The sequence below is a fragment of the Curtobacterium sp. MCBD17_028 genome (genome assembly GCF_003234875.1).
In the GTDB taxonomy this organism is placed as follows: Bacteria; Actinomycetota; Actinomycetes; order Actinomycetales; family Microbacteriaceae; genus Curtobacterium.
On sequence record NZ_QKTQ01000003.1, the window covers coordinates 226,233 to 283,698 of the forward strand.

Sequence of the window (57,466 nt, forward strand, 5' to 3'; positions counted from 1 at the left end):
TGCACGCCTACTGGCGCGAGACGGGGCAGCAGCTCCGGTTCGAGGGGCATGTCGTGCGCCTCGACGACGCCGCGGCGGACGCCCTGTTCGCGGCGCGGTCCCCGAAGTCCCGGGCCGCCACCGCCGCGTCCCACCAGTCCGCGGCCTTCCCCGCCGAACACGACCCGCGGTCGGTCGTGGACGACCTGATCGCGCAGGCCAACGCGCTGCTCGACGAGCACGGCGGCGACGTGCCCCGACCACCCGCATGGGCCGCGTACCGCCTCGTGCCGGACGTGGCGGAGTTCTGGCTCAGCGCCCGCGACCGCGTGTACCGACGCCTCCGCTACCGGAGCGCGGAGGGCTCCTGGCGGGTCGACCGACTGCAGCCCTGACCGGTCCTACCCTGAGGGCATGGCACACCGCGCCGTCGTCCGCACCGCCACCGCCGCGGACGCCCGCGGCATCGCGACGGTCCACGCCGTGTCGTGGCGCGAGACGTACGCGCACCTCGTCGACGGGGAGGAGCATCCCGCGTTCGAGGTCGAGCCGCGCGTCGCGCGGTGGGAACAGAACCTCGCCGCCGGGTCCTTCGGCACGGTGGTCGCGGTCGTCGACGGTGCGGTCGTCGGGTTCGCCACGACCGCTGACCCCGACGACCCCGACGGGGACGAGCAGCCGACCGGCCCTGCCGCCGACGACCGCCCCGACGCGCACCGCCCCACCGAGCTGACCATGCTCTACGTCCTCGCCGCCGCACACGGCACCGGCATCGGCCAGGCGCTCCTCGACGCGGCGCTCGCGGACCGGCCGGCGTCGCTGTGGGTCGCGGCCGACAACCCGCGGGCGCAGGCCTTCTACCGGCGCAACGGGTTCAGGACCGACGGCACCACCGGCGCGTTCCCGCCGATCGGCGCGACCGTCCGCATGGTGCGCTGAGCAAGACGGGAGGCCCGACCCGGCTCCCGCGGATCGTCAGAGCTTCTCGATCGGCGCGATCTTGATGAGGAGCTTCTTGCGCCCGGCTGTGTCGAACTGGACCTCGGCGATCCGCTTCGCCCCGCTGCCCGTGACAGCGGTGACGCGTCCCTCACCGAAGTCGACGTGCGAGATCCGGTCCCCCGGCGCGAGCTCCATGTCGCCGTTGTCGCGCACCTGCCCCGAGACGCTGTTCGACCACTCGGTCTTCGGGCGGGTCTTCGCTGCGGCCGTGGCCCGGTCGAAGCTGCCGCCCGCGAACCCGCCGCCGCGTCCGCGCCAGCCCGCGCCGCCGCCCGGTCCGACGCCGCCCTCGCGCCGGGCGTTCAGGGCGCGGGGTTGCGTGCCACCACGGCTGTTCGCCATGCCCGGTGACTGCTTCCACTCGATGAGCCCGTCCGGGATCTCCTGGAGGAACCGCGACGGCATGGCCACGTTGACGTCACCGAACTGCGCGCGCGTCATCGCGAGCGAGAGGAACAGGTGCTTCCGCGCGCGGGTGATGCCCACGTAGAACAGACGGCGTTCCTCGGCCGGGCCACCGGGCTCGCCGGCGGACATGCGGTGCGGGAGCAGGTCCTCCTCGATGCCGGTGAGGAACACCGCGTCGTACTCGAGCCCCTTCGCGGTGTGCAGCGTCATGAGCGAGACGGTGCCCGAGGAGTCGTCGAGCTCGTCGGCCGCGGCGACCAGGGAGACCTCGGTCAGGAAGTCCGAGAGCGTGCCGTCGGGGTTGTTCTTCTGGAACTCCCGCGTGACCGCCACGAGCTCGTCGATGTTGTCGGCGCGGGCGGCGTCCTGGGCGTCCGGCGACATCCGGAGCACCTCGAGCAGCTTCGAGCCGTCGAGCAGCTGCGTCAGGGTGTCGACCACGGGCTGCGTCGGGGCCTTCTCGGCGACGGCGTCGAGCAGTGCCGCGAAGTCGGTGATCGCCGTGCGGACCTTCGGCCCGAACCCGAGTTCGTCGGCGTGCCGGAGGGCCTCGCGCAGGGAGACCTCGTTCTGGTCGGCGTACCGCTGCAGGGCCGTCTCGGTGACGGCGCCGATGCCGCGCTTCGGGACGTTGAGGATACGGCGCAGCGAGAGCGGGTCCGCGGGGTTCGCGACGGTGATCAGGTACGCCATGGCGTCCTTGATCTCGGCACGCTCGTAGAACTTCGTGCCGCCGAGCACCCGGTACGGGATCGCCGCGCGGATGAAGATCTCCTCGAGTGCACGGGTCTGGGAGTTCGTCCGGTAGAACACCGCCATGTCGCGGTAGTCCATGTGCTCGTCGTCGTGCAGCCGCTGGATCTCGTCCGCGACGAACTGGGCCTCGTCGTGCCCGGTGTAGCCCGTGAAGCCCGTGATCTTCTCGCCGGCCCCGACATCCGTGAACAGGTTCTTGGCCTGCCGGTCGAAGTTGTTCGCGATCACGGCGTTGGCGGCGTCGAGGATGTTCTGCGTCGACCGGTAGTTCTGCTCGAGCAGGATCACCCGGCTGTTCGGGAAGTCCCGCTCGAACTCGACGATGTTCCGGATGTCCGCGCCGCGGAAGGCGTAGATCGACTGATCGGAGTCGCCGACCACGGTGAGCGACGCCGGCGCGATCGACCCGTCGGGCTCCCGCATGCGGTCGACGTGCTGCCCCGATGCCTCGAGCGCGTCGACCTGCTCGGGTGCGACCGGCCGTGTGAGTTCGCGGATCAGGGCGTACTGGGCGTGGTTCGTGTCCTGGTACTCGTCGACGAGCACGTGCCGGAAGCGCCGCTGGTACAGCGCGGCGACGTCGGGGAACGCCCGGAACAGGAACACCGTCTGCCCGATGAGATCGTCGAAGTCGAACGCGTTCGCTCGCCGGAGCTCGCGTGAGTACTGCCGGAACACCTCGAGGAACATGACCTCTTGCGGGTCGTTCGTGTTGATGTCGCGGGCGTAGGACTCGACGTCCTGCAGTTCGTTCTTGAGCTTCGAGATCTTGTTGGCGGCGGCGCCGACCGTCAGCCCGAGCGCGTCGGCCTCGAGGTCCTTGAGGATCCGCTTGAGCAGTGCGCGCGAGTCCGCGGAGTCGTAGATCGTGAACGACGACGTGAACCCGAACCGCTCGGACTCGCGTCGGAGGATGCGCACGCACGCCGAGTGGAACGTCGAGATCCACATGCCCTCGGCCGCCCCGCCGACGAGCGCCTGGACACGCTCGCGCATCTCGGCCGCGGCCTTGTTCGTGAACGTGATCGCCAGGATCTGACTCGGCCAGGCCTCGCGGTTGGCCAGGAGGAGCGCGATGCGCCGGGTGAGCACACTCGTCTTGCCGGATCCCGCACCCGCCACGATGAGGAGGGACTCGCCGCGGTACTCGACCGCGGCCTTCTGCTGCGGGTTGAGGCCGGCGGTGAAGGGGTCGTCGTAGGTGGCGGTGCCGCTGCGCGCGGGTCGACCCGCCCCGTCGTCGGGAGCGGAGTCGAAGGGGTCGAGCACGATCGTCATGACCGGGTCAGTCTAGGCGCGACCACGGACACCGCCATCGGTCCGACGCCCGACCGCGGCCCGCATCCGGGCCTCCCGCGGCGCCGGGAGCTCAGCGGGCGAGACCGTCCCGGAGCGCGTCGAACAGGCGGCCCAGCCGTGCCCGGTGGTCGTCGACGAGGGCGTCCGCCGGGGTCCCCGCGATCACGGAACGAGCGGTGACCACGAGCACGGTGGTGTAGCCCGCCACGACGAAGGCCGCGAGCAGGGTCGGGTCAGCGTCGGACGGTGCGTCCTCCCGGACCGCGTCCTCGAGGGTCCGTTGCAGTTCCGCGGCGATCTCCCGCGCCCGGGCGACGAGGGCCGAGGACTCCGCCACGGTGCGGAAGAACGGCCCGGACCGGTCGTCGAGCCCGGACAGGGGATGCCGTTCGTCGACGAGCCGCAGGGCCACGGCGTGCAGTGCAGCCAGGACGTCGGTGCCGGCGGGACGCGACCGCACCGCCGCACGGAGCAGCTCGGCGGCGTCGAGCGAGCGGTCGAGGAACAGGTCCTCCTTCCGCGGGAAGTGGTTGAAGACGGTGACGCTGGACACGCCGGCGGCCCGCGCGACCTCCGCGACGGTCACGGCGTCGAAACCACGTTCGTGGAACAGGCCGGACGCGATCGCGGCGATCCTGGCTCGCGTCTCGGGTCCACCGCGCGCTGTGGTCCGTGGCATCGTTCCTCCACTTGCTTGTGTCACTCAACTTACTCACGTAAGGTCATCGTCATGTCCGACCCGACCACCAGCGCCATCGTCCCAGGAGCGCGAGCCACCCGGCGCGCGCCCACCTCGCTCCGACAGGCGTGGCCCGCCCTGCTCGGCCTGTCGGCCGTGTTCCTGTTCGAGATGCTCGACAACGCGATCCTCAACGTCGCACTCCCCACGATCGGCCGGGATCTGCACACGACGACGACGGGACTGCAGTGGGTGACCGGCTCCTACGCCGTCGTGTTCGGCGGGTCGATGCTCGTGTTCGGGGCGATCGCCGACCGGTTCGGGCGGCGGCGCGTCATGCTCGTCGGGCTCGTCCTGCTCGCCGTGACGAGTCTCGTGACCGCACGCGTCGGCTCGACCGGCGAGCTCATCGCGGTCCGGGTCGTGATGGGGGTCGCCGCCGCGATGACCACGCCGGGCTCGATGGCGCTGGCGTTCCGGCTCTTCGACCGCGACGACCTCCGCGTCCGCGCGACCACCCTGATCTCGACGGTCGGACTCGTGGGGCTCGCGATCGGACCGACCGTCGGCGGGTTCGTCCTCGCGGTCGCGCCGTGGCAGGTCCTCCTGCTCGTGAACGCCCCGATCGCGGTGCTGGCGATCATCGGGGTCCGCCGGGGCGTGGCCCTCGACGAGCCCGACGAGCTCCACCGCGCGCCGATCGACGTCCTCGGCGCGGCGCTCGGCACGGCGACGATCGTCCTCGGCCTCGTCGCACCGACGCTCTTCGTCGACCGTGGTGCGCAGGACGGAGCGCCGTGGGCCGCGAGCCTCGCCGCCCTCGTGGCCGCGGCGCTCTTCGTGCTCCGCGAACGCACCGCGCGGCACCCCCTGCTCGACCTCGCCCTGGTCGCCCTGCCCCGCGTCTCGAGCGGACTCGCGTTCAAGGCCGCCGCCGGACTCGCCACCGCCGGGCTCGGGTACCTCGTGACCCTGCAGTTCCAGCTGGACTGGGGTTGGGCACCGGCACTGGCCGCCCTCGGCATGCTCCCGCAGGTCGCCGTCCTCGTCGCGGGCGGCCCGTTCGTCGGCCGGTTCGTCCACCGCGTCGGGATCGACCGGGCGGCGTGGTCGAGCGCGGCCGCCGTGGTGGCCGGCCTCGCCGTGTACGGAGTGCTCGGGCGCTTCGGCTACCCCTGGGTCGCCGCCGCGCTCGTGCTCGAGGCGGCCGGCATGCGCGTCGTCGGGGTCGTCGCGGGCGTGAACGTCCTCCGCGGCCTGCCGTCGGCGCGCACCACGATCGGTGCCGCGCTCGTCGACACGGCCACCGAGGTCGCGTCCGGCATCGGTCTCGCCGTCACGGGGACCGTCCTCGCCGCGTCCGCCGTCGGTCGGCTCACCGCGGGCGGGTGGACCGCCGCGCAGACCGCGGGGTTCCGGGAGGCCGTGACCACCGGGTCCCTCGTCCTCACCGTCGTCGCCGCGGCACTCGTCGCCTGGGGGATCGCCCGCGGCCGACGTGCCGTGCCGCTCGGTTGAGCGGGGGCGCTCAGCGGAGCATCGACCGTGCGGCGAGCGCGAGGTCCGGCTGGTCCGCGAACACGCCGTCCACGCCCGTGCGCATCACCGAGGTGAACCAGCGGGCCCAGTCCCCGTGCGCCGCGAGGTCGCCGTCGCGCCGGAGTGGCGCGGGGAGGAACCGGTTCTCCGCGCGGAGCGTCCAGGTGAACACCGTCAACCCGGCGGCGTGGGCCCGCTCGACCAGGCCGCTGCGGACCTCCCGGTCGTCGCCCACGGCGACCGAGTCGACACCCGCCATCAGGGTCGACAGGTCCACGCTGATGCCGTCGAAGCGCGACGCGAGCCCGGCCAGGCCGGCGTCGGTGCGCTCCGCGGCGTACGTCGGGGCGGCGGAGCCGTGCCGGGCGCGCTCGTCGGCCGCCGCGCCCCGCCGCTCCATCAGGTAGACGGAGCGACCGCCCGTTCCCCGCGCCGCCAGGTCGAGGAGCACCTGCTTCTCGAAGCTCTCGAACGTGAGGCGCGGATCGGACCGCCAGCCGGCCTCGCCGAGGACGGCGTCGACGAGCTCGTCGAGGGGCAACCCCTGCTCGGCGAAGAACGTGGCGTGCTTGACCTCGGCCACGAGCCCGACCGGGCGCGGTGCGGCGTCGAGCAGTGCGAGGAGGTCCTCGAAGCGGAGGATCCCCCCGCTGCCGTCGTACGCCGCGCTCGCCGGCCGCAGGGCGGGGAGGCGCTCACGCACGCGGAGGGTGCGCAGCTCCTCCCACGTGAGGTCCTCGGTGAACCAGCCGGTGACGCGCTGACCGTCGACGCGCTTCGCGGTGCGCCGGTCGCGGAACTCCGGTCGGGACGCGATGTCCGTCGTGCCCGAGATCTCGTTCTCGTGGCGCAGGACGAGCACACCGTCCCGGCTCACGACGAGATCCGGCTCGATCGCGTCCGCGCCGAGCGTCACCGCCAGGTCGTACGCCGCGCGGGAGTGCTCGGGGCGGTGCCCGGAGGCGCCCCGGTGGGCGATGACGCGGGGCTGTGGAGACGCCGTGTGCGCGTGCTCGTCGGGCATGCGCACGAGCGTACGGGCGTTCTCCCAGAGGACGGCGACAGGATCGCGAGCACACCGGTGATGGCAGCCCGTCACCACCAGGAGGCCCGCAGTCCGCTCATCGCGAATCCCCAGCCAGGCGCCGTCGAACGACTCTAGGCTGAGAGAACACGGATGTTCGCACCCGCGACGCTCCCCGACAGCCGGACCACACCCGGCCGCAGAGCACCCAGAGAACAGGAACAACGAGGACACCATGGCGTTCAAGCCCGGTTTCGACCAGTCCCCCGCCTTCAACGACGCGGGCCGCAACGCATGGGGCAACGGTGCCTACGGCGCCGGCGCCCCCTCCGGCCAGGCCCCGTACGGACAGCAGGCCCCCTACGGCCGGGCCGGCGGCCAGCCGCTCACGCCCGAGCAGCTCCAGTACATGTACGACCGCCCGGCGGCCGGCCCGGTCGAGACCGACCGCATGAGCTACGAGGACACGATCGTCAAGACGCTCGTGGCCTTCGGTGTGCTCGTCGTCGGCGCGGTCATCGGGTGGATGGTCCCGGCGCTCATGATCGTCGGCGTCATCGGGGGCTTCGTGCTCGCGCTCGTCAACACGTTCAAGCGCAGGCCCTCACCCGCCCTCGTCCTCACCTACGCGGGGCTCGAAGGCCTCTTCGTCGGCGGGATCTCGCAGGTCTTCAACACCCAGTGGGACGGCATCGTCGCCCAGGCGGTGTTCGGCACGCTCGGCGTCTTCGCCGTGACGCTCCTGCTCTTCACGTCCGGCAAGGTCCGTGCGACCCCGAAGGCCACGCGGTTCTTCCTCGTCGCGATGCTCGGGTACCTCGCGTTCTCGCTCGTGAACCTCGTCCTCATGTGGACGGGTGTCACGCACAGCGCGTTCGGTCTGCTGAACGTGACGCTGTTCGGCATCCCGCTCGGTGTGCTCATCGGCATCCTCGTGGTGCTCATGGCCGCGTACTCGCTCGTGCTCGACTTCGACCAGATCAAGACCGGCGTCGAGCGTGGCGCCCCGCGCATCTACGGCTGGACCGCAGCGTTCGGACTCATCGTCACGCTGGTCTGGCTGTACCTCGAGATCCTGCGCATCCTCGCCATCCTGCGGAACAACTAGGCCCTCCCGGACCTCGTCCCCGCACCCCGGACCGAGCCCCGCCGACGCGTCCCCGTCGGCGGGGCTCTTCCGTGTCCGGGCGCCGTGGCGGAGCGGGAAGTGCGCGCACAGACGACAAGTGCGCATGCGGGCGCATGCGCACTTGTCGTCAGCGTGAGCAGACCGGCCCCGGGGCCGGGGCCCCTGGGCCGGCGGCCCCTACTCCCACTCGATGGTGCCCGGCGGCTTCGACGTGACGTCGAGCACGACGCGGTTGACGTCGCGCACCTCGTTCGTGATCCGGTTCGAGATCCGCGCGAGGACGTCGTACGGCAGGCGCGTCCAGTCCGCCGTCATGGCGTCCTCCGAGGAGACGGGGCGCAGCACGATCGGGTGTCCGTAGGTCCGCCCGTCGCCCTGGACGCCGACCGACCGGACGTCGGCGAGCAGCACCACGGGGCACTGCCAGATCTCCTGGTCGAGGCCCGCCGCGGTGAGTTCGGCGCGGACGATCGCGTCCGCCGCACGGAGCAGGTCGAGGCGGTCCTTTGTGACCTCGCCGACGATGCGGATGCCGAGGCCCGGGCCGGGGAACGGCTGCCGCCCGACGATGACCTCGGGCAGGCCGAGTTCGCGGCCGATCGCCCGGACCTCGTCCTTGAACAGGGTCCGGAGCGGCTCGACGAGCGCGAACGTCATGTCCTCGGGCAGGCCGCCGACGTTGTGGTGCGACTTGATGTTCGCGGTGCCCGTCCCGCCGCCGGACTCGACGACGTCGGGGTAGAGCGTGCCCTGCACGAGGAACCTGACCTCGCCCGCGTCGTCGTCCGCCTTCGCCTCGAGCACCAGGGCCTCGGCCGCGGACTCGAACGTCCGGATGAACTCGCGCCCGATGATCTTGCGCTTCTGCTCCGGGTCGGACACACCGGCGAGCGCGTCGAGGAACTGCTGCTCGGCGTCGATCGTGACGAGCCGGACGCCGGTCGAGGCGACGTAGTCCTCTTCCACCTGCTTCCGCTCGTCGGCGCGCAGCAGGCCGTGGTCGACGAAGACGCAGGTGAGCTGATCGCCCACGGCCTTCTGCACGAGCGCGGCGGCGACGGCGGAGTCGACACCGCCCGACAGACCGGCGATGACCCGCGCCGAGCCGACCTGCTCGCGGATCCGCTCGACCTGCTCGGCGATGACGTTGCCGGCGTTCCAGTCACCCGGCAGGCCCGCCGCCTTGTGCAGGAAGTTCTCGATGACCCGCTGGCCCTCGGCGGAGTGCTTGACCTCGGGGTGCCACTGCACGCCGTAGAGCTTGCGCTCGTCGGATCCGAAGGCCGCGACCGGGGTCGAGGAGCTCGACGCGAGGACCTCGAAGCCCTCGGGCGCGGTGCGCACGGAGTCGCCGTGGCTCATCCAGGCGGTCTGCGCCGCGGGCTGGCCGCCGAGCAGCGTGCCGCCGTCACCGACGAGCTCGACGTCGGTGGCCCCGTACTCGCGGAGGCCGGTGTTCGCGACCTCGCCGCCGAGTGACTTCGCCATCACCTGGAAGCCGTAGCAGATGCCGAGGACGGGCACACCGAGCTCCAGGATGCCCTCGTCGAGGTCGGGCGAGCCGGCCTCGTAGACACTGGACGGCCCTCCCGACAGGACGATCGCGGCGGGGTCCTTCGCCTTGATCTCGTCGGCCGTGACGGTGTGCGGCACGATCTCGCTGTAGACGTTCGCCTCGCGCACGCGACGGGCGATGAGCTGCGCGTACTGGGCGCCGAAGTCGACGACGAGGACGGGACGCTGGTCGGTCTCGCTCACCGAGCGGCCTCCTTCTGGCGCGCCTGCTGGTGCCGCGCGACGAGTTCATGGTGGGTCGCCAGCGCGATGCCCGCCATGCGGTGCTCCACGAAGAACGACAGGAAAGGGACGACACCGCCGAGGGCGATGAGCAGGAAGCGCAGCGGCTTCCAGCGCATGATGCTCCACAGGCGGAAGTCGGCGAAGAGGTAGAGCACGTACAGCCAGCCGTGCGCGATGAGGATCCCGATCGACAGGTCGAACGTGCCGGGGGCCTTGCCCGAGGTGCCCTCGGGCACGAAGAAGCCGTTGCCGCCCAGCTGCATCTCGGTGTGCATCGGCGTGTACTTGAGGACCATCTCGAGCACGAGCAGCAGGAGCATGACACCCGTGATGTACGCGGAGACCCGGTACAGGCGGACCGCCCCCGGGATCTTGCGGATGTCACGCGTGCGGACGGTCAGGGCCATGGACCGATCCTACCGGTGGCCCGCGTGGGCCCCGGCGAGCAGCTGGGAGTCCTGAGCACCCGCAGAGCCGACCGGGAGGTCCGGGTCGGGATCGCGGTCGTCGTCCGGCCCGTCGTCGTCACCGGCCGCCTCGTCCTGCTCACGCTCCCAGGCGTCCTTGACGAAGCGGTACCAGAGGAACACCGCGAAGCCCGCGAAGACGACCCACTCGACCGCGTAGAAGAGGTTGAGCCAGTTGAACTGGACGTTCCGGGTGGGTGCCCGGTCGGCGATGGTGCCGAGGTGCGCCTGCGCCGCGGTCGGATGCGTGGCGACGACGTACCCGCCGTAGATGTCGCCGTCGAAGTCGTGCCACTCGTTGACGAGCGACGCCGCGGCCACCGCGCTGTGCTCGCCCTTCTGGAACGCGTCCTGGTCGGGTGACTCCGACGGGTAGTAGCGGCCCTCGACCGTGACGGTACGACCCGTGGCCGCCCGGGCACCGCCCGCGAGGGCCACCCGCCGCGCGTCCGCGTACCCGATGACGACCGGGAGACTGGCGCCCGAGCTGCTGTCGACGAAGTGCCCGACCGTCTGGAAGCGGCCACCGCCGCTGCGCCCGGTGAGCACCACCGTGTCGCCCGCGACGAAGTGCCCCCGCACGGAGACCCGCTGACCGGCGAGGTCCTCCGGCATGGAGCGCTGCGGCTTCGTGATGCGGTCGAGCACCTGCTGGTTCTCGGTGGAGGCGGGACCGACCTTCGCCGTCGCGATCGCCCGTTCGAGCTGCCACCGCCCGAGGAACGCGAACAGCGCCGCGAGGGCGAGCGCCAGGACCAGGAGACCGATCCACCGCGGTCGACGCGCCACAGCCCACATGTGTCAGTACTCCGGATCCCGCTGTCGTTCGGCGCGGACGTCGGACTGCTGCCCGGCCTGCTCCGCGTGGAGGTCGATCGGCGACGCCGGTACGGGTTCGCGGTCCTCCACGAGCACCGGTGCCTCCTCCGGTGCACCATTCTCGCGCGCTTCGCTGCCCGCTGCCTCCACGAGGGCGATCTCCTCGGCGAACATGCGATCACGCTCAGCTCGCCGCGCTTGCTCCGCCGCCGTCCGAGCACGCGCACGCCGCCGCTCCGGACGGAGCACGAGGAGGCCGATCCGGTCGGCGTTCACGGCCAGGAGCGGACCGAGGATCGCCATCACGAGGACGTACAGCCCCGCGAACGCCGTGATCCGCGCCTCGAGGCCCGCGGCTGCCGACAGCGTCGCGAGGATGAGCGCGAACTCGCCGCGGTTGACGAGGATCACGGCGGTGTTGATGCCCGCCTGGGCGCCGAATCCGTTCATCCGCGCCACGACCTGGCCGGCGATCGCGTTGAGGACGACGGTCATGAGCACGGCGCCGAGCACCGGCCACACGACGACGCCGAACGTCGAGACGTCGAGGCCCAGACCGAAGTTGACGAAGAAGAACGCGCCGAAGACGTCCCGCATCGGGAGCGCGAGCTGTTCGATGCGGTCGCGGTACCGGGTGGCACCGCAGAGCAGGCCGATGACGAACGCGCCGATGGCGTCCGTCACGCCGAGCAGGTCTCCGAGCCCCCCGAACAGCACCGCGAGCCCGAAGAACAGCACCGTGAACAGTTCGTCGTCACGGGTGTTGAAGGCACGCGAGACGAACCTGCCGCCCCAGCGCGCGAGCGAGAACATGACGATGAGGAACCCGAACGACAGCGCCAGCTTGCCGACGACCGCCCAGATGTTCGTGTCGCCGCTGAGCACGACGGACACGATCGCCAGGTAGATGGCGATGAAGACGTCCTCGATGACCGTGACGCCGAGGATCATCGGCGTCTCGTCGTTCGCGAGGCGCCGGAGCTCGATGAGGAGCTTCGTGACGATCGCGCTCGAACTCGTCGCCGTCATCCCCGCGACGACGAGGGCCTCGCGCGTGCCCCAGCCGAGCGAGAAGCCGAACGCGAACCCGACGCCCATGTTGATCGCGACGTAGGTACCGCCGGACACGAGCAACTTGCCCGCGTTGCCGTAGAACTCCTCTTGGTCGAACTCGAGCCCGAGGTTGAACAGCAGCAGCACGAGCCCGAACGTCGCGATGAGCTCGATCGTGTGCGACTCGATGCTCAGCCCGATCCACGTGGAGTGCGGACTCGCGATGAGTCCGACCACCATGTAGATCGGGATGGCCGGCAGGCCGATGAGCTTGCCGAGACGTCCGAGGACGTAGGCGATGAGGAACAGGCCGCCGATGGTCAGCAGCTCACCACCCAGGTGCATCGCCCTATCCTCCGGGCGGGGCCTCGACGGACGCCGCCGTCAGTACACCGCTGCGGTAGTAGGCGAAGGCGCGCGCGACCTTCTCCGGGGAACCCGCGACGACGATGGTGTCGCCCGGGAACACGACGAAGTCGCCGGAGGGCGCCGGGTTCGCCGAGTCGCCACGGACGACCGCGACGACGGTGAGGCCGATGATGCCCGCGGCCGCCAGGTCGCCGAGCGGCTTGCCGGCGATGGCGTCCTCGTAGTCGACGCTGAACCAGTCGATCGACAGCCCGGGGATCTCGTCGAGCTTCGACAGGCCCTCGGTGATCCGGGTGCCGCCGAGCAGTTCGGCGAGCGTGTGGGCCTCGTCCTCACTGAGGCGGAGCGAGACCTTCTGCGCACGGTCGGCGCCGTCCGACACGTCGGCGAAGGAGATGAGGTCGGAGTGCCCCGACCGGTGCGTGATGACCCCGCACTTGCCACCGTCGTCGGTGTAGAAGCTGTGCAGTACGCCGACGCCGGGGAGCTTGACGCGATGAACGTCGACCATGGATGACTCCCTTTGTTGTCGCCCATGTTAACCGCGCACGCGCTCGCGCGATTCCCGCCGCCGCGGACCGGGAGGAGTGGGGCGCGCCCGCACCGTCCCTCCCGTCCGCCGTCCGGTCGGGGCCGCCGCCGTCAGCGCGGCTCGGTCGTCTTCTCGCCGATCACCTGCTCGTCCTCGGCGCGGCCGCCGTCCTGGCGACCCGGGCCGCCGACCTTGACGTCGTCCTCCTCGAAGCCGAACGCGATGTCGGGCGCCTCGAGCCGCACGCGGTCGGCGGAGGCGTCGTCCGGCTCGAGCTGGCTCGCCCGCTCCGCCGCGACGCGCTTGAGGTAGTTGCCCACTTCCTCCTCGGTGCGCTCGCGGTCCCAGCCCAGCACGCCCGCCATGAGCCGCGCGGCCACGGGTGCGGCCGACTCGCCGCGGTCCCACGCCTCGATCGAGATGCGCGTCCGCCGGGCGAGGACGTCCTCGAGGTGCAGGGCGCTCTCGTGGCTCGCCGCGTACACGACCTCGGCGCCGATGTAGTCGTCGGCCCCCGGCAGCGGCTCGGCGAGCGTCGGGTCCTCGCTGACGAGCCGGAGGACCTCGTCGGCGAGGGTGCCGTACCGGTTGAGCAGGTGCTCGAGCCGGACCTTGTGCAGCCCGTACGCCCGGGCCGTCCTGCCGCGCCGGTTCCACGCGGCCGGGTAGCCCTCGGCGCCGAGCAGCGGGATCTCGTCCGTGATCGACTCCGGGATCCGGCCGTCGAGCGCGGCGACGGCCTCGTCGATCGCGTCCTTCGCCATCACGCGGTAGGTCGTCCACTTGCCGCCCGCGACGACGACGAGCCCGGGCACGGTGTGCGCGACGATGTGCTCGCGGGACAGCTTCGACGTCTGGTCGGACTCGCCCGCGAGCAACGGGCGGAGTCCGGCGTAGACGCCCTCGACGTCCTCGCGCGTCAGCGGCACCGCGAGGACCTGGTTGACGTGCTCGAGGATGTAGTCGATGTCCGCAGCGGTCGCGGCGGGGTGCGCCTTGTCGAGGTCCCAGTCGGTGTCCGTCGTGCCCACGAGCCAGTGCCGGCCCCACGGGATCACGAACAGCACGCTCTTCTCGGTGCGCAGGATCATGCCCATGGTCGACTGGAACCGGTCGCGCGGGATCACGAGGTGCACGCCCTTCGACGCGCGGACCTTGAACTGGCCCCGCTCCCCCACCATCGCCTGGGTGTCGTCCGTCCACACGCCCGTCGCGTTGACGACCTGCTTCGCGCGGATGTCGAACCGCTCACCGGTCTGGATGTCGTGCGCCTTCGCCCCCACGACGCGCTCGCCGACCTTGACGAAGCCCTCGATCCGCACCCGACTGGCGGCGTGGGCGCCGTACGCCGCTGCGGTGCGGGCGAGGGACGCGACGTACCGCGCGTCGTCGACCTGGGCGTCGTAGTAGGTCATCCCGCCGACGAGGGCGTCCTTCGCGAGGCTCGGGATCGCACGCATCACCTGGCGCTTCGACAGGTGCCGGTGGTGCGGGACGCCCGGGGGTCGCCCGCCACTCCAGCTGAACGCGTCGTACATCGCCATGCCGATGCCGATGTAGAACCGCTCCCAGACCCGGTGGTTGAGCGGGTAGAGGAACTTCACGGGCTTGACGAGGTGTGGGGCGAGTCGCTGCAGGAGCAGGCCACGCTCGATGAGGGCCTCGCGGACGAGCGCGAAGTTGAGCTGCTCCAGGTACCGGATCCCACCGTGCACGAGCTTCGACGAGCGGCTGGAGGTCCCCGATCCCCAGTCCCGGGCCTCGACGATGCCGACACTCAGCCCGCGCGTGACGGCGTCGAGCGCGCTCCCCGTACCGACGATGCCGCCCCCGATGACGAGCACGTCGAGTTCGCGTGACTTCAGGGCCTGGATGGCCGCCGCACGTTCCTCCGGACCGATCTTGTTCGAGTTCGAGACCGTCGTCCTGGCCATGTCCGCCTCCGTACCGCGTGGTCGGCCACGCCGGCGACGCAGCCCGCGGCGCCGGGCTCCGGACGACCGCCGAGCGGGCGGGTCAGGCGTGGTACGGCGCCACGACCACTTCTACTCGCTGGAACTCCTTGACGTCGGAGTATCCGGTGGTGGCCATCGACCGGCGGAGTGCGCCGACCAGGTTCGCCCGGCCCTCGCTCGTCGGGGTCGGGCCGGCGAGGACGTCCTCGAGCGGCGCGATCGAGCCGACGTGCATCCGGCGTCCGCGCGGGAGCTCGGGGTGGTGCGCCTCGGCGCCCCAGTGGTAGCCGCCGCCCGGGGCGTCCGTGGCACGCGCGAGCGCCGTGCCGAGCATGACGGCGTCGGCACCGACCGCGATCGCCTTGACGATGTCGCCCGAGGTGTCGAGCCCACCGTCGGCGATGACGTGCACGTAGCGGCCGCCGGACTCGTCGAGGTAGTCGCGCCGGGCACCGGCGACGTCCGCCACCGCGGTGGCCATGGGCGCGTGGATGCCGAGCGCCGCGCGTGTCGTCGATGCCGCACCGCCGCCGAAGCCGACGAGGACCCCCGCGGCGCCCGTCCGCATGAGGTGCAACGCGGCCGTGTACGTCGACGCTCCGCCCACGATCACGGGCACGTCGAGCTCGTAGATGAACTCCTTGAGGTTCAGCGGCTCCTGGTTCTGGGACACGTGCTCCGCCGACACGGTGGTGCCCCGGATCACGAAGAGGTCGACACCGGCGTCGACGACGGTCTGGTACAGCTCCTGCGTGCGCTGCGGGCTCAGCGCGCCGGCGACCGGCACGCCCGCGGCGCGGATCTCGGCGAGGCGGGCGGTCACGAGCTCGGGCTTGATCGGCTCGGCGTAGATCTGCTGCATGCGGGCCGTGACGTCGCCGTCGGCGAGCTCGCGGATCTCGGCGAGGTACGGCTCCGGGTCCTCGTACCGGGTCCAGAGGCCCTCGAGGTCGAGGACACCGAGCATGCCGAGGCGGCCCATGTGCACCGCGGTCGCGGGCGAGACCACCGAGTCCATGGGCGCTGCGATGATCGGCGCGTCGAAGGTGAAGGCGTCGATCGACCACTGCACGGACACGTCGCGCGGGTCGCGCGTGCGCCGCGAGGGCACCACCGCGATGTCGTCGAAGGCGTACGCCCGTCGTCCGCGCTTGCCGGCCCCGATCTCGACTTCAGTCACCGGGTCAGACTAGCGGGCCGGGCCGACCCGGGAACGGGCCGGCCGGACGGTGCGCACCGGTCCGCGAGCGACGCGTCGGGCACGGCCGGGAGGCACGGCACCGGCCGCCGCGCGCGTCACCGACGCGAGCGGCGGAGCAGCCGGAGCGTCAGCCCGAGTCCGACGGCGAGGACGAGGAGCACGACGACGAGCACCGCGAACACCTTGAGCACGAGGGCCGCGCCGACGAAGAGCAGGGCGAACACGACCCACACCACGCCGTCGAGGACGGGGCGGTGTTCGGGAGCGGGGCGGCGGCCGGACGTGGGCACGGACCCGACGCTAGCAGCGGGGCGGGCGCGGTCCGGGCCTCCCGGGCGTGGTGCGGGGGGCGGGAGGACCGCACGGCGCTCGCGCGACCTCGTCCGGCCCTCCCGGCGGATGCCGCCCCCACGGCGGCACCCGCGGTCGGCGCGGCCTACCCGGCGGCGTCGACGTCCTTCGCGAGGGTACCGAGGTACAGCTCGATCACCTTCGGGTCGTCCGCGAGCGCACGGCCGGTGCCCGAGTAGGCGTTGCGTCCCTGGTCGAGGACGTACGCCCGGTCGCAGATCTGCAGGCAGCGGCGGGCGTTCTGCTCGACCATGACGATCGAGACGCCCGCCTTGTTGATCCGTCGGGTGCGGATGAACGTCTCGTCCTGCCGCACCGGCGACAGCCCGGCGCTCGGTTCGTCGAGCAGGAGCACCTTCGGGTCCATCATGAGGGCGCGGGCCATGGCCACCGACTGTCGCTCGCCGCCGGACAGCGATCCGGCCCGCTGACCCCGCCGCTGGCCGAGGACGGGGAACAGGTCGTAGACGACCTCGAGCCGTTCGGCGAACTTCCGTGGCCGCAGGTACATCCCCATCTGCAGGTTCTCCTGGATCGACAGTGACGGGAACACGTTGTTCGTCTGCGGGACGAACCCGATCCCGGCGCGCACGAGCTTGTCGGCCCGGTGGTTGGTGATGTCCTCGCCCTCGAGGGTCACGCTGCCGCTCCGGACCGTCACGAGCCCGAACAGCGCCTTGAGGAGCGTCGACTTGCCGGCGCCGTTCGGGCCGATGATGCCGATGAGCTCCCCCGGCGCGCACACGAGGTCGCAGCCGTTCAGGATGTCGACGCCCGGCAGGTAGCCGGCCACGACGTTCTCGGCCCGCAGCACGGGCTCCCCGATGGTGGCGGTCATCGCGTGGTTCCTCCGATGTGGTCGCTCGCCGTCGGCGGCGCCGGGTGGTCCTGGTCGTGGGCGGCGTCCTCGGCCGCGACCTCCTGCTCGAGCTCGTCGAGCGTCTCGTCGCTGAGGAGCGCGTCGTCACCGAGGTCCGTGTCGTGGTGCGCGCCGAGGTAGGCGTCGATCACGGCCTGGTCCTCCATCACGCTGGCCGCGGGCCCCTCGGCGACCACGCGCCCCTCGGCCATCACGACGACCCAGTCCGAGATGTGCCGGACCATGTGCATGTCGTGCTCGACGAACAGGACGGTCATGCCGTCGTCGCGGAGGCCCTGGATGTGCCCGAGCAGACTCTGGGTGAGCGCGGGGTTCACACCCGCCATCGGCTCGTCGAGCATGATCATCGTCGGATCGGACATGAGCGCCCGCGCCATCTCGAGCAGCTTCCGCTGCCCACCGGACAACGACCCGGCGTAGTCGTCCTGCTTGTCGAGGAGCGAGAAGCGGGCGAGCAGCTCGCGCGCCTTCTCGGTGATCTCGGCCTCCCGCTTGGCCCACAGCGGCTTGACGAGGGCCGTGAAGAACCGCTCACCGGGCTGGTCCGTGGCGCCGAGCAGCATGTTCTGCAGCACCGTGAGCCGGGACAGCGCCTTCGTGAGCTGGAACGTCCGCACCATGCCGGCGCGGGCCACCGCGGCCGCGCCGACCGAGCCGAGCGGACGGCCGTCGAACTCCCACGCCGCGTCCTCCGGGCGCCGCCGGGCGAGGGCCCGCGGCGCGGAGCTCGGCTTGTCGAAGCCCGTGAGCAGGTTGAAGAAGGTGGTCTTGCCGGCGCCGTTCGGTCCGATGAGGGCCGTGATCGCGCCGCGCTGTACCTCGAGGTGGTCGACGTCCACCGCCGTCATCCCACCGAACCGGCGCGTGATGCGATCGACGCGGAGCACGGGGTCGGGCTTGGCGGAACCGGGCGCGTGCGGGACGTCCCGGAGGGCGACGGCCGCGGTCGTGGGGTCAGACACTGAACGTCAGCTCCTTCTTGTTCCCGAGGAGTCCCTGCGGGCGGAACACGATGAGCAGCATGAGCGCGACCCCGACGAGGACGTACGAGAACTGCTCGGCCTGCTGCGTGTTCATGATCGAGTTCGGGATGACGTCGCTCGCGAGCGTGCGGATGGCGAGCCGGACGACGAAGAACAGGACCGAGCCGAGCACGGGGCCGAAGACCGTCGCCGCCCCGCCGAGGATGAGTGCGGTCCAGATGAAGAAGGTCATCGAGCGGCCCATCGCGTCCGGCTGGACGGACGACGGCAGGACGTACACGATGCCGGCGAGCGCACCGATCACCCCGCCGAGCACGAGCGCCTGCATCTTGTACGAGTACACGTTCTTGCCGAGGGAGCGGACGGCGTCCTCGTCCTCGCGGATCGCCTTGAGGACGCGCCCCCACGGACTCCGCGTGAGCGCGAACAGCATCAGGGACAACAGGGCGACGAGGCCCCAACCGACGATGCGGATCCACCAGCCGTTGACGCCGTTGTTCGTGAAGTCGAACCAGAGGATCCGCGTGCTGCCCTCGGGCAGGAACGACAGCGCGTTGAACGAGTCGCGGTAGCTCGACCCGGTGAGGCCGTTCGACCCGCCCGTGACCGTCGTCAGGAGGCTGGAACGCCCCACCATCCGGATGATCTCGGCGCCCGAGATCGTGACGATCGCGAGGTAGTCCCCCCGCAACCGGAGCGTCGGGATGCCGAGGACGACCGCGAACACGATCGCCGTGAGCAGTGCGATGACGATCGCCAGTCCCACGGGCACGCCGTGGATGACCGCGATCGCGTACCCGTACGCGCCGAGCAACAGGAACGCGGCCTGTCCCATGTTGACCAGTCCGGTGAGCCCGAAGTGGATGTTGAGGCCGATCGCGGCGATGGCGAACGCCGCCGTGGTGGGCGCGATCGCCTCGGCCGAGAGCGACGTGAGCAGGCTGACGAGGTAGTCCATGGTCCGTTCCCTAACCGATCCGTTCGGCGCGCCCGAAGATGCCCTGCGGCCGGAGCAGCAGCACGAGGATGAGGATGACGAGCGCGGTGGCGTACTTGAAGTCGCCGGGCAGCACGAGGTTCGTGAGTTCCACGACGATGCCGATCACCATCGAGCCGACGAGCGCGCCGTACGCCGTGCCGAGGCCGCCGAGCGTGACCGCCGCGAACATGAGGAGCAGCAGCTGCAGCCCGGTCTGCCAGTTCACCCCGTTGAGGACGAGCCCGAGCATGACGCCCGAGAGGCCGGCGAGGCCCGCGGCGAGGGTCCACACGAAGCGGATCACCCGGTCCACGTCGATGCCGGACGCCGCCGCGAGTGCGGGGTTGTCGGACACCGCGCGGGTGGCCCGGCCGAGGCGGGTCCGGACGAGGAACAGGCCGGTCCCGACCAGCACGAGCACCGCGATGCCCATCGCGACGTACGACTGCACGGTCAGCGTCACGCCGGCGAAGTCGACCGTGCGCGGGTTGCCCTGCTGGATCCGCACCGTCGCCGCCCCGAAGAAGTACTGGAACGCGTACTGGAGCGCGATCGACAGTCCGATCGTCACGATCATGAGCTGCGTCAGGCTGATCCGCCGCCGTCGGAGGGGGCGCCAGATCACGGCGTCCTGCAGGTACCCGGTCGCCGCGCAGAGCACGACCACGATGATCCCGGCGAGCCAGATGTCGAACCCCAGGACGTTCGCGAACAGGTAGGCGAGGAGCCCGCCGAGCGTGACCTGCTCGCCGTGCGAGAAGCTCGAGAGCCCGGTGGTGCCGTAGATGAGCGAGAGGCCGACCGACGCGAGCGCGATGAGCAGCCCGAGGCGGATGCCGGATGCGAGCTGCTGCCAGGTCCGACCCCAGGTGACGCCCGAACCGTCGTCGAGGCTCGCGCTCGTCGCGCCCTTGACGGTGGTCAGCTGGAAGATCGTGCCGGCGTTCGACCCGACCGTGGCCTGCACGGGGCGCGCGTCCTGCTGCGCGTCGGCCAGGTACTGCCCCTGGGGCAGGGTCGTCTGGTCGAGGGAGACCCGGTACCGGCCCGACGTCGTGATGCGGACGGACCAGCGACCGTCGTCCTCCGTCGTGGAGGTCTCGGCGAACCCACCGGGTCCCGTGACCCGGACCTCCGCTCCCCGGACCGGCTCGCGGTCCGAGTCGAGGATCGTGCCCTGGATGCAGCCGTTCGCGTCGCTCACCGTGCAGGTCGCCGCCGTGGCCGCGACCGCGCGCGGCGCTGACGCCCACTGGAGGCCCACGACCGCGGCGAGCGACAGCAGTGCGGCGAGGAGCAGGACGACCGGGCGGTGCCGGCCCACCCGGGTGCGGGGACGGCGCGTGTGCGGCGCCGTGCCCGTCGACGTCGTGGAACCCACTGAGCCTCCCTCTCGGACCGTCGGACGTCGACGGTTCCGGCACGACCTCCGTCCGATCGGGCGGTCCGTGCGGTTGCGCCGACAGTACGGAGCGTTTGTGTCACCTGTGTTTCCATCAGGTTCCCTGCGTGCTTCGTCACGGAACCGTGATGATGCACAGGAGCGCGAGTGGGGACCCAGCGTCCGCTCAGCCGAACCCGGGCGGACCGCTCAGGTCCAGCCTCCCGCCCGGTCGGACGGTGCCCGGCTACGGGAATGGCGGGCCCACGCGCCCGCGTTACCATGTCCCATCCGGTACCCGACGTCGTGGCCGGAGCACCTGCAGCCAGCCCGGAACGACGAGAGGGACCCATGGACCAGCCGGATCCGTTCGGATTCATCGGACTCACCTACGACGACGTCATGCTGCTCCCCGGGCACACCGACGTCATCCCGAGCGAGGCGTCGACCCGCTCGCGCCTCACCAAGCGCATCGAGGTGGCCGTACCGCTCCTGTCGGCGGCCATGGACACCGTGACCGAGGAGCGCATGGCGATCGCGATGGCCCGCCAGGGCGGGATCGGCATCCTGCACCGCAACCTGTCGATCGCCGACCAGGCGGCTGCCGTCGACAAGGTCAAGCGGAGCGAGTCGGGCATGATCACGAACCCCGTGACCACGCGGCCCGACGCCACCGTCGCCGAGGTCGACGCACTCTGCGGGCAGTTCCGCGTCTCGGGGCTCCCGGTCGTGGAGTCCGACGGCACGCTCGTCGGCATCATCACCAACCGCGACATGCGCTTCGTCGCGCCGTTCGAGCAGAGCACGACACTCGTCCGTGACGTCATGACCAAGGCGCCCCTCATCACCGCGCCCGAGGGCATCGACCCCGAGGCGGCGGTCGCGATCTTCGCCCAGCACAAGATCGAGAAGCTCCCGCTCGTCGACGCGTCCGGCCGGCTCCGCGGGCTCATCACGGTCAAGGACTTCGACAAGAGCGAGAAGTACCCGGACGCCACGAAGGACGCCGAGGGCCGCCTGCGCGTCGGTGCCGCGATCGGCTTCTTCGGCGATGCCTGGCAACGGGCGACGGCACTGCTCGAGGCGGGCGTCGACGTGCTCGTCGTCGACACCGCGAACGGCGAGAGCGAGGGCGTCCTCGACATGGTGCGCCGGCTCAAGGCGGACCCGGCGTTCGCGGGGGTCGACGTGATCGGCGGCAACGTCGCGACCCGCGCGGGCGCGCAGGCGCTCATCGACGCTGGGGTCGACGCGGTCAAGGTCGGCGTCGGTCCGGGCTCCATCTGCACGACGCGCGTCGTCGCGGGCGTGGGGGTGCCCCAGGTCACGGCCGTGTACGAGGCCTCACTGGCCGCGCGCGAGGCCGGAGTGCCGGTGATCGCGGACGGCGGCCTGCAGTACTCGGGCGACATCGCCAAGGCGCTCGTCGCGGGTGCCGACACGGTCATGCTCGGTTCGCTGCTCGCCGGCTGCGACGAGTCCCCCGGGGACCTCGTGTTCGTGGGCGGCAAGCAGTTCAAGACGTACCGCGGTATGGGGTCGCTCGGCGCGTTGCAGACCCGCGGCAAGAAGACCTCGTACTCGAAGGACCGCTACTTCCAGGCGGACGTCCCCTCGGACGACAAGCTCATCCCCGAGGGGATCGAGGGCCAGGTGCCCTACCGCGGCGCCCTCGGCAACGTGGTCTACCAGCTCGTGGGCGGCCTCCGGCAGTCCATGTTCTACGTCGGCGGTCGCACGGTGCCCGAGCTCAAGGCCCGCGGCAAGTTCGTCCGGATCACCGCCGCGGGGCTCAAGGAGTCGCACCCGCACGACGTCCAGATGGTCGTCGAGGCGCCGAACTACCGCGGCTGACACGGCTTCCCCGTGGACGGGCCCGTCGACTCCGGTCGGCGGGCCCGTCGCCGTTCCGCGGGCCCGTCGCCGTTCCGCGGGCCCGCCGCCGTTCCGCGGCCCACGCGCGGTCGCTGGTGCGGGGAGGGTGGCCCGGCCCTAGACGTCGGCCCGTTGCCCCTCCGGCGCTCCCATGAGGTGCCACTCGTACGCGACCCGCACGGCCTCCGCACGGGAGCCGACGCCGAGCTTGCGGTAGATGCTCCGCACCTGCGTCTTCACGGTGTTCGGCGACACCCCCAGGTCGGTGGCGATGTCCTCGATGGAGCCCTGTGCCCGGAGCCGCGTGAGCACGACCCCTTCGCGGCGGGTCAGCCGCGGCACCGTGAGGTCGCTCGAGTACACCGACGGGGCGTCCGCGAGCACCGGCCGGAGGTGCGGGGCCACCTGGTCGAACAACCCCTCGAGTTCGTCGCGTGGGACGAGCCACCACGGGGTGGACAGGCCCCGCGCGCTGCTCACCGTCGCCGCCTCGTCGAGCGACGTCCGCGCGGCGTCGAGGTCGCCGAGCCGGCAGGACGCGACCGCGCGGACGACGTGGAGCTCGGTCCGGGTCCGGGGGCTCGGGTTGCTCCGCCACATGAGCCGGTCGGCGAAGAGACGGGCATGTGGCGCGTTGCCCGCGAGGAGCAGCGCGCGCGCCTGGGCGCCGGCGACGCTCTCGCGCCCGTCGAGGAACGGGCGGAGGCCGGCGAGCGCGGCCTTCGCCTGCCGCGCGAGCAGCAGCAGGTCGGACTTGAGGACGTGCATGAGCCCCTGGTGGTGGTTGCTCAGGGCGTCACGGCCGTAGTGGCCCTCGGCGTCGCGGATCACCCCGAACCCTCCGAGGCCGTCGCCCTGGAGCAACAGTCGGAAGGCGCGGAGGTGCACGACGAGCGGCCAGTCCTCGAGGTCGTACGGCAGGGTGTCGAGCACCCGCATGTGCCGGTCGACCGTCGGGAGGTCCCAGGTCTCGAGTGCGGCGAGGGCGGCGGCGACGTGGACGGGGACCGCCCACACGCTGTGCCGCCACGGGAACCAGCTGCCGTCGCGCATCGCGAGGGTCACGAGTTCCCGACCACGCCGGACGTCCCCGCGCAGGACGTGCAGGTAGGCGGAGTAGCCCATCGCCTGGATACGCAGGTGCGGGTCCTCGTTCGAGCGGGCGAGCGGCGCGAAGTGCTGCAGGGCCTCCTCGTGGCTGCCGTCGTGCAGGTGCGTGATGCCGACCTGCATGTGGCCGTCCGCGCTCAGGCGCACGCCCGCTGCCGGCGTGGTGCGCATCGCCGTGAGCAGGTCCGGCAGGGACCGGGCGACCGCGAGGGCCCGTCCGAAGCTCCCGGCGCGGCGGAGGGACGCGACGCGGAGGACCGAGTCGCGGACGCTCTCCGCTCCGACGTCGGACTTCAACCGCTCGCGCGCCGCGGCGTCGGCCCGGGCGAAGGCCGCGGCCGGCACCGCCGTCCGCCCGCCGTCGTCGGCGAAGTGCATGGCCGCCTGCAGGTGGAGGAGCCAGGGGTCCGTCTCCATGTGGTCACGCGGCACGACGGCGAGGATCGCCACGAGTTCGGCGTGGTGGTCGCGGCACAGCACCGCGTAGTGCTGTCGCGTCAGCGCGGCCAGGTACGGCCAGTCCTGCGCGGCGGCGGCGAGGCCAACGGCCTCCCGGATCTCGCCCTCCCCCTCGAGCAGACGCGCTCCGGCGGCCGCGATGTCGGGCATGGAACGGTCCTCCTGCAGGGCCAGCTGCTCCGTGAGGACGCGCTTGACGACGGGGGTGAGCGTGAAGCGGGAGCGGCCGCGCACGCGGGTCCACGCGCCGAGCCCGGCTCGTTCCGCCACGTCGAGGAGTTGCGCGACCTGCGCCGCGTCGCCCTCGTCGCGGACGAGCATGTCCTTGTTCATGAACGGGAGCACCGCGCCGGTGACGATCGCCGGCCACGACGCCGTTCCCCGCAGCCCCGACGTCAACTCGTCGACGATCTCGACGGCGATGCGGCGGACGACGGGCTCGAGCTCGTCGCGGTGCCACACCCGGTGCGGTTCGAGCGCGAGCTGGTTCGTCAGCCGCTGCACCGCGGTCGGCCAGCCGGACAGCCGCTCGTGCACCATCGCGATGGCGGGGCTGTCGAACGCGACACCGCGGAGCGTCAGGACCGCCGCGGTCTCCTGCTGGGTGAAGAGCAGGCCGGACGTGTCGAGGACCTCGACGTCGAACCGGGCCGCGACCGCAGTCCCCTCGAACGCCGTGCTGCGCCGCGACACGACCACGACCGTGCAGCGGGTGCGTTCGAGCAGCCAGGCGACGTCGTCCTCCACCGCTGCCGCGATCCCGGCGTCGCGGAGCCGGTCGAACTCGTCGAGCACGATGACCTCGTCGCCGTCGAGTCGGGTGAGCAACGCCGCCACGACCTCCTCGTCCGGCGCGTCATCGCGGTCGGGGTGCTCGGGCTGCGATCCGTCCGCTTCCCGTCGGAGCTGGGCGACCACGCTCCGCCACAACCCGCACCGTGTGTCGGTCTCGCGGGCGCCGTGCCACGCGACGCGTCGTCCGCCCTCGGTGACCTCGCGGTCGACCCAGTCCGCCACCACGGTGGTCTTCCCGGTCCCGGCCGGACCACGGACGCACACGATCTGCGCGCGAGCGGCGTCGTCGAGCGCCTCGAGCCACCGCGGCCGACGCAGCTGGAACCGGCGCGGTCGCGGGTAGCCCGGCCGCGGTGTCCGACCACCTCCGCCTCGCGCCCGGGCGACGTCCGCCGCCTGTTCCGTCCCGACCGAGGTCAGCATCTCTTCCATACGCGTTCGCTCCGATGACCACATCACGTACCCCTGACTGGGTACGAGGAGGCTAGGTGCGTGATCAGGCGGACGCGACGGCGAAACTTCGTACATCGCCGTTATCTCGCCCACGGGTGACATTCCGGAACAACACCGGGTCGTTCCACTTCACCCGGTACCCAGAGGTGAAGGGCAAGACCCTCCCGCCCTGAGGGTATCTCGACACCGCTCGCGGGTCGAGCACGACCGATGACGGACCGTCCGGTGGACGGGGGTGCCCTCGCGTCGTGGCCGACGGTGCGCCATGATGTGCAGATGCCCTCGGCCGCCGACGTCCCGACCTCGTCGCCGTTCCGCATCTCCTTCGTCTGCAGCGGCAACATCTGCCGGTCCCCGATGGCCGAGGTCGTCTTCCGCCGCATCGTCGAGGAGGCCGGGGTCGCCGACCGCTTCGCCGTCTCGTCCGCCGGCACGGGCGACTGGCACGTGGGCGAACCGGCCGACGAGCGGACGATCGCCGCCCTCGCGGCACGCGGATACGATGGGTCCAGGCATCGCGCCCGTCAGTTCGACCCGGACCGGTTCCCGGAGTTCGACCTGGTGGTCGCACTCGACCGCTCCCACGAGCGCATCCTGCGATCGTGGGCCCCCACGATGGACGACGCCGCGAAGGTGACGCTCATGCTGCGGTACGACGAGGCCTGGCCGCAGCACGCCGACGTGCCCGACCCGTACTACGCGGATCGGCACGAGTTCGACCGGGTCCTCGCGACCATCGAACGCGCGTCGCGGGCCCTCTTCCACCAGATCGAACCGGCAGTCCGTCAGGGAGCCCCATGACACCCCTTCCCCCGCAGCCGATCAGCCCGCTCGACGGGCGGTACTTCCCGGTCGTGCACACGGTGGGGGAACACCTCTCCGAGGCGGGTCTCAACCGGGCCCGCGTCCGGATCGAGGTCGAGTGGCTCGTGTTCCTGACGGACCACGCGATGTTCGCGACGTCGCCGCTGTCGATCGACGACCGAGCAGCGCTCCGCGCCGTCGCGGACGACTTCGGGCAGGCGGCGATCGACGAGCTCGCCGGGCTCGAGGCCACCACCCGACACGACGTCAAGGCCGTCGAGTACTTCGTCCGCGCCCGGCTGTCCGAACTCGGGCTCGACGCCATCGCCGAGCTGACGCACTTCGCCTGCACGAGCGAGGACGTCAACAACCTGGCCTACGCGCTCACCATCCGCGACACGGTGCAGGACGTCTGGCTGCCCGCCGCCCGAGCCGTCACCGACGCGCTCCGCACCCGGGCGGTCGAGCTCCGCGCGGTCCCCATGCTCGCCCACACGCACGGACAGCCGGCGACGCCGACGACGCTCGGCAAGGAGCTCGCCGTCGTCGTCCACCGCCTCGAGCGGGTGCTCGCGCAGGTCGAGGACACCGAGTACCTCGGCAAGTTCTCCGGCGCGACCGGCACGTTCTCGGCGCACCTGGCCGCCGATCCCGAGGCCGACTGGCCGGCACTCTCCCGGGCGTTCGTCGAGTCGCTCGGGCTCGTGTGGAACCCGCTCACCACGCAGATCGAGTCGCACGACTGGCAGGCCGAGCTGTACGACCGGGTCCGGCACGCGAACCGCATCCTGCACAACCTGGCGACGGACGTCTGGACCTACATCTCGATGGGGTACTTCACGCAGATCCCGGTCGCCGGTGCCACCGGGTCGTCGACGATGCCGCACAAGATCAACCCGATCCGCTTCGAGAACGCCGAGGCGAACCTCGAGCTCTCGACGGCGGTGTTCTCGACGCTGTCCGAGACACTGGTGACGAGCCGCATGCAGCGCGACCTCACCGACTCGACGACGCAGCGGAACATCGGGGTCGCCTTCGCGCACTCCCTGCTCGCCCTCGACAACCTGCGCCGCGGGCTCGGTGAGATCGCCGTGGCCGAGGGCCGCCTCGCCGCCGACCTCGACGGCAACTGGGAGGTCCTCGCCGAGGCGATCCAGACCGTCATCCGCGCCGAGGTGACCGCGGGCCGCTCCGAGATCGAGGACCCGTACGCGCTGCTCAAGGAGCTCACCCGGGGCCGCCGCGTCGGCCGCGAGGACCTCGTCGCGTTCGTGAACGGACTCGACATCTCCGACGGAGCGAAGGCGCGGCTCGCCGCGTTGACCCCGGCGACCTACACCGGCCTCGCCGACGAGCTCGTCGGGTTCCTCGACGCCTGACGACCGCGCTGCCGGTGCTCCGCCACGGCGCTCGCGAGCGCTCCGCGGAGTTCCGGGTGCACGAAGCGGTAGCCCGCTCCCTCCAGGCGGGCGGGGACGACCCACCGGCTCTTCAGCACGAGCTCCGTCTCGGTCCGGATCGCGATCGACCCGAGTTCGAGCATCCAGCGCGGGAGCGGGAGCCCGAAACGCCGCCCGACGATCTCGCGGAGGGTCCGCATCATGGCGCGGTCGTCCGTGGGGTGGGGGGCGCAGACGTTGACGACCCCGTCGATCTCCGGATGGTCGCGCACGAACCGGATGGCACCGAGCACGTCGGCGATGTGCACCCAGCTGAAGCGCTGCCTCCCGTGCGTGTGCCGGTCCTCGTGGAACGTCCCGGCGGCGCGACGGCGACGCGTCGCGAACCACGGTCCGTCCAGGTGCGGACCGCCGAGTCCGAGCTGCGCCAGCCGGATGAGCGGCACGAGGGCGCTGCCGTCGCCGAGCACGATCGCGATGCGGAGCGCGACCCGACGGGTGCCCGGCAGGTCCCCGTCGAAGAACGCCGCCTCCCACGCCCGTGCGACCGACACGGAGAACCCGGTGCCGATCTCGCCGTCGGCCTCGGTCTGCGGGCGGTCCTCCGCGTGCCGGTAGATGGTCGCGGTCGACGCGTTGCACCAGACCCGCGGCGGCCGTCGCGCCGCGCGGATGGCGTCCCGGAGTTCGCGCGTGGTCTCGACCCGCGAGCGGAGGATCTCGGCACGGTTGCGGGCGCCGTACCGGCAGTCCACGCTCTTGCCCGCGAGGTTGACGACCAGGTCGGCGCCGTCGACGAGCTCGGTGATCCGGCGGGTGTCGCCCCACACCGCATCGCCGGTCCGTCCCACGGTCGTGACGTCGGCGCCCTCGGCGCGGAACGCGTCGACGAGGTACCGGCCGATGAAGCCGGACGCACCGGCCACCACGACGAGTGGCCGCACCGCGTCGCCACCACCGCTGCCGCTGCCGCCGCCGCCGCCGGCAGCACCGTGCTCGCTCCCGCTGTCGCTCATGGACGCCTCCCCGGTCCGCCGGTTCCCCCGGGGGCGTCCGCATCGTCGGGCACGACACCGTGGACGAACGACCCCTCGTACCGGTACAGCGTGCCGACGAGCGGCGCCGACAGCGTCAGCGACACGCGTTGGCGGTCGATGCCCGGGTCGTACTGCTCGGTCAGGACCACCCGCGGTGCCACGGCGGCCGGGAGGCGCAGCATCCGTCCCAGCACCCGGAACGACACGCGGGTCGAGACCAGGCGGAGCGCGCCGTCGGCGACCGCGACGTCGAGCGCGGCCACGAGCCGGCCGCGGCGCCCCAGGTGGTCGGCGAGCCCATCGGCGTCCGCCGTGATCGCGTCCTGCATCACCCAGGGCCCGGACCGGAAGTGGAACGTCCGGCGAGCGAGGACGGCGATGCGTCCCTCCCGGTCGACGGCCGGCCGGTTCTCGACCGTGAACGGCACGTCGCGTTCCCACACCGGCGCCATGACCGCGTCGCGGGCGAACCAGGCGAGCAGCGGCCACATCCAGCGTCGTGGCGTCCCGACGACGTCGAAGACGCCGGTGCCCCGTCCGACGTGCCCCGCGGGGATCGCGCCGAAGTAGCCACGCAAGCGGGGGTGCAGCGCGTCGAGGGCGCCGGGACGGGTGCTCGCCTCGTAGGGCGATCGTGCGCTCGGGGTCACGGTCGGATCCTGTCACGTCCCCGGTGCCCGGTCGGTGCGGATGCCTACGATGGCGGCATGGGCCACCACCACGAGCACGGCGCGCGGTCGGCCAACGCTCGCGCGTTGACCGTGGCGTTCTGCGTGTCCGCCGCGATCCTCGTCGCCGAGGTCGTCGGCGCCGTCGTGACCGGCTCCCTGGCGCTCCTCGTCGACGCCGGGCACATGGTCGTCGACACGGGCGGTCTCGCGATCGGGCTCGTCGCGGTGCGGCTCGCGCAGCGCTCACCGACGGCCAGACGGACCTGGGGCTTCCAACGCGCCGAGGTCCTCGGCGCCGTCGCGCAGGCCGCGGTCCTGCTCGGGGTCGGGATCGTCGTCCTCGTGACGGCCGTGCAGCGCCTGGTCACGCCGGTCCCCGTCCCCGCGGTGCCGCTCCTGGTGTTCGGTGTCCTCGGCGTGGTCGGCAACGCGGTCGCGCTGGCGGCGCTCACACGCTCCGGAGGCGGGACGTTCACCGCGCGGGCGGCGCGGCTCGAGGTGCTGAACGACTCGCTGGGGTCCCTCGCGGTCGTCGCCGCGGCGATCGTCGTCGCACTGACCGGCTGGGAGCGCGCGGACTCCGTCGCCGCGATCCTCATCGGTGCGCTCATCCTGCCGCGCGCACTCCGGCTGCTCCGCGAGACCACCGACGTCCTGCTCGAGGCCACCCCGCCCGGGCTCGACCTCGACGCCGTACGTCGTCACATCCTCCGGCTCGACCACGTGCGCGCCGTGCACGACCTGCACGCGTCACTCGTCGCCACCGGGGTGCCGACCCTCACCGCGCACGTCGTGATCGACGACCACTGCTTCACCTCCGCGCACGCCCCGACGATCCTCGACGAGCTGCAGCAGTGCGTCGCCGAGCACTTCGCCGTGCCGGTCGAGCACTCGACCTTCCAGCTCGAGCCCGCGTCACACCAGCGGCACGAGCACGACGTCCACGCCTGACCCCGGCGGCGCGGCTCAGGCCCGGGCTGCGAGACGGCTGCCGGCCCAGAGCGCGAGTGCGATGACGACGACCACGAACCCGAGGAGCACGGGCAGCGGCGCGACCACGAGCAGCACCGCGCCGGCGAGGACCACCGGGACGACCATCCCCGCGTAGCCGATGAGGAACGTCGCCGCCAGGACACCGCCGCGCCGCTCCGGCCCGACCAGACTGCCCGCACCGGCGATGGAGGCCCGGAAGAGCAGTCCGACGCCGGCACCGGCGAGCACGCTGCCCACGACGAACACCGCGACGACGAGGACGAGCGCGCCGACCGCGACCCCGGCGAGTCCGACGGTGACGAGCAGCATGCCCCAGCGGACCTGCGCACGCATCGCGAGGCGGGCGAGGGCGATCTGCGCGACCGCAGCGCCCGCGAAGACCCCGAAGCTCGTCGCACCGGCGGCGAGCCGGTCCGTGACGTGGAAGGTGGTCGCGAGGAACGTCGGCGCGATCGACGTGAACAGGCCGAGCACGGCGAAGGTGCTGAACGCCCCGGCACCCGCCGCCCAGAAGGGTCCCGCCGCCCCGGACGGCGCGGTGATCGGCTGGGGTCGGTAGGCCGGGCGTACCCGCCCCGTGTCGATGGTCTCCGGGACGACGAGCATGGCGACGAAGGCGACCGCGAGGACCACGACGAACACGGCGTACGGCACGACGAGGGGGTGCCGGACGAACTCCGCCAGCACACCGCCGACGAGGGCACCGCCTCCGATGCCGCCGAGGTTGACCGCTCCGGCGACGACGCTCGCGTTCCCGCCCGCGCCCCCGTCCCGGCGCGCTCGGACCCGGAGTTCACCGAGGTGGGCCGTGGCCGAGGCCGTCAGGGTGCCGACACCGAGTCCGCTGATGAACCGCGCGACGAGGAGGCCCGGGACGTCGTTCCAGACGAGGAACAGCACGGCGGCGACGAGCTCGAGCGCGACCGACACGAGGATGAGCCGTCGGCGTCCGTGGACGTCGCTGAGGTGCCCGGCGAGCCAGAGCGCGATCATGACCCCCACGGCGTATGCGGCGAACACGAGTGTCACGGTGAAGGTCGGGAAGCCGTCGCGTGCCTGGTACAGCGCGTACAGCGGTGCGGGGACGGCGGCGAACGCCATGACGCTGAGGAAGCTCCCCGCGACGATCCAGAACCCGGCCGCGTGGCGCTGACGGCTCGGGGTCGGTCGGGCGGGCCGCTCCGGGCGTCCGGCACCAGCGACGGGATCGGGCAGCGGCACGGGTTCGGTCCGGGGAGCGGTGGTGGTCATGGTCCGAGCGTGCAGGACTGCGCCGAATCGTGTCCAACGGACAGGACCGCTGACGGCCATCGACGTGGACGATGATGGACGCATGGAGACCCGCCTGCTCGAACAGTTCGTCGCCGTCGCCGACGAGGGCAACGTCACCCGCGCCGCCGCCCGGCTCTTCGCTGCGCAATCGACCGTGTCCGCCGGTCTGCAGAGCCTCGAGCGCGAGCTCGGCGGGGCCTTGTTCGACCGGGTCGGTCGCCGTCTGACCCTGAGCCCCCTCGGCGAGGCGCTCCTGCCGGACGCCCGGGCGGCGCTCGGCGCGGTCGAGCGCCTCCGGGACGGCGCCGTCACCGCCGACGCGCAGCTCCGCGGCCGCGTGCGCGTCGGGATCTTCGCGAACATGGACATCGTCGACCTGCCGCGGATCATCACGACCTTCCACGCGCGGCACCCGCTCGTCGACGTGCACCTCAGTGCCTCCGCGGCGGGGACCACCGGCCTGGCGGAGGACCTCCGGGCCGGCCGGCTCGACCTGGCCTTCACCGCACTGCCGCAGGACCCGCCGGGGATCGCGGTGACTCCGCTCCGCGCCCTGCCGTTCCGGGTGTACGTCGCACCACCGCATCGACTCGCGGACCGCGGTGTCGTGTCCCTCGCCGAACTCGCGGACGAGCCGTTCGTCGACACCGCGCGCGGGTTCGGGAACCGCATCATCCTCGACGCGGCGCTCCGCGACCGGGGCATCCGGCGCCGCATCGTGGCCGAGATGAACGACCTGCCGTCGGTCGTCCGGTTCGCGGCGACCGGGCTCGGCGTCGCGGTCGTCCCCGACCCCGGCACCGCCGGGGACGCCGTCGTGCTCGAACTCGCGGACCCGGTCGAGCCGCTGCGAGTCGGTCTCGCCACCGCTGCCGGCGCCGCTCTGAACCGCGCCACACGCGCCCTCGCCCGAGCGGTCGTGGGCGGTACCGACGGCGGCACCGGCGGCGGTACCGACGGCGGCACCGGCCGCGTCGGCAGCGCCGAGCGGAGCGCCGGCTCGGATCAGGCCGCGGACGGCTCCTCGAGCAGGTGACCGATCGCCTCCACCGAACGCCGGGCGCGCGCCGTCGTCGACACGAAGCCGATCACGACGACGCCCACGGCGATGCCGACGACGATCCACCACATGGCGTGCGTCGCGACCGCGAAACTCGCGTGGACCGCCGCCGCTCCGCTCGCTCCCGTGACCGTCCCGGCGAGCGCCACGCCGAGGGAGACCCCGGTCTGGCGACTCGTCGACGCGACCCCCGCAGCCGATCCCGCCTGGGCACGGGGCATGCCCGACACCGCCGTGTTCGTGATCGGCGCGTTCACCATCCCGAAGCCGAACCCGAACAGCGCGAAGGCGACGACGAGCATCCACATCGGCGTGTCCGCGCCGATCGTCGTGAGGACCGCCGCGCCCGCTCCGATGCCGACGCCGGCGAGCACGAGTGGGATCCGGGTGCCGACCGAGGCGACGAGGCGACCGGAGAACGGCGACACGACCATGGTCGCCACCGCGGCGGGGAGCGTCCAGAGCCCGGCCTCGAACGGTGACATGTGCCGGACCTCCTGGAGGTACAGCGCGTTGAGGAACAGGAACGCACCGTTCGCGCCGAAGGCACCGACCGCCGTGAGCACGGCCGTCGAGAACGGGATGCTCCGGAAGAACCGGACGTCGACGAGCGGCTCCCGGCGCCGCCGTTCCACCACGACGATGAGGACGAGCGCGAGCGCTGCGGCGGCGAACAGGGCGATCGCCGCGACCGAGCCCCACCCGAGCCGTGGACCCTCGATGAGTCCGCCGACGAGCGCCGCGAGCAACACGACCACGAGTGCCTGACCCGGGGCGTCGAAGCGCCGGGGGCGAGCCGCGCGGGACTCGGGGACGAACGCGAACGTCAGCACGACGGCCACGATGCCGATCGGCACGTTGATCCAGAAGATCGCCCGCCAACCGATCGTGTCCGTCAGGGCTCCACCGACGAGCGGACCGACCCCCATCGAGACGCCGACCACCGCCCCCCAGACGCCGACCGCGCGAGCACGCTCCTTGGCGTCGTCGAATGTCGCCGTGATGATGGACATCGCGACCGGGTTCATCATCGAGCCGCCGACGGCCTGGACCATCCGGAACACGACCAGCCAGCCGACGCTCGGCGCCAACGAACAGAGGAGCGAGCCGACGGTGAACAGGACGAGCCCGACCTGGAACGTCCTGCGTCGGCCGATGCGGTCCGCGGTGGACCCCGACAGCATGAGCAGACTCGCGAGGACCAGCGTGTATGCGTCGATCGTCCACTGGAGTCCGGAGATCGTGCTGTGGAGCTCACGGCCGATCGACGGCAGCGCCACGTTCACGACGGTGGCGTCCAACGAGACGATGAAGAGACTGAGGCAGCAGACCGTCAGGATCACGTACCGGTGGCGGTACCGCGACGGGAGGTCCGGGTCGCCCTGCTGGGGGCTGCGTGCGTGGACGGACTCGCGTCGGTCGTGGTCAGTGGTGGTCGTCGCCCTCGTCCTTCCGGTGTCCGCCGAGCATGTCGTTGTCGTCCTGCTCACTCGTGGCCGCCAGCTGCAACATCGCCAGCACGACGATGACGACGATGAACGCGATGCAGAGGAACACCGCCGCGAGTTCGGGCTGACGGGTGGACATCAGGACGACGAGTCCGACGAACACCGCGACGATCGCCGAGATCGCGAGGAGTTCGACCGGGCGGAGCCGGTCGCGGCGGCTTGGGGTGGTCATGCGTGTGGTGCTCCGTTCGGGGCCGACGGCGTGGGTGCCGAGGTCCCCCACTTGTGCGAGAGGGCGGCGATCACGTGGAAGACCGCCGTCAGGGCGAGGTACGCGCCGAGCAGGCCGACGAGGATGATCGACGAATCGAGGGTGCCGCTGACGTGCTCGATGCCGCCGAGGTCCTTGGAGTAGTCCGGAGGCGTCAGCAGGAACGCGATCGCCAGCAGGACCGTGAGCCCCCCGACGGTCATCCAGTCGCGGGCGAAGGGCGACGTACGCCGCGCGAGGACGCCCTGCAGGAGTTCGATGCCCCCGGTGACGACCGCGAACGCGGTGACGACCGCGAGGAACGCCGGGAGTCCCGCAGACGGGAGGAACAGCGCGACGACGCCGGCGGCGACGGTCACCGCAGCCTGCACGACGGCGAGGCGACGGGACCGGGGGTCGTCGAGTCGGCGCAGGCTGCCGACGCCGAGCAGGGCGCCCTCGACGATCGCGAAGGCGCCGAACAGCACCAGCCCGAGCGAGGTGGCGTGGTTCGACGAGAACGTGATCACCATCGCCACGACCGCGGCGGGCAGTGCCCGGGACAACGGGACCGTCCAGTACCGGGCGCGCTGCGCGGCGTCGTCCACGGTGTCGGACACGGAATCCCTCTCTTGGGCAGGCTGATCGTACGGTCAATGGTACCGCCGGGCCGATGCGGGCCCGTCCGGCCGGCGGCGTCGCGGCTGAGGATGCTCGAACCGCGAACGCGCGCCGCCGACCCCGCGGGCCGACGGCGCGCGACACGACCGGTCAGGCCGCGGGGTCCTCCTGTCGCTCGAGCTCACGTCGGCGACGGACCGAGCGGACGCCCAGGCCGGTGACGACGGCGATCGCCGCGACCAGGACCACAGCAGCCGTGCCCACGGTTCCGGTGAAGGCGAGCCGGGCCGGGTGCGCTCCGACGGCGACCGGTGTCGCGGAGGCCGAGGGCCGTGGCGTCGCGGTCGGGTGCTCACCGCCGTGGGGCGGGGTGGTCGGTGTCACGACGGGCGGTTCGATCGTGCCGATCGGTCCGGGCAGCGGCACGGGGTCCGACGGGTCGCCGTCGTCCGGGTCGTCGGGCGAGGTGGCGATCGCGACGTTGAGGACGTCGGCGCCGTCGCCGCGGTACCCGGCGTCGAGTTGGGCGTCGAAACGGAACCGGTGCCGTTCGCCCGGTGCGATCGTGACCGCCGAGGAGCACGTCACGTGCTGACCGTCGGCGCGACAGCCGTCCTCGGACCCCACGAAGCGCACGGGCTCCGGCAGGTCGTCGACCGCACCGACCCGGCGCGCGTCGGACGGTCCGCCGTTGACCGCGGTGATCGTGTACCGGAACACGCCCCCGGGCAGCAGCTCGACGTCCCCGGGCAGGAGCTCGGCGGCCTTCTCGGTGCGCAGCGCGGCGTCGGTCCCGATCGCGGCCCGGACCGTCGACGCGTTGTCCGCCGTGTTCGTGTCGGCGCGCGACGGTGGCGTGGTGATCCGTGCCGCGCTCGCGATCTGCCCCGTGGCGTCCGCAGCGAGGTCGCCCTCGATCGTCCAGGTGACCGTGGCCCCCGGGTCGATGTCGGCCGTCGTGGCGATCTCCGGACCGGCGCCGGACCCCGCACCGCACGCGGCACCGGCCGTGGCGGCGCACGTCCAGCGGACGTCGTGCAGTTCGGTCGGCGTCGCGATCACCACGTCGTTGCGCGCGGAGCCGTTCCGCCCCCGGTTCGTCGCGGTCGCCGTGTACCGGACGTGCGTGCCCGCGACGACGCGCTCCGGCATCTCCTGCGTGATGCCGACGTCGGTCGGGATGGACACGGTCAGGTCGTCGACCTCGTGGGCGTTGGTCGAGTTCCCGGTCGAGGCGGTGAACCCGAGGCGCAGTGTGTCCGGGAGCGGCGCCTGTCCGTCACCCTCGAGCGCCACCTGGTCGATCACGGTCCGCATCCGGGTACCCGGTCCGGAGTCGGACCGCACCGTGAGTGCGAGGACCCCGTCGGCGGCCGGCAGCAACGTGACGTGCACCGTCCGTTCGTCGGACCGGGACTGCGTCCCCACTCCACCGTCGGGGCCGACCGCGCCGCGGAGGAACCGGTAGCCGTCCGTGCCGTTCCCCGAGCCACGGAGCACGACGTGGTCGGGCTGGGGACCGGGGCCGGACCCGTTGAACGGACGTGAGAAGTTGCCGCGCAGGTCGAACCCGACGCCGACGAACGCCCCGGGCATGCCCGCGACGTCGCAGGTGCCGTAGTGGCCCGAGTCGTCGTAGCAGCTGTACCCGAGCGCCGCGCCGGGTCGCCCGACCCCCGGCGCGACGGCACCGTCCGACAGCGACATGAGCAGGCCGTCCGCCCCGGTGCCGCCGTGCATCGCGTACCGGAACTCGATCTCGAGCCCGAGGTCCGACGCGAACACGTCGTCGGTGGCCCAGGAGCCCGCCTCGCTCCGCACGGCGTCCGTGAGTCGCAGCCAGCCGTCCCCGGCCTCGGCGTCGCCGGACAGCGTCCCGCCGTCGGCCGAGTCGAAGTCGGTGTGGAACGGGAACGCGAGCTCGGCTGCGTGGGCGCTCGTCACGGGGAGCATGGCCCCGGCGCTCAGCGCGGAGAGTGCCAGGGCTCCGCAGGCGATGCGCCGCAGTCGCCGCAGCGCCGCGGCGCGGGGTACGGCGCCCGGCGTCCCGGGTCGTGCTGGTGTCGGTGGATGTGCTCGTGGTGCTGATGTCATGCCGCCCATGCTGGGGACCGGAGTCGCTCCCCCGAGGCCGGAGCGGACCGGTTGTGGAGGCCGCGCCCGGGCCTCCCGGCTGTGGACGGCGGACCGACGGGCCGACGGACCGACGGGCCGCCCACCGCACGCAGTGGACGGTCCGCCGTCAGCTCACGCGGTGAGCCACACCGTGCTCTCGCCCGGCAACAGCCCGTCCTCGATCGGGCACGACGCCACGACGACGGCGCCCTCGGGCAGCGGCACGGGGTCGGTGCCGAAGTTCGTGACCGAGCGCCATCCGTCGGCGCGCGCGAACCCGACCACCCGGTCCGGTGTCTCGAGCCACGTCAGGTCCTCGCCGCCGCGGTGCGTCCGACGGAACGTGAGCGCCGCGCGGTACAGCTCCAACGTGCTGCCGTCGACGCCGTCCTCGGCCTCGACGCTCCACGTCCCGAAGTCGGCGGGCTGCGGCAGGTGTGCCCCGTCCGGCCCGAACCCGAACGAGGAGCCGGACCGGCTCCACGGGATCGGCACGCGGCACCCGTCACGGCCCTTGTCCGTGTGCTCCGAGCGCGCCCACTTCGGGTCCTGCAGGCGGTCGCGCGGGATGTCCGCGACCTCGTGGAGGCCGAGCTCCTCGCCCTGGTACACGTACGCGGACCCGGGCAGCGCGAGCACGAGGAGGGACGCGGCACGGGCACGACGGAGCCCGCGGTCGCGGTCGAGCACCGGCTCCCTGCCGTCGCTCATGAGCCAGGCGCCCGAGTCCGCACCGTCCGGGAGCCCGTACCGCGTGGCGTGCCGCACGACGTCGTGGTTCGACAGCACCCAGGTGCTCGAGGCCCCGGACTGACTCGCCTGCGCGAGGTTCTCGTCGATGATCGCGCGGAAGGCCTCGGGGTCGAACGGGGCCTCGAGCAGGTCGAAGTTGAACGCCTGCCCGAGTTCCGTCGGTCGGGCGTAGAGCACGCGACGGCGGGCGGGTACCCACGCCTCGGCGATCGCGCTCCGCGGCGGGTCGTACTCGTCGAGCACCCGTCGCCAGGACCCGAGGATCTCGTGCACCTCGTCGCGGTCGTAGAGCGGGTCGCTGCCGTCGAGGGGCAGGTGGTCCTGGTCGCTCGGCCGGAACGGCTCCGACAGGTCCTTGGCCATGGCGTGCGCGACGTCGACGCGGAAGCCGTCGACCCCGCGGTCCGACCAGAAGCGGAGCGTCTGCTCGAAGTCGGCGCGGACCTCCGGGTTCGACCAGTCGAGGTCGGGCTGCTCCCGCGCGAACAGGTGCAGGTACCACTGGCCGTCGGCGATCCGGGTCCACGCGGAGCCGCCGAAGTTCGAGACCCAGTCGGACGGCGGCTCCGCGCCGTCGGGACCGGAGCCGTCGCGGAACACGTAGCGGGCCCGGGCGGCGGAGCCCCGTGGGGACTCGAGTGCCTCCTGGAACCACACGTGCAGGTCGGAGGTGTGGTTCGGGACGACGTCGACGATGATCCGGATCCCGGCGGCGTGCGCGGCCGCGACCAGGGCGTCGAAGTCGGCGAGCGTCCCGAGCTTCGGGTCGACGTCGCGGTAGTCGGCCACGTCGTAGCCGCCGTCCGCGAGGGCGGACGGGTAGAACGGGCTGAGCCAGATCGCGTCGACGCCGAGCTCCCGCAGGTACGGCACCCGGTCGGTCACCCCGGCGATGTCACCGACGCCGTCGCCGTCGACGTCGGCGAAGCTCCGTGGGTACACCTGGTAGACGACGGCTTGGCGCCACCAGTCCGGGTCGTGGAGGGACGGGGTCGGCTGGTCGGTCCCGGGGACCGGTGGCTGGGTGGACACGGAAGCGTCGTTCCTCTCGCGGCGGGTTCGGTGCGTCCGTCACGCTACGCGGCGGTGGCTCGGAGGGATCGCGGACCCGAGAGAGGGCCGCATCCCGAGCGCGAGCTGGCCGTTGCCCGCCACGCCCAGCCACTGCGCGCACCACCGCCCGAGTGGTTCCTGTACGTCCCGGCGTTCGCTAGCCGGTCTAGCAAGTAGGCAGGTTAGGGTGGTGTGCATGAGCACGCAGGAGGTCACCGAGCCGTCCGGGTACTGGTACCCCGACGACGATGCGACCCAGCGGGGCGTCGACGTGCTGAACGCCCTGCGCCGCTACCGCGGGGCCGAGACGGCGATGCGTCGCCGGACCCGTGACGCGATGGGCATGGGCGAGACGGACCTCCTGGCCGTCCGGTTCCTGCTGCAGGCGCAGCGGGCGGACCGCACCATCAGCCCGAAGGACCTCGCCGCCTACCTCAAGATCTCGTCGGCGTCGACGACGATCCTGGTCGACCGCCTCGTCAGGAGCGGCCACGTCCGGCGTGAGCCGCACCCGACCGACCGTCGTGCACTCGTCATCGTCCCGACGACCAACACGGACACCGAGGTCCGCGCGACGCTCGGTCGCATGCACCGGCGGATGATGCACATCGCGGAGTCCATCACGGCGGACGAGGCCCGGGTCGTCATGACCTTCCTCGAGGACGTCCGTGCGGCGGTCGACATGGTCGACCCGCACGAGGACTGACCGCCCAGCCGACCGGTCACGGGGGACGCGTGTCCGGACGTCGGCTGAGCGTCGACCATGCCGCACCGGGTAGACCGGGAACCGTCACCGAACCTCGGAACGGAGCCATCATGCACGCATCGGACAAGCTCGCCGGCAATCTCCAGAAGGTCCTCGTGGACCTCATCGACCTGCACGTCCAGGGCAAGCAGGCCCACTGGAACGTGCTCGGACACAACTTCCGGGACCTCCACCTCCAGCTCGACGAGATCGTCACGGAGGCACGTGAGTTCTCCGACACCGTGGCGGAGCGCATGCGCGCCCTCTACGCCACGCCCGACGGTCGCTCGAAGACCGTCGGCGCCACCTCGAGCCTCGACGAGTTCCCGGAAGGCGAGGTCTCGACCCACGACGTCGTCGACATGATCACCCTGCGCCTCTACCAGGCCGTGGGGACCATGCGCGACGTGCACGACGAGGTCGACGAGGAAGACCCGTCGACCGCGGACATCCTGCACGCGATCATCGACCGCCTCGAGCAGCTCGCCTGGATGGTCAGCGCCGAGAACCGCACGCCGAAGCAGACGCTGTCGGCGGCGACGACCGCTCCGAACGCCGAGAGCGTCGAGAGCGCGCAGTCGACCAGCCTGAGCTGAGCCGACCCCTCTCCGGGTCACCCGCGCATCCGGGTCACTCGCCCATCCGGGCCACCCGCCCATCCGGGCCACGGCGCACCGGCGACCGGCCGCGGCGGCATCCGCCGACGCGGCCGTCGTCGTGCGCGCACGCAGAACGACAGACAGGAGCACCACCCCATGGACCTCGGCATCTCGGGCCGCATCGCGCTCGTCTTCGGCGCGGACTCCGGCATCGGCTGGCAGACGGCCAAGCTCCTGCTCAGCGAGGGCGCCACCGTCGTGATCACCGACCTCGACCAGGCCGCCCTCGACGACTCGGCCGCGAAGCTCGAGGCCCACCCGGGCCGGCTCTACGCGTTCGCCGCGGACGTCACCGACAGCGCGAGCCTCACCCGCCTCCACGACCAGGTCCGCGAGTCCGTCGGCGTGATCGACATCCTCGTGCAGTCCTCGGGGGTCACGGGCGCCCAGGGCATGTTCCACGAGATCGACGAGCAGGGTTGGCTGTCGACCATCGACATCGATCTCATGGGCCCGGTGCGGATCACGCGCGAGTTCATCGGTGACCTGCGCGACGGTGGCTGGGGCCGGATCGTCTACGTGACGAGCGAGGACGCCCTCCAGCCCTACGACGACGAGCTGCCGTACTGCGCGGCGAAGGCCGGCGTGCTCTCGTTCGCCAAGGGACTGTCCCGGAGCTACGCGAAGGAGGGGCTGCTCGTCAACACGGTCTCCCCTGCCTTCATCCACACCCCGATGACGGACGCCATGATGACGAAGCGGGCCGAGCAGACGGGCCAGGGCTTCGACGAGGCCATCGAGTCGTTCCTCGACGAGGAGCGCCCCTACCTCGAGCTGCACCGCCGCGGCGAGCCCGACGAGGTCGCGAGCGTCATCGCGTTCCTCTGCAGCGACCGCGCCTCGTTCGTGAACGGGTCCAACTACCGGGTCGACGCCGGCTCGGTCGCCACCATCTGACCGGGAGACACACGATGACCGACCACCGCTACCTCGTGATCGGCGGGGGCATGGTCGCCGACGCCGCCGCCAAGGGCATCCGCGAGATCGACGAGCAGGGCTCGATCGGCATCCTCAGCACCGACGTGGACACCCCCTACGCCCGCCCCGCGCTGTCGAAGAAACTCTGGACCGATCCGGACTTCAGCTGGGACAAGGTCGACCTGCACACGGCCGACGCGACCGGCGCCGAGATCCACCTGCGCACGACGGTGGTCGCGATCGACCGTACGGCGAAGTCGGTGACGACCGATGACGGACAGCGGTTCGGGTACGAGCGGCTGCTCATCGCGACCGGCGGAACACCCACGCCGCTGCCGATCGAGCACGACGATCGCGTGATCGACTACCGGAGCGCCGAGGACTACCGACGACTGCGGGGGTTCGCGGACCAGCACGCCCACGTCATCGTCGTCGGCGGCTCGTACATCGGCACGGAACTCGCCGCGGCGCTCGTGCAGAACGGCGCGACCGTGACGCTCGTGCACCCCGACGACGTGCTCGGCGGCTCCATGTTCCCGGCGGACCTGGCGGCGGCGTTCGAGCGCCGGTACCGCGACGCCGGTGTCGATCTCGTCGGCGGCCGCAAGGTCACCGACGGGCGCGGGACCGACGACGGCGTGATCGTCACGCTCGACGACGGCCGCGAGCTCCGCGCCGACGCGGTCGTCTCCGGGCTCGGGATCACGCCGAACGTCGACCTGGCACGGGATGCGGGCCTCCCGGTCGACGACGGCATCGTCGTCTCGGCGACGCTCGTGACGGAGGACCCGGACGTCTTCGCCGCTGGCGACGTGGCCGAGTACCCGGACCTGGTGCTCGGCCGCCGCCGCGTCGAGCACGTCGACAACGCGCAGGAACAGGGCCGGCAGGCGGGCCGGAACCTCGCGGGTGCCGACGAGCCGTACACCCACACGCCCTACTACTACTCGAACGTGTTCGACATCGGGTACGAGGCCGTCGGCCGCGTCCAGGCGACGCTCCGCACGGTCGAGGACTGGGCGGCCCCGCTCGAACAGGGCGTCGTGTACTACCTCGACGGGGACGTGACCCGCGGCGTGCTCCTGTGGAACGTGCAGGGGCAGCGTGACGCGGCGCGCCAGGTGCTCGCCGAGGCGGAAGCGCTCACCCCCGACATGCTGCCGGGCCGGATCCCCACCGGGGGCTGAGCCGGGAGGCCCAGCCTCCGTCCGTCGCTCAGGCCGCGTCCTCGACGCGCTCGGGCCCACGGACCGGCGTCGACCGCTCGTCGCCGTCGGCGCGGCGCTCGGCGCCGTCCTCCGACCCCGCGGCGAGCTCGCCGTCCGCGATCACCTGCTCGGCGTCGCCGACCGGTTCGTCGTCGTGGACGGTGGCGCGAGCGTGCTCGGTCTTCCCGGCCGCGACCAGGTCGTCCCCGCGGACCATGCCGACGAGTTCACGGAGGCGCGCGACGAGGACGTGCCACGCCTCCGCAGGGCGCAGTCGGTCGAGGTCCGACCTCGTCGTCGTGTCCGCCACCGCGGTGAGCGACGCCACGCCGCGGTCCGGCAGGTCCCCGCGCACGTGCGCCACGGCGAGCGCCGCGACGACGTCCGCCTGCGCGTGCACGACGGCGTGGGCGCCGCCCGTGACCTCACGGAGGACCGCGTACGGGAACACGCGCCCGAGCCGCCGCACCCAGTCGCGCGGGACGAGGGCGTCGTGCTCACCGCGGACGACGAGCACCCGGGCCTGCACGGCGTCCGCCCGACGCTCGATCGGGTACGCGAGCATGCGGGGCAGGACCGCCCGGAACCAGTGCCAGCCGCACAACGCGTACGCGGTGAGGGCGTGCCAGCGGATCGCGGCCGGCTCGTGGACGACCGAGCGGGCGAACCGCACCATCGACTCGCTCACCGTGCGCGCAGCGCTGTCGACGACCGGGCTGATCAGGACGACGTCGCCGAGGTCGGGCCGGCGGGCCGCCACCTCCGTGACGACCTGCGCCCCCATCGAGTGCCCGACGAGGACCGGGTCGACGAGCCCGAGCGCGTCGATGACGGCCTCGACCGCGTCGGCGTACCGCTCGATCGAGACGGTCCCGCGGAACCGTCGGACCCCGGCGAACCCGGGCAGGTCGAGGGCATGCACCGGGCCGAACGCGTTGAGGTTCGAGGCGAGCCGCTCGCGGTGGGTCGCCGCGACGCCGAGGCCCGCGACGAGCACGAACGCACGGTCCCCGGGGGCGCCGATCGTGCTCACGCGGACGGTGGTGCCGTCGACCGGGACGCGACTGACGGTGACGGTGGCGTTCGGCAGGGCGTCGGACACGTGGACCTCCGGGTGCTCGCTCGGGCGGATGACCGACGATAACGGCCGCACCCCCGAACGGGTGGCGCGACGGGCCGGGAGGCGCGGGATGCGGCCGTCCCGTCCCTCCCGCCACCCTGCGCGGTCAGCCCGCGAAGCGGTGGGCCGGGATCCCGTGCACCCGCGTCGGCACCGCGAGGACGGCGCCGGAGAGCGGCGCCTGCTCGAGCTGCTCCTCCGTGAGGTTCTCGCGCGCGGTGCCGATGAACAGCGTGCTCATGTCCACGCCCCCGAACGCGACCGAGGTGACGTTCGGGGCGGGCAGGTCGACGACCTCCAGGCGTTCGCCGTCGGGCGAGTAGCGCTCCACGCGCCCCTCGCCGTAGATCGCGCCCCAGAAGCAGCCCTCGTCGTCGCGCACCAGGCCGTCGTGCGCGGCACCACTGACGAAGGGCTCCAGGTCGCCGAGTTCGCCGTCCGGCCCGTAGGAGCCGCGGAAGATCGTGGAGACCGCGGTGTCCGTGACGTACATGACGCTGCCGTCCGGCGACCACTCCATCCCGTTCGTCGTGCCGAACCCGCCTCGGAGCACGCGCACGGTGCCGTCCGGGTCGATCGCGTAGAGGGCCGCGTCGCCGTCGCCCTGGAGGTCCATGCTCCCCACGAGGAACCGGCCGAAGGGATCGCATTTGCCCTCGTTGAACCGCATGTCCGGTTTGGCGTGCTCGACGGTCGCGAGCTCACGGTCGATCGCACCGTCGGCGTCGGTCAGGACCACGCGGTCCCCGAGCGCCGCGACGAACCCCCCGGAGGCACGGGGCTGGAACGACGCGAGCGGCGGCGGCAGCGGGACCGAGGACACCACGACGCCGTCCGCGGTCGCGGTGTGCAGGGTGCCGAGCGGGATGTCGGTCCAGTGCAGGCGCTGGCCGTCCGGGTCCCAGACGATGCTCTCGACGAGCGCTGCCTTCGCATCGGTGAACACGCGGACGGGACCGGTCGTGGCGGTGGACATGCACCCCGGTCTACCCGGGCCGCGCTGAGGACGCACCCCGGACGTGACGCGTGCTCCATACTCATCCCGTGGATGCGCAGCGCGAGTCGGAGACCGAGCGACTCGTGGTGTTCACCGACGCGGTCGCGGCGATCGCGATCACGCTGCTCGTGCTGCCGCTCGTCGACATCGTGCCCGAGGCCGCGCACCGGGACGGCGACGTCGGCGCGCTGCTCCGCGAGCACGTGCCGCAGTTCGGCGGGTTCGTGCTCAGCTTCGCGGTCATCGCGCGGTTCTGGTGGTCCCACCACGAACTGTTCCGCACCGTCACACGCCTGAGCCGAGCGGTCGTGCGGTGGAACCTCGTGTGGACGTTCGCGATCGTCGCGCTGCCCCTGCCGACGGCGATCATCACCGCGTACCGGCCGAGCCCCCTCACCGTGGAGCTCTACGTCGGCACGCTCGTGCTCGCCACCGCGGCGCTCGCCGGGATCGCGCGGGCGTTCCTCCGCCGCGATGACCTGACCGACCGCGAGCGCACCGCCGCCCGCCAGCAGCTCCTCGGCTCGGCCGTGAGCGCCGGCCTGTTGCTCCTGGCCGCCGTGGTGGGGAGCCTCGTGCCCGCCGTCAACTTCTTCGCGCTCCTGCTGCTGTTCGCCTCCGGGCCGGTCGAGCGGGTGCTCCGCCGACGCTGGACGAGCGCCACGCCGGGGTGACCCGGCGCGGCGCCCGGGGCGTCAGTCGCCCTTGACGTTGACGAGCTGCCGCAGCGTGTGACGGATCGTCACGAGGTCGGCGGCGTCCGCCATCACCTGGTCGATCGGCTTGTAGGCCGCCGGGATCTCGTCGAGGAACGCATCCGTGTCCCGGAACTCGATCCCCGCCATCGCCGCGCGGAGCTGCTCGTGCGTGAAGGTGCGCCGAGCCGCGGAGCGCGAGTAGGACCTCCCGGCTCCGTGCGGTGACGACGCGAGCGACTGCGCGTTGCCGCGCCCCTCGACCACGTACGAGGCCGTGCCCATGGACCCCGGCACGAGTCCGAGCTGCCCCTCGCGCGCCGAGATCGCACCCTTCCGCGACACCCACACGTCCTTGCCCCAGTGCCGCTCCTGCTGCGTGAAGTTGTGGTGGCAGTTGATGCGCTCCTGCTCGTCCACCAGCACCCCCATGACCTCGCTGAGCTGGCGGACGACGCGGTCCATCATCTCCTCGCGGTTGAGCAGGGCGTAGTGCTGCGCCCACCGGAGCTCGGCGATGTACCGGTCGAACTCCGGCGTCCCCTCGACCAGGTACGCGAGGTCGGCATCGGGCAGCTGGATCCACCAGCGCTCCATGAGCCGCTTCGCGACCGCGATGTGCCGCTGGGCGATCTTGTTCCCGACACCCCGGCTGCCCGAGTGCAGGAACAGCCAGACGCGGTCGGTCTCGTCGACGCTCACCTCGATGAAGTGGTTGCCGCTCCCGAGCGTGCCGAGCTGCTCGCGCCATCCGCCGAGGGCTCGCGCCGGGTCGAACCCCGCGGCGTCGGCGAGCGCCTCGAGCTCCGCGATGCGGGGCGCGGCCGTCGCGACGACCTTCCGGTTCGCGGCCCCGGCCGACAGCGGGACCGCCCGCTCGATCTGCTCGCGGAGCGGGCGCAGGTCGGTCGGCAGGTCGGCGCGGTCGAACTGGGTCCGGACGGCGATCATGCCGCAGCCGATGTCCACGCCGACGGCGGCGGGCATGACCGCGCGGAGCGTCGGGATGACGGAGCCCACGGTCGCGCCGAGCCCCAGGTGCGCGTCGGGCATGAGCGCCACGTGCGGGAACACGAAGGGCATCGCGGCCGTGGTCCGTGCCTGCTGCTCGGTCGTCTCCTCGAGGAGACTCGCCCACGAGAGCAATCGGTCGTTGATCTTCTGCATCGTTCCGCCTTCCGTCGGATCGGGATGGTGACGGTCCGGGGCGGACCGGCACCGTCCCTCCCGACCGACACGATGGTCGGTGACCGATGTGGTCGACGGGAGACGGGTGCGCAAGACGCCCTGGGCCGGGTGGGCACGGGCGTCGGAGGACGACCGTGCCTACACGGGATAGCTGCTGGTGGGCCGCTGCTCGAGCGCACGCCACGTGAGCGGCACGAGCTGCTGCTCGTTCCGCTTCCGGGGCTGCTGTTCGACGCGCACGGCGGTCCTCCAGTCGGGTGCCCAGGGCGGGCACGGAGCACCGACCATAGTGCGACACGCCCGAGCTGCACAAGCGCGACACGCCCGGGAGGCCCCGGCGCGGGTCGCACCGGTCGGTGTGCGCACGTGGACCGGAGGTGGGAACGGCAGCCGGACTGCTCGCAGTCGAGGGGAGCAGAGTAGGAGGATGCCCGAGCGCACTCCGGACACCCCGGACTCCTCCGACAACGCCGAACGCACCGACGGCTACGCCCCCCTCCGCTCCTACGCGGCCATCGGCGACGGCCGCACCGTGGCGCTCGTCGGGCGCGACGGCCGCATCGACTGGTTGCCGGTGCCGTCCATGGACTCCCCCGCTCCCTTCGCGAGCATCCTCGATGCCGAGCACGGCGGGCACATCGCGTTGAAGCCGACCGGCCCGGCGCACATGGAGCGCCGCTATCTGCCCGGCACGAACGTGCTCTGCACGACGTGGACCACCGCCGACGGCGAGGCCACGGTCACGGACGCCATGGCCACCGGCGTGGCCGGACGACTGCCCTGGGCCCAACTCGGGCGCTGCGTGCAGGGCGTCCGCGGGGCGGTCGAGTTCGAGTGGGCGGTCCAGCCGGGCACGCTCCTCGGGCAGGCCCGACCGGAACGACTCGACACGGTGAACGGCTCGATCGTGGCGGTGGACGGCGTGAGCATCGCCATCGTCGAGCTCGGGTTCGAGCCCGTGCACGAGGACGGCCCGCGGTTCTCCGGACGGTTCCGGACGTCCGAGGGCTCGAGGTCGATCCTGTCGGTCATCGGGACGCTCGACGAGCCGCTGTTCATCCCGGACCCGCACGAGACGATGCGCGGTGTCGACCGCACCATCCGCAACTGGGAGACCTGGTCGAAGGAGTTCGCGTACGACGGCCCCTGGGCGGACGCCGTGCACCGCAGTGCCCTCGCGCTCAAGCTGCTCATCTTCGCGCCGACGGGGTCGATCGCAGCCGCGGCCACCACGTCGCTGCCCGAGGACGAGCACGGCGACAAGAACTGGGACTACCGGTTCGCCTGGGTGCGCGACCTCGCCTACTCGGTCCGCGCGCTGACGCGGTTCGGGCTCCGCGAGGAGACGCACGCCGCCGTCTCGTGGCTCATGCGGACCATCGCGGACAACGGCGACGGCATGCCGATCTTCTACCGGCTCTCCGGCGCGCGGTCGGACGGCGTCGTGGAACGTGACGTGCCCGGCTGGCGCGGCATCGGTCCGGTGACCGAGGGCAACCGTGCAGCGGACCAGCTCCAGCTCGGCGTCTGGGGTGACGTGTTCGACATCATGCGGCAGTACGTCGCGCAGGGGAACGTCCTCGACCGGCAGACGGCGCACGTGCTCGAGCGGCTCGCGGACGAGGCCTGCCACAAGTGGGTCGAGGAGGACTCCGGGATGTGGGAGCTCCAGGAGGCCCACCACTACACGACGAGCAAGATCGGCTGCTGGCAGGCACTCGACGCGGCGATCGAACTGCACGACAAGGGCCAGATCGGCGGCCCGCGCGACAAGTGGGTGGAGAACCGCGAGCTCATCGAGCAGTGGGTGGCTGAGCACGGCTGGAACGAGGAACTCGGCCACTACGTCATGCACCCCGACACCGATGCCCTCGACGCGTCGATCCTGCTGCACGCCTCGTCGTCGTTCGACCGGGGACCGCGGATGTCCGCGACGATCGACGCGATCCGGGAGCAGCTGTCGGTCGGACCGCTCGTCTACCGCTACTCCGGGCTCGAGGACGAGGAGTCGCCGTTCGTGGCCTGCTCGTTCTGGCTCGCGTCGGCGTTGGCCTGCGTGGGACGTGACGACGAAGCCAGGGCGCTCATGGACGACATGGTCGCGCAGGGGAACGACGTCGGGCTGTTCGCCGAGATGATCAGCGCCGACACCGGGGAGTTCATGGGGAACCTGCCGCAGGGCCTGTCCCACCTCGCGCTCATCAACGCGGCGATCACGATCGAGGAGATGGCCCGGGAAGGATGACGAACGACCCCGACGCCCGGATGGACCGGCTGCGGAAAGCGGCCCGGTACCGGTTCGCGCAGTACGCCGAGGAGCAGGCGCGCGAGACGGAGGCATCGGGCACGCCCGCATCGCGATCACTCGACCCCGACGAGGTCCGTGCCGAGCGACGGCTCCGGGGTGCCCGGGACATGGTCGCGCACGCCAACGCGCTCATCGAGGAGGGTGACGAACGTGGGGTGTTCGAGCACAACCCGCTGCGCGGCAAGCCCCTGCCGGACAACGACGGCCGGCACGACCCCGACTGGTGGATCCGGCGCTACGTCGAACGCGAGGAGCTGACCGGCCTCGGACCGCCGGCGCTCGCCCTCCGGAAGGAGGACGCGGAACTCGACGCCCGGCTCGACGAGGAGTCGAGCGAGCGACGCGTCCGCGAGATCGTCGAGGACTTCGACGCGCGGGTCGTCGAGGCACGGCGGCAGCTCATGGGCGGCCCGCCGGTCGTCACGCCGGTCCGGGACGTCGACGTCGAGATCGAGCGGTGGCGCGACCGCCGGGAGGCCCGACACGCGGTCGAGCGCGCCGCAGCGGCCGAGCAGGCCGCCGCCGATGCGGAGGAACGGCAGCGGCGGCGTCGATGGTGGCGCCGCCGCTGACCGCTCCTAGGCCTCGCGCGTCTTCGGCGAGCTGTCGTTCGTCTTCGCCGGGTCGCGCTCGACGACGTCGCCGAGGACCTCGTCGATGCGGGCGAGGGCTTCTGCCGGGATCCGGACACCGGCCGCGCCGGCGTTGTCGTGCACCTGCTCGGGACGGGACGCCCCGATGATGGCGGACGCGACGTTGTCGTTCTGCAGGGTCCACGCCACGGCGAGCTGCGCCATGGACAGGCTCAGCTCCTGCGCGATCGGCTGCAACTGCTGTACCCGCTCGAGCACGTCGTCGCGCATCCAGCGCGAGATCATCTGCGCGCCGCCCTTCTCGTCCGTCGCCCGCGATCCCTCGGGGAGCGGCTGGCCCGGCTGGTACTTGCCCGTCAGGACACCCTGGGCGATGGGCGACCAGACGATCTGCGAGATGCCGAGCTGCTCCGACGTGGGGACGACCTCGCCCTCGATCACGCGCCAGAGCATCGAGTACTGCGGCTGGTTCGAGATGAGCTGGACCCCGAGCTGCTTCGCGAGCGCGTGGCCCTTCTCGATCTGCTCGGACGTCCACTCGGAGACGCCGATGTACAGGACCTTGCCCTGCCGGACGATGTCCGCGAAGGCCTGCATGGTCTCCTCGAGCGGGGTCTCGTGGTCGAAGCGGTGCGCCTGGTACAGGTCGACGTAGTCGGTCTGGAGCCGCTGCAGCGAACCGTCGATCGACTCGAGGATGTGCTTGCGCGACAGACCGGTGTCGTTGTGTCCCTTGGGCCCGGTCGGCCCGAAGACCTTCGTGGCGATCTCGAGGGACTGCCGCCGCTCGCCCTTCAGGGCCTCGCCGAGGACGGTCTCGGCACCCGTGTTCGCGTACACGTCCGCGGTGTCGAAGGTCGAGATGCCCACGTCGAGTGCCGCCCGCACGCAGGCGATGGCCGCGTCGTTCTCGACCTGCGATGCGTGGGTGAGCCAGTTGCCGTAGGTGATCTCCGAGACCTTGAGTCCCGAGTCGCCGAGGTAGCGGTGTTCCATGTGTCGTTCCTCCCGGGCCGCGTCGGTGCGGCGCCGGGGTCGACGGTAGTCCCGACCCGGGACCGCGCGCACCGGCGTCTCCGGTCCTGTGGACGGGGGCGACCTGTGCACGTGCGTCCGGTCCTGTGGACGGTGACGCTCGAGCGCGCCTACGGTGGGGGCCATGTCGCACAGCGCCTCGACCTCTGACCGGCTCCTCGCGATCGACGCGTGGTGGCGCGCCGCGAACTACCTCACCGTCGGGCAGATCTACCTGCTCGACGACCCGCTGCTCACCCGCCCGCTCCGCCGCGAGGACATCAAGCCCCGGCTGCTCGGGCACTGGGGCACCTCGCCCGCGCTGAGCCTCGTGTACGCACACCTCAACGCGCTCATCAGCGAGCGCGGACACGACGTGCTGTACGTGTGCGGGCCCGGGCACGGCGGTCCGGCGATGGACGCGAACGCGTGGCTCGACGGCACGTGGAGCGAGCTCTACCCCGGCATCACACCGGACGTCGACGGTCTCCGGCAGTTCTTCAAGCAGTTCTCGTTCCCGGGCGGCATCCCGTCCCACGCGGCCCCGGAGACGCCCGGCTCGATCAACGAGGGTGGGGAGCTCGGCTACTCGCTGTCGCACGCCTACGGCGCGGCCCTGGACAACCCCGACCTCGTGGTCGCCTGCGTGATCGGCGACGGTGAGGCCGAGACGGGTCCGCTCGCGGCGTCCTGGCAGGCACACACCTTCCTCGACCCGGTCAAGGACGGCGCGGTCCTGCCGATCCTCAACCTCAACGGCTACAAGATCGCCAACCCGACCGTGCTCGCTCGGATCCCGGAAGAGGACCTCGTCGCCTTCTTCCGCGGGCTCGGGTACGCGCCGATCATCGTCGACTCGGCACGGGTCGACGACGACCCGTTCGCGGTGCACGCCCTGTTCGACGCCGCTCTGCGACGTGCCTTCGGGCAGATCGAGGACCTCCAGGCCGCCGCACGCGGTGGCTCGGGCACCGAGCGCCCGCGGTGGCCCCTCATCGTCCTCCGGACGCCGAAGGGCTGGACGGGGCCGAAGGAGGTCGACGGCCAGCGGGTCGAGGGCACCTTCCGTGCGCACCAGGTCCCACTGCCGGGCGTCCGCGACTCCGACGACCACCGCCGGCAGCTCGAGGAGTGGATGCGCTCCTACCGCCCCGAGGAACTGTTCGACGAGCAGGGCCAGCCCATCGGGATCCTCGGCACGATCCGCCCCGAGGGCGACAAGCGCATGAGCGCGACCCCCCACGCGAACGGCGGCCGGCTCCGGGTGGCGCTCGACCTGCCGGACCTCGAGCCCTACGCGGTGGACGTCCCCGACGACCGCACGACCAACACGTCCGCCACCGGGGCGCTCGGTCCGTGGCTCCGGGACCTCATCCGCCGCAACCCGTCGAACTTCCGGCTGTTCGGCCCGGACGAGACGATCTCGAACAAGCTCGACGCGGTGTTCGAGACGACGGACCGCGTCTGGCGCGCCGAGCTCGAACCGGACGACGCGCACCTCGCCCTCGAGGGCCGGGTGACCGAGGTCCTGTCCGAGCACACGCTCGAGGGGCTGCTCGAGGGGTACGTGCTCACCGGCCGGCACGGCATGTTCAACACGTACGAGGCCTTCGCGCACATCATCGACTCGATGGTCGGCCAGTACCTCAAGTGGCTCGAGTCCTCCGCGGACATCGACTGGCGTGTCCCGGTCTCGAACCTGACGATCCTGCTGTCCTCGCACGTGTGGCGGCAGGACCACAACGGGTTCTCACACCAGGACCCCGGGTTCCTCGACGTCGTCGCCTCGAAGCAGCAGGACCTCGTCCGCGTCAAGTTCCCGCCGGACGCGAACTCGCTGCTCGCCGTCGCCCGACACGCGTTCGAGACCACCGAGCGCGTCGAGGTGATCGTCGCGGGCAAGAACCTCGAGCCCGACTGGCTCCCGATCGACGAGGCCGTCGCGCACGTCGCCGCCGGCGTCGGGGTCTGGCACTGGGCGGGCACCGTCGCGGAGGGCGCCACGCCGAACCTCGTCATGGCCTCCGCCGGTGACGTCCCGACACTCGAGACCATCGCCGCGATCGACCTCATCCGAGCGAACGCGCCCGAGGTCGCGATCCGCATGGTGAACGTCGTGGACCTCCTCGCGCTCGGGGACCCGCGGAACCACGAGCACCCGATCAGCGACGACGACTACGACGCCCTGTTCCTGCCCGGCACGCCCGTGGTCTTCGCGTTCCACGGCTACCCCGCACTCGTCCACCAGATGACGTACAACCGGCACGGCCACGACGACATGCACGTGCACGGCTACATGGAGCGCGGCACCACCACCTCGCCGTTCGACATGGTCATGCTCAACGACATGGACCGCTTCGCGCTCGCCGCCGACGCCCTGTCCCACGTGGACGCCGACCGGTACGCGGGTCTCGTGCAGGCCTGCCAGGAGGCCCGGGACGCGGCACGTCGGTTCGCCTACGAGCGCGGTGAGGACCACCCGGCGGTCGCCGGCTGGCAGTTCAACGGCTGGCCGCAGGACGACCCCGACGGACACCGTCAGGGCGTCGCCGGCGGGGTGCAGCAGGGTGCGGACTCGTCGGACGACAACCACTGAGGCGTGCAGTCGTGGGTGACGACCAGCGGACCGCCGGGGACGGCGTCCTGACCGACACCGATCACGCCCTCGAGGCGACGATCGCCCGTCTGCTCGACACGCGCGCCGCCACGTCGAGCACCTGCCCGTCGGAGGCGGCACGGGCACTCGGCGGCGATGACTGGCGCAGCCTGATGGAGCCGACGCGGCAGGCCGCGCGCCGCATGGTCGCGCGCGGGGAGGTCGAGATCACCCAGCGCGGGTCCGTGATCGATCCCGACCACATCCACGGTCCGATCCGGATCCGCCGGCCGCGCTGACGCCGTTCCTCCCCATCGCCCTCCTTCGGCGATCGATCCGCGGCGAGTCGGAGGAACCGCCGTGATCGATCCCGTCGACGTCCGCAGCGTGAGGCCGCACGGGCGGCGCGCGCCGACAGCAGGCCGGCTCCGCCGCCCAGTGCGGAGGCGACTCAGGCCTGACGCCAGTCGTCCGACTGCAGGTGCGACCCGGCCTGCGGCCCCATCTGGAGCATGCCCCCGTCCACCGCGTACGAGGCGCCGGTCACGTACGACGCGAGCGGCGACGCCAGGAACGCGACGACCGCGGCGATCTCGCGCGCATCCCCGGGGCGTCCGAGCGGGACCCCCGGCCGGTCGATGGGGTGCGGGTCGGTGTCCTCGTTGCCCGTCATCTGCGTCGCGATCTCGCCGGGCGCCACGGCGTTCACGGTGATCCCGTGTCGCCCGAGCTCGAGCGCCACCGTCTTGAGCAGGCCTCCGAGGCCGTGCTTCGCGGCGTCGTACGCGGCGGACCCGACGCGTGGCTGGTGCTCGTGCACGCTCGTGATGCCGATGATGCGACCGCCACGACCGGCCTCGACCATGCGTCGGGCCGCGTGCTGGATGCACACGAAGGCGCCGTCGAGGTCCGTCGCGACGGTGTGCCGCCACTGGTCGAGGGTCATCTCGAGGAACGGTGCGTTGTCGCCGGTGCCGGCATCGTTGACGAACACGTCCACGCCGCCGAGTTCCTCCGCGAGTCGGTCGATGACCTGCCCGCAGCGCTGCAGGTCCGTCACGTCGATCTGCATGACGACCGCGCGGCGTCCGTGGGCGCGGACCTCGGCGGCGGTGTCCTCCGCGCCGCGGAGGTCCTCGAGGTACGTGATGCCGACGTCCATCCCGGCCTCGGCGAGCGCCACCGCGGTGGCCCTCCCGATCCCCGACTCGGCTCCGGTGACGATGGCGGTGGTGGGCTGGAAGTCACTCATGCCGCGGACGGTACCCCCAGCCGCCGGACCGTGCATCCAGCGACGACGCAGGGCGGCCCCGGTGCCCCGGGACCGCCCTGCGATCAGACGGACGTGACCTACTTGGTCGAGCCCTGGATGGCGCTCTGGTAGACCGGCTTGTTGTCCTGGTCGTACTTGTAGATGCCGATGTAGGCGCTCGATGGGTCGTTGTCGGCGTTGAACGGCCCGACGCCGGACGGTCCGGTGTACTGGATCTTCGTGCCGGCGTCGACGAGCTTCTTGCAGTCGGCGAAGGTCGAGCACTTCGTCCCGCCCTTGGCACCGGAGACCGAGGCCATGTGCGCCTGGATGGTACCGGCGTCGGTGCCCTTGCCCTCCTCTGCCGCGAGCGCGGTGAGCACCATGGCGTCGTACGACTCGGCGGCGTAGGCGAAGTCGTGGAGGTCCTTGCCCTCGTTCGTCTTGTACCACGTCGTCAACTTCGTCTTGAACGCGGCCTTCGGGTCCGAACCGGGGATCGTGCCCTGACCGTTGAGGAGCGTCTTCGGGTCGAAGTCCTTCGAGTAGTCCGCGGTGTTGCCATCGGACATGTAGGTCTTCGACATGTCCCAGCCCTGCGAGACGAGCTCGGGCACGATCGACTTCGTCTCGTCGAACGAGAGGATGACGATCGCGTCCGGCTTGGCGGCCAGCGCGGCGGTCACCTCGGACGAGAACGTCGTCTGTCCGGGCGGGAACTCCTGCCCCTTGCCCTTCCCGCCGTAGACCACGCTGCCGCCCGCGGCCTCGACGGCCTTCTGCACGGTGTTCCGCAGGCCGGTGCCGTAGGCGTCGTTGAAGACGAGGAACGCGATCTTGGCGTTGCCGTCGCCGACGACGAGCTGTCCGAGCGCGGACCCCTGGACGGTGTCCGGCGGCGCGGTCCGGTAGTAGTACGACGAGTAGCCGGACAGGTCGGTCGCCGTGTTCGCCGGCGAGATCTCGATCGTGCAGTTGCTCGTGATCTGGTCGACCACGTTCAGGGTCACGGATGACGACTCGGCGCCGAGGACCACGGGGACCTTGGCCGCGATGAGCTTCTGGGCCGCGGACGACGACACCGTCATGTCGGTGCTGTCACCCGAGTCGGTGGCGGTCGAGATCTTCACGTCCTTGCCGATGACACCGCCAGCGGCGTTGATGTCATCGATCGCGAGTCCTGCACCGGCGATGGCGGGCGGCCCGAGGTAGGCGAGGCTGCCGGTCAGGGGCAGCAGCGTGCCGTACTCCAGCGCGTCCTGGCTGGGCTTCGACGGCGCCTTGCAGCTTGCCGCCGGGTCCTTGCCCGACGACGACGATGCCGACGCCGCACCGGATGCGCCACCACTGCCGGCGCTCTCCGTCGAACACGCGGCGAGCAGGATGGCGGCTGCTCCCGCGATCGCGAACGCCTTGGCGGCGCTGCTGGTTCTGATCATCCGTGATGCCCTTTCTCTGAGCGGCCGCGACCGCTTCGATCGTCGAGCAGCTGTGCGTCCGCTGGGATGCGAGCAAACGTAGGGTTCGATTGTTTCGGCCGTGTGGCGGTCTCGTCAGGGTGGTGTTTCGTTGCTGAACCGTGACCGAACCTGTGGGAACGAACGGGAACGGCGATGCGGACCCAGCGGGTGCACAGTGCCGGCGCTGCTCGCGCTCGGCCCGGAGGCCCGTCGCAGCGTCAGCCTGTCGACGCGCTCAGACCACGGGGTCGACGCGGACAGGGTCGCTGACGGGGCGCCGGGCTCGGCGCCCGGCGAGCAGACCGTCGGTCGACAGGACGACGAGCGCCACCCAGACCAGCGCGAACCCGACCCACCGCTCCGGCGACATCGGCTCGTGCTGCAGCCAGACGCCGACCACGAGCTGGAGGACCGGGGTCAGGTACTGCGTCAGGCCGAGCGTCGACAGACTGAGCCGGCGTGCGGACGACGCGAACAGCAGCAGCGGCACCGCGGTCGCCGGCCCAGCCGCGATGGTGATGAGCGCGTGCACCCAGCCGTTCGCCGTGAGGGTGATCCCCCCACGGGACGCGGTGGCGACGACGACGAGGCCGATCACCGCGACGGGGGTCAGCCACATGGTCTCGATGGTGAGGCCGCTGACCGCGTCGACGACCCCGCTCACGCGCTTCTTGACGAGCCCGTAGAGCCCGAACGAGAACGCGAGGGCGAGCGAGATCCACGGCATCCGGCCGTACCCGACGGCCACGATCACCACCGCCACGACGCTGATGCCCACCGCCGCCCACTGTGCGGCGCGGAGGCGTTCCCCCAGCAGCACGACGCCGAGGAAGATCGTCACGAGCGGGTTGATGAAGTACCCCAGGGCCGCCTCGACGGTGTGACCGGTGGTCGTGGCGACGACGTACACGGTCCAGTTGACGACGATGAGGAACGCGGCGAGCGCCATCACGCCCATGACCCGCGGTTGTCGGAGCAGTGCGACCAGGCGACCCCACGCGCGGAGCACCGCCGTCAGGACGGCGCAGAACACCAGTGCGAAGAGGATCCGCCACGCGACGATCTCGGTGGCTCCCGCCGGTGCCATGGCCACGAACAGCAGCGGCATGAGGCCCCAGAGTCCGTACGCGGCCAGGGCCTGGACGACGCCGACGGCCGCTTCCGATCGGGGTTCGGCGGACGCGGGTCGTGCTGGCACGCGTCCGATCCTAGGCACCGGCGACACCGTGGTCGCCCGGCTGGCGCGTTCCCGGGCGACGGAACCGCCGTCGTCCGACGGGACGCGCGCCAGGCTGACGTGCGGACGCCGGGTGCCCGGGCCGGGACAGCAGCAGGCCCCGCCGGTCGGAACCGACGGGGCCTGCTGGAGCTGGTCCTGCTGCTGGTGCTGTCCTAGCGGACGACGACGGCGAGCACGTCGCGCGCGGACAGGACCAGGAGGTCCTCGCCCGAGTACTTGACCTCGGTTCCGCCGTACTTCGAGTAGATGACCTTGTCGCCGACCGCGACGTCGAGCGGCACGCGGTTGCCGTTGTCGTCGATGCGACCCGGGCCGACGGCCACGACCTCGCCCTCCTGGGGCTTCTCCTTCGCCGTGTCCGGGATGACGAGACCGGACGCAGTGGTCTGCTCCGCCTCGACCTGACGGATGACGATGCGATCTTCGAGCGGCTTGATGCTGACAGCCACGGCTGACCTCTTCTTTCTCGGTACTGAAGAAAAACTGGGGCTGGCACTCCCCCGGGGGCAGTGCCAACCCCAACTGTAGGGGGTGGTCTGGCACTCGGTCAATCCGAGTGCCAAGAGCCTATCGCCGGCCGGCGGCGAGCGTCCGGACGACCTCGGGCACGGAGCCACCGAGGTCGACCTGGCCGTGGTCCGCGAGCCACACGAGGGCGTCGGCGAGGGCCTCCAGGGAGGTCCAGCCCGGCGCGTACCCGAGCTCCGTCGCGGCCCGGT

General features: G+C 71.9%; 51 protein-coding genes (2 of these 51 only partly in view). 18 read left to right on the top strand and 33 right to left on the bottom strand.

Annotated elements, in window-relative coordinates; all coding sequences use genetic code 11:
* Positions 1 to 374, top strand: partial view of a pyridoxal 5'-phosphate synthase gene (locus DEI86_RS16480; protein WP_181439707.1) — the 3' portion only. 289 nt of this gene lie to the left of the window's left edge; the window shows 374 of its 663 coding nt (coding positions 290-663); the start codon falls outside the window, past its left edge; the stop codon is at positions 372 to 374.
* A 19-nt stretch (positions 375 to 393) separates the two neighbouring features.
* Positions 394 to 918, top strand: a complete 525-nt coding sequence (locus DEI86_RS05525; protein WP_111049003.1) for a GNAT family N-acetyltransferase — start codon at positions 394 to 396, stop codon at positions 916 to 918.
* 36 nt (positions 919 to 954) lie between these two features.
* Here DEI86_RS05525 and DEI86_RS05530 read toward each other — a convergent pair whose 3' ends face one another.
* Entirely contained in the window at positions 955 to 3,423 is a 2,469-nt protein-coding gene (locus tag DEI86_RS05530) for an ATP-dependent helicase (protein ID WP_111012179.1), read from the bottom strand.
* Between the two features lie 91 nt (positions 3,424 to 3,514).
* A complete protein-coding gene (locus DEI86_RS05535; RefSeq protein WP_111049004.1) occupies positions 3,515 to 4,123 on the bottom strand; it encodes a TetR/AcrR family transcriptional regulator in 609 nt (202 codons plus the stop codon).
* Positions 4,124 to 4,174: 51 nt separating this feature from the next.
* Between DEI86_RS05535 and DEI86_RS05540 the strand changes: the two genes are divergently transcribed.
* Positions 4,175 to 5,641, top strand: coding sequence for an MFS transporter (locus tag DEI86_RS05540; protein ID WP_111049005.1), 1,467 nt, complete (start codon positions 4,175 to 4,177; stop codon positions 5,639 to 5,641).
* Positions 5,642 to 5,651: 10 nt separating this feature from the next.
* On the opposite strand, the gene DEI86_RS05545 is transcribed toward DEI86_RS05540, so the two are convergent.
* Positions 5,652 to 6,686: a glycerophosphodiester phosphodiesterase family protein gene (locus DEI86_RS05545; protein ID WP_111049006.1), complete on the bottom strand. Its 1,035-nt coding sequence runs from the start codon at positions 6,684 to 6,686 to the stop codon at positions 5,652 to 5,654.
* Positions 6,687 to 6,921: 235 nt separating this feature from the next.
* On the opposite strand from DEI86_RS05545, the gene DEI86_RS05550 reads away from it, so the two are divergent.
* Complete coding sequence (locus tag DEI86_RS05550; protein WP_111026979.1) at positions 6,922 to 7,794, top strand: Bax inhibitor-1/YccA family protein; 873 nt, start codon at positions 6,922 to 6,924, stop codon at positions 7,792 to 7,794.
* A gap of 198 nt (positions 7,795 to 7,992) precedes the next feature.
* On the opposite strand, the gene guaA is transcribed toward DEI86_RS05550, so the two are convergent.
* The 12 genes from guaA to DEI86_RS05610 all read right to left on the bottom strand — a co-directional run bounded on the left by guaA (position 7,993) and on the right by DEI86_RS05610 (position 20,504).
* Positions 7,993 to 9,573, bottom strand: coding sequence for a glutamine-hydrolyzing GMP synthase (guaA, locus tag DEI86_RS05555; protein ID WP_111009767.1), 1,581 nt, complete (start codon positions 9,571 to 9,573; stop codon positions 7,993 to 7,995).
* Positions 9,570 to 10,022: a DUF3817 domain-containing protein gene (locus tag DEI86_RS05560; protein WP_111049007.1), complete on the bottom strand. Its 453-nt coding sequence runs from the start codon at positions 10,020 to 10,022 to the stop codon at positions 9,570 to 9,572. Before DEI86_RS05560 ends, guaA begins: the two co-directional genes overlap by 4 nt.
* A gap of 9 nt (positions 10,023 to 10,031) precedes the next feature.
* Positions 10,032 to 10,871, bottom strand: coding sequence for an SURF1 family cytochrome oxidase biogenesis protein (locus DEI86_RS05565; protein WP_181439708.1), 840 nt, complete (start codon positions 10,869 to 10,871; stop codon positions 10,032 to 10,034).
* Positions 10,872 to 10,883: 12 nt separating this feature from the next.
* Complete coding sequence (locus DEI86_RS05570; protein ID WP_111037438.1) at positions 10,884 to 12,299, bottom strand: cation:proton antiporter; 1,416 nt, start codon at positions 12,297 to 12,299, stop codon at positions 10,884 to 10,886.
* A 4-nt stretch (positions 12,300 to 12,303) separates the two neighbouring features.
* On the bottom strand, positions 12,304 to 12,834 hold the full coding sequence (locus DEI86_RS05575) for a cation:proton antiporter regulatory subunit (RefSeq protein WP_111009771.1): 531 nt from the start codon (positions 12,832 to 12,834) through the stop codon (positions 12,304 to 12,306).
* Between the two features lie 131 nt (positions 12,835 to 12,965).
* Complete coding sequence (locus tag DEI86_RS05580; RefSeq protein WP_111009772.1) at positions 12,966 to 14,789, bottom strand: glycerol-3-phosphate dehydrogenase/oxidase; 1,824 nt, start codon at positions 14,787 to 14,789, stop codon at positions 12,966 to 12,968.
* A gap of 82 nt (positions 14,790 to 14,871) precedes the next feature.
* Positions 14,872 to 15,990, bottom strand: a complete 1,119-nt coding sequence (locus tag DEI86_RS05585) for a GuaB3 family IMP dehydrogenase-related protein (protein ID WP_111009773.1) — start codon at positions 15,988 to 15,990, stop codon at positions 14,872 to 14,874.
* Positions 15,991 to 16,106: 116 nt separating this feature from the next.
* Positions 16,107 to 16,301 carry a hypothetical protein gene (locus DEI86_RS05590; protein WP_111012172.1) on the bottom strand — a complete coding sequence of 65 codons (195 nt, stop codon included), beginning with the start codon at positions 16,299 to 16,301 and terminating at the stop codon, positions 16,107 to 16,109.
* Between the two features lie 146 nt (positions 16,302 to 16,447).
* Positions 16,448 to 17,200: an ABC transporter ATP-binding protein gene (locus DEI86_RS05595; RefSeq protein WP_111012171.1), complete on the bottom strand. Its 753-nt coding sequence runs from the start codon at positions 17,198 to 17,200 to the stop codon at positions 16,448 to 16,450.
* Complete coding sequence (locus tag DEI86_RS05600) at positions 17,197 to 18,204, bottom strand: ABC transporter ATP-binding protein (protein ID WP_111009775.1); 1,008 nt, start codon at positions 18,202 to 18,204, stop codon at positions 17,197 to 17,199. Before DEI86_RS05600 ends, DEI86_RS05595 begins: the two co-directional genes overlap by 4 nt.
* A complete protein-coding gene (locus tag DEI86_RS05605; RefSeq protein ID WP_111009776.1) occupies positions 18,197 to 19,183 on the bottom strand; it encodes a branched-chain amino acid ABC transporter permease in 987 nt (328 codons plus the stop codon). The genes DEI86_RS05600 and DEI86_RS05605 overlap by 8 nt, the downstream gene beginning before the upstream one ends.
* Positions 19,184 to 19,193: 10 nt before the next feature.
* Positions 19,194 to 20,504 (bottom strand): branched-chain amino acid ABC transporter permease, encoded by a 1,311-nt coding sequence (locus DEI86_RS05610; RefSeq protein WP_181435199.1) that lies wholly within the window; start codon positions 20,502 to 20,504, stop codon positions 19,194 to 19,196.
* 432 nt (positions 20,505 to 20,936) lie between these two features.
* On the opposite strand from DEI86_RS05610, the gene guaB reads away from it, so the two are divergent.
* Positions 20,937 to 22,439: an IMP dehydrogenase gene (gene guaB / locus DEI86_RS05615; protein WP_111009777.1), complete on the top strand. Its 1,503-nt coding sequence runs from the start codon at positions 20,937 to 20,939 to the stop codon at positions 22,437 to 22,439.
* A 138-nt stretch (positions 22,440 to 22,577) separates the two neighbouring features.
* On the opposite strand, the gene DEI86_RS05620 is transcribed toward guaB, so the two are convergent.
* Entirely contained in the window at positions 22,578 to 25,256 is a 2,679-nt protein-coding gene (locus DEI86_RS05620) for a LuxR C-terminal-related transcriptional regulator (RefSeq protein ID WP_146244868.1), read from the bottom strand.
* A gap of 297 nt (positions 25,257 to 25,553) precedes the next feature.
* Between DEI86_RS05620 and DEI86_RS05625 the strand changes: the two genes are divergently transcribed.
* A complete protein-coding gene (locus DEI86_RS05625; RefSeq protein ID WP_111009897.1) occupies positions 25,554 to 26,078 on the top strand; it encodes a low molecular weight protein-tyrosine-phosphatase in 525 nt (174 codons plus the stop codon).
* On the top strand, positions 26,075 to 27,460 hold the full coding sequence (purB, locus tag DEI86_RS05630; protein ID WP_111049010.1) for an adenylosuccinate lyase: 1,386 nt from the start codon (positions 26,075 to 26,077) through the stop codon (positions 27,458 to 27,460). Before DEI86_RS05625 ends, purB begins: the two co-directional genes overlap by 4 nt.
* Here the strand turns inward: purB and DEI86_RS05635 are convergent.
* Positions 27,415 to 28,425, bottom strand: a complete 1,011-nt coding sequence (locus DEI86_RS05635; protein ID WP_111049056.1) for an epimerase — start codon at positions 28,423 to 28,425, stop codon at positions 27,415 to 27,417. The genes purB and DEI86_RS05635 overlap by 46 nt on opposite strands.
* 68 nt (positions 28,426 to 28,493) lie before the next feature.
* Positions 28,494 to 29,168: a DUF4166 domain-containing protein gene (locus DEI86_RS05640; RefSeq protein WP_111049011.1), complete on the bottom strand. Its 675-nt coding sequence runs from the start codon at positions 29,166 to 29,168 to the stop codon at positions 28,494 to 28,496.
* 57 nt (positions 29,169 to 29,225) lie between these two features.
* Between DEI86_RS05640 and DEI86_RS05645 the strand changes: the two genes are divergently transcribed.
* Entirely contained in the window at positions 29,226 to 30,140 is a 915-nt protein-coding gene (locus tag DEI86_RS05645) for a cation diffusion facilitator family transporter (RefSeq protein ID WP_111049012.1), read from the top strand.
* 15 nt (positions 30,141 to 30,155) lie between these two features.
* Here DEI86_RS05645 and DEI86_RS05650 read toward each other — a convergent pair whose 3' ends face one another.
* Positions 30,156 to 31,433: an MFS transporter gene (locus DEI86_RS05650; protein ID WP_111049013.1), complete on the bottom strand. Its 1,278-nt coding sequence runs from the start codon at positions 31,431 to 31,433 to the stop codon at positions 30,156 to 30,158.
* Between the two features lie 82 nt (positions 31,434 to 31,515).
* Here DEI86_RS05650 and DEI86_RS05655 point away from each other — a divergent pair, with 82 nt between their 5' ends.
* Complete coding sequence (locus DEI86_RS05655; protein WP_181439710.1) at positions 31,516 to 32,490, top strand: LysR family transcriptional regulator; 975 nt, start codon at positions 31,516 to 31,518, stop codon at positions 32,488 to 32,490.
* Here DEI86_RS05655 and DEI86_RS05660 read toward each other — a convergent pair.
* The 5 genes from DEI86_RS05660 to DEI86_RS05680 form a co-directional block, all read right to left on the bottom strand.
* Positions 32,460 to 33,857, bottom strand: a complete 1,398-nt coding sequence (locus DEI86_RS05660) for an MFS transporter (protein WP_146244869.1) — start codon at positions 33,855 to 33,857, stop codon at positions 32,460 to 32,462. The two genes, DEI86_RS05655 and DEI86_RS05660, sit on opposite strands and share 31 nt — an antisense overlap.
* Positions 33,858 to 33,939: 82 nt before the next feature.
* Entirely contained in the window at positions 33,940 to 34,194 is a 255-nt protein-coding gene (locus DEI86_RS05665; RefSeq protein WP_111009783.1) for a hypothetical protein, read from the bottom strand.
* Positions 34,191 to 34,832, bottom strand: coding sequence for a DUF308 domain-containing protein (locus DEI86_RS05670; protein ID WP_258368540.1), 642 nt, complete (start codon positions 34,830 to 34,832; stop codon positions 34,191 to 34,193). Before DEI86_RS05670 ends, DEI86_RS05665 begins: the two co-directional genes overlap by 4 nt.
* Positions 34,833 to 34,983: 151 nt before the next feature.
* A complete protein-coding gene (locus DEI86_RS05675) occupies positions 34,984 to 36,927 on the bottom strand; it encodes a DUF11 domain-containing protein (RefSeq protein ID WP_146244870.1) in 1,944 nt (647 codons plus the stop codon).
* 153 nt (positions 36,928 to 37,080) lie between these two features.
* A complete protein-coding gene (locus DEI86_RS05680; RefSeq protein WP_111049016.1) occupies positions 37,081 to 38,733 on the bottom strand; it encodes a glycoside hydrolase family 13 protein in 1,653 nt (550 codons plus the stop codon).
* 217 nt (positions 38,734 to 38,950) lie between these two features.
* On the opposite strand from DEI86_RS05680, the gene DEI86_RS05685 reads away from it, so the two are divergent.
* The 4 genes from DEI86_RS05685 (at position 38,951) to DEI86_RS05700 (ending at position 42,263) form a co-directional block, all read left to right on the top strand.
* Entirely contained in the window at positions 38,951 to 39,460 is a 510-nt protein-coding gene (locus DEI86_RS05685) for a MarR family winged helix-turn-helix transcriptional regulator (RefSeq protein ID WP_111049017.1), read from the top strand.
* A gap of 110 nt (positions 39,461 to 39,570) precedes the next feature.
* Positions 39,571 to 40,095, top strand: coding sequence for a Dps family protein (locus tag DEI86_RS05690; protein WP_111009787.1), 525 nt, complete (start codon positions 39,571 to 39,573; stop codon positions 40,093 to 40,095).
* A 159-nt stretch (positions 40,096 to 40,254) separates the two neighbouring features.
* Positions 40,255 to 41,055 (top strand): SDR family NAD(P)-dependent oxidoreductase, encoded by an 801-nt coding sequence (locus DEI86_RS05695; RefSeq protein WP_111049018.1) that lies wholly within the window; start codon positions 40,255 to 40,257, stop codon positions 41,053 to 41,055.
* A gap of 14 nt (positions 41,056 to 41,069) precedes the next feature.
* Positions 41,070 to 42,263 carry an NAD(P)/FAD-dependent oxidoreductase gene (locus tag DEI86_RS05700; RefSeq protein WP_111049019.1) on the top strand — a complete coding sequence of 398 codons (1,194 nt, stop codon included), beginning with the start codon at positions 41,070 to 41,072 and terminating at the stop codon, positions 42,261 to 42,263.
* 28 nt (positions 42,264 to 42,291) lie between these two features.
* Here DEI86_RS05700 and DEI86_RS05705 read toward each other — a convergent pair whose 3' ends face one another.
* Both DEI86_RS05705 and DEI86_RS05710 read right to left on the bottom strand, forming a co-directional pair.
* Complete coding sequence (locus DEI86_RS05705) at positions 42,292 to 43,386, bottom strand: alpha/beta fold hydrolase (protein ID WP_181439711.1); 1,095 nt, start codon at positions 43,384 to 43,386, stop codon at positions 42,292 to 42,294.
* Positions 43,387 to 43,510: 124 nt separating this feature from the next.
* Positions 43,511 to 44,380 carry an SMP-30/gluconolactonase/LRE family protein gene (locus tag DEI86_RS05710; protein ID WP_111009791.1) on the bottom strand — a complete coding sequence of 290 codons (870 nt, stop codon included), beginning with the start codon at positions 44,378 to 44,380 and terminating at the stop codon, positions 43,511 to 43,513.
* 68 nt (positions 44,381 to 44,448) lie between these two features.
* On the opposite strand from DEI86_RS05710, the gene DEI86_RS05715 reads away from it, so the two are divergent.
* Complete coding sequence (locus DEI86_RS05715) at positions 44,449 to 45,075, top strand: TMEM175 family protein (RefSeq protein WP_181434591.1); 627 nt, start codon at positions 44,449 to 44,451, stop codon at positions 45,073 to 45,075.
* Between the two features lie 21 nt (positions 45,076 to 45,096).
* Here DEI86_RS05715 and DEI86_RS05720 read toward each other — a convergent pair whose 3' ends face one another.
* Entirely contained in the window at positions 45,097 to 46,263 is a 1,167-nt protein-coding gene (locus DEI86_RS05720; protein ID WP_111012161.1) for an RtcB family protein, read from the bottom strand.
* 448 nt (positions 46,264 to 46,711) lie between these two features.
* On the opposite strand from DEI86_RS05720, the gene DEI86_RS05725 reads away from it, so the two are divergent.
* Both DEI86_RS05725 and DEI86_RS05730 read left to right on the top strand, forming a co-directional pair.
* Complete coding sequence (locus DEI86_RS05725) at positions 46,712 to 48,529, top strand: glycoside hydrolase family 15 protein (protein WP_111012160.1); 1,818 nt, start codon at positions 46,712 to 46,714, stop codon at positions 48,527 to 48,529.
* Positions 48,526 to 49,164, top strand: a complete 639-nt coding sequence (locus DEI86_RS05730; protein WP_111009795.1) for a DUF1992 domain-containing protein — start codon at positions 48,526 to 48,528, stop codon at positions 49,162 to 49,164. Before DEI86_RS05725 ends, DEI86_RS05730 begins: the two co-directional genes overlap by 4 nt.
* A gap of 6 nt (positions 49,165 to 49,170) precedes the next feature.
* Here the strand turns inward: DEI86_RS05730 and DEI86_RS05735 are convergent, their stop codons facing one another.
* On the bottom strand, positions 49,171 to 50,181 hold the full coding sequence (locus DEI86_RS05735; protein WP_111009796.1) for an aldo/keto reductase family protein: 1,011 nt from the start codon (positions 50,179 to 50,181) through the stop codon (positions 49,171 to 49,173).
* Between the two features lie 163 nt (positions 50,182 to 50,344).
* Between DEI86_RS05735 and DEI86_RS05740 the strand changes: the two genes are divergently transcribed.
* Both DEI86_RS05740 and DEI86_RS05745 read left to right on the top strand, forming a co-directional pair.
* The gene (locus DEI86_RS05740) at positions 50,345 to 52,795 is read left to right on the top strand and encodes a phosphoketolase (protein WP_111049021.1); all 2,451 of its coding nucleotides are present in this window, start codon (positions 50,345 to 50,347) and stop codon (positions 52,793 to 52,795) included.
* An 11-nt stretch (positions 52,796 to 52,806) separates the two neighbouring features.
* Positions 52,807 to 53,094: a DUF3253 domain-containing protein gene (locus DEI86_RS05745; protein WP_220037271.1), complete on the top strand. Its 288-nt coding sequence runs from the start codon at positions 52,807 to 52,809 to the stop codon at positions 53,092 to 53,094.
* A gap of 152 nt (positions 53,095 to 53,246) precedes the next feature.
* Here the strand turns inward: DEI86_RS05745 and DEI86_RS05750 are convergent, their stop codons facing one another.
* From DEI86_RS05750 to DEI86_RS05770, 5 genes are all read right to left on the bottom strand, one after another.
* Entirely contained in the window at positions 53,247 to 54,047 is an 801-nt protein-coding gene (locus tag DEI86_RS05750) for an SDR family oxidoreductase (protein ID WP_111012157.1), read from the bottom strand.
* 98 nt (positions 54,048 to 54,145) lie between these two features.
* On the bottom strand, positions 54,146 to 55,486 hold the full coding sequence (locus tag DEI86_RS05755; RefSeq protein ID WP_111009798.1) for an ABC transporter substrate-binding protein: 1,341 nt from the start codon (positions 55,484 to 55,486) through the stop codon (positions 54,146 to 54,148).
* Between the two features lie 256 nt (positions 55,487 to 55,742).
* Positions 55,743 to 56,705, bottom strand: coding sequence for an EamA family transporter RarD (gene rarD / locus DEI86_RS05760; RefSeq protein WP_258376467.1), 963 nt, complete (start codon positions 56,703 to 56,705; stop codon positions 55,743 to 55,745).
* Positions 56,706 to 56,899: 194 nt separating this feature from the next.
* Positions 56,900 to 57,196, bottom strand: coding sequence for a co-chaperone GroES (gene groES, locus DEI86_RS05765; RefSeq protein WP_111009800.1), 297 nt, complete (start codon positions 57,194 to 57,196; stop codon positions 56,900 to 56,902).
* A 118-nt stretch (positions 57,197 to 57,314) separates the two neighbouring features.
* Positions 57,315 to 57,466, bottom strand: the 3' end of a protein-coding gene (locus DEI86_RS05770; RefSeq protein ID WP_111049058.1) for an NAD(P)-dependent oxidoreductase. The gene runs 850 nt beyond the window's last position; the window shows 152 of its 1,002 coding nt (coding positions 851-1,002); its start codon lies beyond the right edge, outside the window; it ends in the stop codon at positions 57,315 to 57,317.

What these genes read in the sequence shown, in the direction of transcription:
- DEI86_RS05525 (WP_111049003.1), top strand. Translation starts at nt 394, where the DNA reads ATGGCACACCGCGCCGTCGTCCGCACCGCCACCGCCGCGGACGCCCGC.
- DEI86_RS05530 (WP_111012179.1), bottom strand. Translation starts at nt 3,423, where the DNA reads ATGACGATCGTGCTCGACCCCTTCGACTCCGCTCCCGACGACGGGGCG.
- DEI86_RS05535 (WP_111049004.1), bottom strand. Translation starts at nt 4,123, where the DNA reads ATGCCACGGACCACAGCGCGCGGTGGACCCGAGACGCGAGCCAGGATC.
- DEI86_RS05540 (WP_111049005.1), top strand. Translation starts at nt 4,175, where the DNA reads ATGTCCGACCCGACCACCAGCGCCATCGTCCCAGGAGCGCGAGCCACC.
- DEI86_RS05545 (WP_111049006.1), bottom strand. Translation starts at nt 6,686, where the DNA reads ATGCCCGACGAGCACGCGCACACGGCGTCTCCACAGCCCCGCGTCATC.
- DEI86_RS05550 (WP_111026979.1), top strand. Translation starts at nt 6,922, where the DNA reads ATGGCGTTCAAGCCCGGTTTCGACCAGTCCCCCGCCTTCAACGACGCG.
- DEI86_RS05560 (WP_111049007.1), bottom strand. Translation starts at nt 10,022, where the DNA reads ATGGCCCTGACCGTCCGCACGCGTGACATCCGCAAGATCCCGGGGGCG.
- DEI86_RS05570 (WP_111037438.1), bottom strand. Translation starts at nt 12,299, where the DNA reads ATGCACCTGGGTGGTGAGCTGCTGACCATCGGCGGCCTGTTCCTCATC.
- DEI86_RS05575 (WP_111009771.1), bottom strand. Translation starts at nt 12,834, where the DNA reads ATGGTCGACGTTCATCGCGTCAAGCTCCCCGGCGTCGGCGTACTGCAC.
- DEI86_RS05580 (WP_111009772.1), bottom strand. Translation starts at nt 14,789, where the DNA reads ATGGCCAGGACGACGGTCTCGAACTCGAACAAGATCGGTCCGGAGGAA.
- DEI86_RS05595 (WP_111012171.1), bottom strand. Translation starts at nt 17,200, where the DNA reads ATGACCGCCACCATCGGGGAGCCCGTGCTGCGGGCCGAGAACGTCGTG.
- DEI86_RS05605 (WP_111009776.1), bottom strand. Translation starts at nt 19,183, where the DNA reads ATGGACTACCTCGTCAGCCTGCTCACGTCGCTCTCGGCCGAGGCGATC.
- guaB (WP_111009777.1), top strand. Translation starts at nt 20,937, where the DNA reads ATGGACCAGCCGGATCCGTTCGGATTCATCGGACTCACCTACGACGAC.
- DEI86_RS05620 (WP_146244868.1), bottom strand. Translation starts at nt 25,256, where the DNA reads ATGGAAGAGATGCTGACCTCGGTCGGGACGGAACAGGCGGCGGACGTC.
- DEI86_RS05625 (WP_111009897.1), top strand. Translation starts at nt 25,554, where the DNA reads ATGCCCTCGGCCGCCGACGTCCCGACCTCGTCGCCGTTCCGCATCTCC.
- purB (WP_111049010.1), top strand. Translation starts at nt 26,075, where the DNA reads ATGACACCCCTTCCCCCGCAGCCGATCAGCCCGCTCGACGGGCGGTAC.
- DEI86_RS05645 (WP_111049012.1), top strand. Translation starts at nt 29,226, where the DNA reads ATGGGCCACCACCACGAGCACGGCGCGCGGTCGGCCAACGCTCGCGCG.
- DEI86_RS05650 (WP_111049013.1), bottom strand. Translation starts at nt 31,433, where the DNA reads ATGACCACCACCGCTCCCCGGACCGAACCCGTGCCGCTGCCCGATCCC.
- DEI86_RS05655 (WP_181439710.1), top strand. Translation starts at nt 31,516, where the DNA reads ATGGAGACCCGCCTGCTCGAACAGTTCGTCGCCGTCGCCGACGAGGGC.
- DEI86_RS05665 (WP_111009783.1), bottom strand. Translation starts at nt 34,194, where the DNA reads ATGACCACCCCAAGCCGCCGCGACCGGCTCCGCCCGGTCGAACTCCTC.
- DEI86_RS05675 (WP_146244870.1), bottom strand. Translation starts at nt 36,927, where the DNA reads ATGACATCAGCACCACGAGCACATCCACCGACACCAGCACGACCCGGG.
- DEI86_RS05685 (WP_111049017.1), top strand. Translation starts at nt 38,951, where the DNA reads ATGAGCACGCAGGAGGTCACCGAGCCGTCCGGGTACTGGTACCCCGAC.
- DEI86_RS05690 (WP_111009787.1), top strand. Translation starts at nt 39,571, where the DNA reads ATGCACGCATCGGACAAGCTCGCCGGCAATCTCCAGAAGGTCCTCGTG.
- DEI86_RS05695 (WP_111049018.1), top strand. Translation starts at nt 40,255, where the DNA reads ATGGACCTCGGCATCTCGGGCCGCATCGCGCTCGTCTTCGGCGCGGAC.
- DEI86_RS05700 (WP_111049019.1), top strand. Translation starts at nt 41,070, where the DNA reads ATGACCGACCACCGCTACCTCGTGATCGGCGGGGGCATGGTCGCCGAC.
- DEI86_RS05710 (WP_111009791.1), bottom strand. Translation starts at nt 44,380, where the DNA reads ATGTCCACCGCCACGACCGGTCCCGTCCGCGTGTTCACCGATGCGAAG.
- DEI86_RS05720 (WP_111012161.1), bottom strand. Translation starts at nt 46,263, where the DNA reads ATGCAGAAGATCAACGACCGATTGCTCTCGTGGGCGAGTCTCCTCGAG.
- DEI86_RS05725 (WP_111012160.1), top strand. Translation starts at nt 46,712, where the DNA reads ATGCCCGAGCGCACTCCGGACACCCCGGACTCCTCCGACAACGCCGAA.
- DEI86_RS05730 (WP_111009795.1), top strand. Translation starts at nt 48,526, where the DNA reads ATGACGAACGACCCCGACGCCCGGATGGACCGGCTGCGGAAAGCGGCC.
- DEI86_RS05735 (WP_111009796.1), bottom strand. Translation starts at nt 50,181, where the DNA reads ATGGAACACCGCTACCTCGGCGACTCGGGACTCAAGGTCTCGGAGATC.
- DEI86_RS05740 (WP_111049021.1), top strand. Translation starts at nt 50,345, where the DNA reads ATGTCGCACAGCGCCTCGACCTCTGACCGGCTCCTCGCGATCGACGCG.
- DEI86_RS05750 (WP_111012157.1), bottom strand. Translation starts at nt 54,047, where the DNA reads ATGAGTGACTTCCAGCCCACCACCGCCATCGTCACCGGAGCCGAGTCG.
- DEI86_RS05755 (WP_111009798.1), bottom strand. Translation starts at nt 55,486, where the DNA reads ATGATCAGAACCAGCAGCGCCGCCAAGGCGTTCGCGATCGCGGGAGCA.